The sequence below is a fragment of the Halomonas cupida genome, from assembly GCF_900142755.1.
GTDB classification, from domain to species: Bacteria; Pseudomonadota; Gammaproteobacteria; order Pseudomonadales; family Halomonadaceae; genus Halomonas; species Halomonas cupida.
Genome location: NZ_FRCA01000001.1, coordinates 579,932 through 637,602 on the forward strand (window position 1 = coordinate 579,932; position 57,671 = coordinate 637,602).

49 protein-coding genes (2 of these 49 running past the window's edge) are annotated in these 57,671 nt (G+C 60.5%); 30 read left to right on the forward strand and 19 right to left on the reverse strand.

What is annotated here, in order from left to right; all coding sequences use genetic code 11:
- Positions 1 to 205 carry the 5' portion of an acyltransferase family protein gene (locus tag BUE38_RS02465; protein ID WP_073433423.1) on the reverse strand. Its footprint begins 923 nt before the window's first position, so 205 of the gene's 1,128 nt are visible here — the first part of the coding sequence; its start codon is at positions 203 to 205; its stop codon lies off the left edge, out of view.
- A 394-nt stretch (positions 206 to 599) separates the two neighbouring features.
- On the opposite strand from BUE38_RS02465, the gene BUE38_RS02470 reads away from it, so the two are divergent.
- Positions 600 to 986: a DUF4168 domain-containing protein gene (locus BUE38_RS02470; RefSeq protein WP_073433424.1), complete on the forward strand. Its 387-nt coding sequence runs from the start codon at positions 600 to 602 to the stop codon at positions 984 to 986.
- A gap of 232 nt (positions 987 to 1,218) precedes the next feature.
- On the opposite strand, the gene BUE38_RS02475 is transcribed toward BUE38_RS02470, so the two are convergent.
- From BUE38_RS02475 to BUE38_RS02510, 8 genes are all read right to left on the reverse strand, one after another.
- Positions 1,219 to 2,484 (reverse strand): molybdopterin molybdotransferase MoeA, encoded by a 1,266-nt coding sequence (locus tag BUE38_RS02475; protein ID WP_084541669.1) that lies wholly within the window; start codon positions 2,482 to 2,484, stop codon positions 1,219 to 1,221.
- Entirely contained in the window at positions 2,481 to 3,047 is a 567-nt protein-coding gene (moaB, locus tag BUE38_RS02480) for a molybdenum cofactor biosynthesis protein B (RefSeq protein ID WP_073433425.1), read from the reverse strand. Before moaB ends, BUE38_RS02475 begins: the two co-directional genes overlap by 4 nt.
- Before the next feature lie 146 nt (positions 3,048 to 3,193).
- A complete protein-coding gene (locus BUE38_RS02485; RefSeq protein ID WP_073433426.1) occupies positions 3,194 to 3,994 on the reverse strand; it encodes a peptidylprolyl isomerase in 801 nt (266 codons plus the stop codon).
- An 86-nt stretch (positions 3,995 to 4,080) separates the two neighbouring features.
- Positions 4,081 to 4,758 carry a respiratory nitrate reductase subunit gamma gene (narI, locus tag BUE38_RS02490; RefSeq protein WP_073433427.1) on the reverse strand — a complete coding sequence of 226 codons (678 nt, stop codon included), beginning with the start codon at positions 4,756 to 4,758 and terminating at the stop codon, positions 4,081 to 4,083.
- Positions 4,755 to 5,510 carry a nitrate reductase molybdenum cofactor assembly chaperone gene (gene narJ, locus BUE38_RS02495; RefSeq protein WP_073433428.1) on the reverse strand — a complete coding sequence of 252 codons (756 nt, stop codon included), beginning with the start codon at positions 5,508 to 5,510 and terminating at the stop codon, positions 4,755 to 4,757. Before narJ ends, narI begins: the two co-directional genes overlap by 4 nt.
- Positions 5,503 to 7,059 carry a nitrate reductase subunit beta gene (gene narH, locus BUE38_RS02500; RefSeq protein ID WP_073433429.1) on the reverse strand — a complete coding sequence of 519 codons (1,557 nt, stop codon included), beginning with the start codon at positions 7,057 to 7,059 and terminating at the stop codon, positions 5,503 to 5,505. The genes narJ and narH overlap by 8 nt, the downstream gene beginning before the upstream one ends.
- The gene (locus BUE38_RS02505) at positions 7,056 to 10,817 is read right to left on the reverse strand and encodes a nitrate reductase subunit alpha (protein ID WP_073433430.1); all 3,762 of its coding nucleotides are present in this window, start codon (positions 10,815 to 10,817) and stop codon (positions 7,056 to 7,058) included. Before BUE38_RS02505 ends, narH begins: the two co-directional genes overlap by 4 nt.
- 75 nt (positions 10,818 to 10,892) lie before the next feature.
- Entirely contained in the window at positions 10,893 to 13,547 is a 2,655-nt protein-coding gene (locus BUE38_RS02510) for a nitrate/nitrite transporter (RefSeq protein WP_073433431.1), read from the reverse strand.
- A gap of 245 nt (positions 13,548 to 13,792) precedes the next feature.
- On the opposite strand from BUE38_RS02510, the gene BUE38_RS02515 reads away from it, so the two are divergent.
- Both BUE38_RS02515 and narL read left to right on the forward strand, forming a co-directional pair.
- A complete protein-coding gene (locus tag BUE38_RS02515; protein ID WP_143166167.1) occupies positions 13,793 to 15,646 on the forward strand; it encodes a histidine kinase in 1,854 nt (617 codons plus the stop codon).
- Between the two features lie 52 nt (positions 15,647 to 15,698).
- Complete coding sequence (gene narL, locus BUE38_RS02520; RefSeq protein ID WP_073433433.1) at positions 15,699 to 16,343, forward strand: two-component system response regulator NarL; 645 nt, start codon at positions 15,699 to 15,701, stop codon at positions 16,341 to 16,343.
- Positions 16,344 to 16,464: 121 nt separating this feature from the next.
- On the opposite strand, the gene BUE38_RS02525 is transcribed toward narL, so the two are convergent.
- From BUE38_RS02525 to phhA, 3 genes are all read right to left on the reverse strand, one after another.
- Positions 16,465 to 17,661, reverse strand: a complete 1,197-nt coding sequence (locus BUE38_RS02525) for an amino acid aminotransferase (RefSeq protein WP_073433434.1) — start codon at positions 17,659 to 17,661, stop codon at positions 16,465 to 16,467.
- Positions 17,662 to 18,000, reverse strand: coding sequence for a 4a-hydroxytetrahydrobiopterin dehydratase (locus BUE38_RS02530; protein ID WP_073433435.1), 339 nt, complete (start codon positions 17,998 to 18,000; stop codon positions 17,662 to 17,664). It abuts the gene before it with no gap.
- Positions 18,001 to 18,072: 72 nt separating this feature from the next.
- Positions 18,073 to 18,924 carry a phenylalanine 4-monooxygenase gene (phhA, locus tag BUE38_RS02535; protein ID WP_073433436.1) on the reverse strand — a complete coding sequence of 284 codons (852 nt, stop codon included), beginning with the start codon at positions 18,922 to 18,924 and terminating at the stop codon, positions 18,073 to 18,075.
- 424 nt (positions 18,925 to 19,348) lie between these two features.
- Between phhA and BUE38_RS02540 the strand changes: the two genes are divergently transcribed.
- The 4 genes from BUE38_RS02540 (at position 19,349) to BUE38_RS02555 (ending at position 28,513) form a co-directional block, all read left to right on the forward strand.
- Complete coding sequence (locus BUE38_RS02540; RefSeq protein ID WP_073433437.1) at positions 19,349 to 20,917, forward strand: sigma-54-dependent transcriptional regulator; 1,569 nt, start codon at positions 19,349 to 19,351, stop codon at positions 20,915 to 20,917.
- 372 nt (positions 20,918 to 21,289) lie between these two features.
- Positions 21,290 to 22,675 (forward strand): hypothetical protein, encoded by a 1,386-nt coding sequence (locus BUE38_RS02545; RefSeq protein ID WP_073433438.1) that lies wholly within the window; start codon positions 21,290 to 21,292, stop codon positions 22,673 to 22,675.
- A 70-nt stretch (positions 22,676 to 22,745) separates the two neighbouring features.
- Entirely contained in the window at positions 22,746 to 23,624 is an 879-nt protein-coding gene (locus BUE38_RS02550; protein ID WP_234986737.1) for a hypothetical protein, read from the forward strand.
- Positions 23,621 to 28,513: a coiled-coil domain-containing protein gene (locus BUE38_RS02555; protein WP_073433439.1), complete on the forward strand. Its 4,893-nt coding sequence runs from the start codon at positions 23,621 to 23,623 to the stop codon at positions 28,511 to 28,513. Before BUE38_RS02550 ends, BUE38_RS02555 begins: the two co-directional genes overlap by 4 nt.
- Before the next feature lie 70 nt (positions 28,514 to 28,583).
- On the opposite strand, the gene cfa is transcribed toward BUE38_RS02555, so the two are convergent.
- Both cfa and BUE38_RS22305 read right to left on the reverse strand, forming a co-directional pair.
- Entirely contained in the window at positions 28,584 to 29,735 is a 1,152-nt protein-coding gene (gene cfa, locus BUE38_RS02560) for a cyclopropane fatty acyl phospholipid synthase (RefSeq protein ID WP_073433440.1), read from the reverse strand.
- Positions 29,671 to 29,985, reverse strand: coding sequence for a hypothetical protein (locus BUE38_RS22305; RefSeq protein WP_143166168.1), 315 nt, complete (start codon positions 29,983 to 29,985; stop codon positions 29,671 to 29,673). The genes cfa and BUE38_RS22305 overlap by 65 nt, the downstream gene beginning before the upstream one ends.
- Positions 29,986 to 30,114: 129 nt before the next feature.
- Here BUE38_RS22305 and BUE38_RS02565 point away from each other — a divergent pair, with 129 nt between their 5' ends.
- Positions 30,115 to 30,420, forward strand: a complete 306-nt coding sequence (locus BUE38_RS02565) for an MTH1187 family thiamine-binding protein (protein ID WP_073433441.1) — start codon at positions 30,115 to 30,117, stop codon at positions 30,418 to 30,420.
- A 31-nt stretch (positions 30,421 to 30,451) separates the two neighbouring features.
- Here the strand turns inward: BUE38_RS02565 and BUE38_RS02570 are convergent, their stop codons facing one another.
- Positions 30,452 to 31,336 carry a LysR family transcriptional regulator ArgP gene (locus BUE38_RS02570; RefSeq protein WP_073433442.1) on the reverse strand — a complete coding sequence of 295 codons (885 nt, stop codon included), beginning with the start codon at positions 31,334 to 31,336 and terminating at the stop codon, positions 30,452 to 30,454.
- A 140-nt stretch (positions 31,337 to 31,476) separates the two neighbouring features.
- Between BUE38_RS02570 and BUE38_RS02575 the strand changes: the two genes are divergently transcribed.
- From BUE38_RS02575 to BUE38_RS02595, 5 genes are all read left to right on the forward strand, one after another.
- Positions 31,477 to 32,085, forward strand: coding sequence for a LysE/ArgO family amino acid transporter (locus BUE38_RS02575; protein WP_073433443.1), 609 nt, complete (start codon positions 31,477 to 31,479; stop codon positions 32,083 to 32,085).
- 277 nt (positions 32,086 to 32,362) lie between these two features.
- Entirely contained in the window at positions 32,363 to 33,451 is a 1,089-nt protein-coding gene (hppD, locus tag BUE38_RS02580) for a 4-hydroxyphenylpyruvate dioxygenase (RefSeq protein ID WP_073433444.1), read from the forward strand.
- A 199-nt stretch (positions 33,452 to 33,650) separates the two neighbouring features.
- Positions 33,651 to 35,129: a sodium-dependent transporter gene (locus BUE38_RS02585; protein WP_073433445.1), complete on the forward strand. Its 1,479-nt coding sequence runs from the start codon at positions 33,651 to 33,653 to the stop codon at positions 35,127 to 35,129.
- A 245-nt stretch (positions 35,130 to 35,374) separates the two neighbouring features.
- Positions 35,375 to 36,211 carry a uroporphyrinogen-III C-methyltransferase gene (cobA, locus tag BUE38_RS02590; RefSeq protein ID WP_073433446.1) on the forward strand — a complete coding sequence of 279 codons (837 nt, stop codon included), beginning with the start codon at positions 35,375 to 35,377 and terminating at the stop codon, positions 36,209 to 36,211.
- A gap of 105 nt (positions 36,212 to 36,316) precedes the next feature.
- Entirely contained in the window at positions 36,317 to 36,727 is a 411-nt protein-coding gene (locus BUE38_RS02595; RefSeq protein WP_234986738.1) for a septal ring lytic transglycosylase RlpA family protein, read from the forward strand.
- Between the two features lie 373 nt (positions 36,728 to 37,100).
- Here BUE38_RS02595 and BUE38_RS02600 read toward each other — a convergent pair whose 3' ends face one another.
- From BUE38_RS02600 to BUE38_RS02615, 4 genes are read right to left on the reverse strand one after another with little or no spacing between them, the layout of a single operon-like run.
- Positions 37,101 to 38,240, reverse strand: coding sequence for an ABC transporter substrate-binding protein (locus BUE38_RS02600; protein WP_234986739.1), 1,140 nt, complete (start codon positions 38,238 to 38,240; stop codon positions 37,101 to 37,103).
- On the reverse strand, positions 38,237 to 39,637 hold the full coding sequence (locus BUE38_RS02605; RefSeq protein WP_073433447.1) for a sensor histidine kinase: 1,401 nt from the start codon (positions 39,635 to 39,637) through the stop codon (positions 38,237 to 38,239). Before BUE38_RS02605 ends, BUE38_RS02600 begins: the two co-directional genes overlap by 4 nt.
- The gene (locus BUE38_RS02610; protein WP_073433448.1) at positions 39,634 to 40,293 is read right to left on the reverse strand and encodes a response regulator; all 660 of its coding nucleotides are present in this window, start codon (positions 40,291 to 40,293) and stop codon (positions 39,634 to 39,636) included. Before BUE38_RS02610 ends, BUE38_RS02605 begins: the two co-directional genes overlap by 4 nt.
- Positions 40,290 to 40,892 carry a helix-turn-helix domain-containing protein gene (locus tag BUE38_RS02615; protein ID WP_073433449.1) on the reverse strand — a complete coding sequence of 201 codons (603 nt, stop codon included), beginning with the start codon at positions 40,890 to 40,892 and terminating at the stop codon, positions 40,290 to 40,292. The genes BUE38_RS02610 and BUE38_RS02615 overlap by 4 nt, the downstream gene beginning before the upstream one ends.
- 337 nt (positions 40,893 to 41,229) lie before the next feature.
- Here BUE38_RS02615 and BUE38_RS02620 point away from each other — a divergent pair, with 337 nt between their 5' ends.
- The 17 genes from BUE38_RS02620 to BUE38_RS02700 form a co-directional block, all read left to right on the forward strand.
- Entirely contained in the window at positions 41,230 to 42,219 is a 990-nt protein-coding gene (locus tag BUE38_RS02620; protein WP_073433450.1) for a Bug family tripartite tricarboxylate transporter substrate binding protein, read from the forward strand.
- Entirely contained in the window at positions 42,216 to 42,671 is a 456-nt protein-coding gene (locus BUE38_RS02625; protein WP_073433451.1) for a tripartite tricarboxylate transporter TctB family protein, read from the forward strand. Before BUE38_RS02620 ends, BUE38_RS02625 begins: the two co-directional genes overlap by 4 nt.
- On the forward strand, positions 42,671 to 44,197 hold the full coding sequence (locus BUE38_RS02630) for a tripartite tricarboxylate transporter permease (RefSeq protein ID WP_073433452.1): 1,527 nt from the start codon (positions 42,671 to 42,673) through the stop codon (positions 44,195 to 44,197). The genes BUE38_RS02625 and BUE38_RS02630 overlap by 1 nt, the downstream gene beginning before the upstream one ends.
- Before the next feature lie 393 nt (positions 44,198 to 44,590).
- Positions 44,591 to 45,937, forward strand: a complete 1,347-nt coding sequence (urtA, locus tag BUE38_RS02635) for an urea ABC transporter substrate-binding protein (protein ID WP_073433453.1) — start codon at positions 44,591 to 44,593, stop codon at positions 45,935 to 45,937.
- 116 nt (positions 45,938 to 46,053) lie between these two features.
- On the forward strand, positions 46,054 to 47,679 hold the full coding sequence (urtB, locus tag BUE38_RS02640; RefSeq protein ID WP_234986740.1) for an urea ABC transporter permease subunit UrtB: 1,626 nt from the start codon (positions 46,054 to 46,056) through the stop codon (positions 47,677 to 47,679).
- A 3-nt stretch (positions 47,680 to 47,682) separates the two neighbouring features.
- Complete coding sequence (urtC, locus tag BUE38_RS02645) at positions 47,683 to 48,813, forward strand: urea ABC transporter permease subunit UrtC (protein ID WP_073433454.1); 1,131 nt, start codon at positions 47,683 to 47,685, stop codon at positions 48,811 to 48,813.
- Complete coding sequence (urtD, locus tag BUE38_RS02650; RefSeq protein ID WP_073433455.1) at positions 48,810 to 49,643, forward strand: urea ABC transporter ATP-binding protein UrtD; 834 nt, start codon at positions 48,810 to 48,812, stop codon at positions 49,641 to 49,643. Before urtC ends, urtD begins: the two co-directional genes overlap by 4 nt.
- The gene (gene urtE / locus BUE38_RS02655; protein ID WP_073433456.1) at positions 49,643 to 50,341 is read left to right on the forward strand and encodes an urea ABC transporter ATP-binding subunit UrtE; all 699 of its coding nucleotides are present in this window, start codon (positions 49,643 to 49,645) and stop codon (positions 50,339 to 50,341) included. Before urtD ends, urtE begins: the two co-directional genes overlap by 1 nt.
- A 262-nt stretch (positions 50,342 to 50,603) precedes the next feature.
- Positions 50,604 to 51,536, forward strand: coding sequence for an urease accessory protein UreD (locus tag BUE38_RS02660; protein WP_084541671.1), 933 nt, complete (start codon positions 50,604 to 50,606; stop codon positions 51,534 to 51,536).
- 116 nt (positions 51,537 to 51,652) lie between these two features.
- Positions 51,653 to 51,955, forward strand: a complete 303-nt coding sequence (ureA, locus tag BUE38_RS02665) for an urease subunit gamma (protein WP_073433457.1) — start codon at positions 51,653 to 51,655, stop codon at positions 51,953 to 51,955.
- Positions 51,956 to 51,970: 15 nt separating this feature from the next.
- Complete coding sequence (locus BUE38_RS02670; protein WP_073433458.1) at positions 51,971 to 52,303, forward strand: urease subunit beta; 333 nt, start codon at positions 51,971 to 51,973, stop codon at positions 52,301 to 52,303.
- Entirely contained in the window at positions 52,300 to 54,003 is a 1,704-nt protein-coding gene (gene ureC / locus BUE38_RS02675; protein ID WP_073433459.1) for an urease subunit alpha, read from the forward strand. Before BUE38_RS02670 ends, ureC begins: the two co-directional genes overlap by 4 nt.
- 21 nt (positions 54,004 to 54,024) lie before the next feature.
- Positions 54,025 to 54,558, forward strand: a complete 534-nt coding sequence (ureE, locus tag BUE38_RS02680) for an urease accessory protein UreE (protein ID WP_073433766.1) — start codon at positions 54,025 to 54,027, stop codon at positions 54,556 to 54,558.
- Positions 54,548 to 55,231 (forward strand): urease accessory protein UreF, encoded by a 684-nt coding sequence (locus BUE38_RS02685; RefSeq protein WP_073433460.1) that lies wholly within the window; start codon positions 54,548 to 54,550, stop codon positions 55,229 to 55,231. The genes ureE and BUE38_RS02685 overlap by 11 nt, the downstream gene beginning before the upstream one ends.
- Positions 55,232 to 55,332: 101 nt before the next feature.
- Positions 55,333 to 55,998: an urease accessory protein UreG gene (ureG, locus tag BUE38_RS02690; RefSeq protein WP_073433461.1), complete on the forward strand. Its 666-nt coding sequence runs from the start codon at positions 55,333 to 55,335 to the stop codon at positions 55,996 to 55,998.
- Positions 55,999 to 56,091: 93 nt separating this feature from the next.
- Positions 56,092 to 56,682, forward strand: a complete 591-nt coding sequence (locus BUE38_RS02695; protein ID WP_084541672.1) for a HupE/UreJ family protein — start codon at positions 56,092 to 56,094, stop codon at positions 56,680 to 56,682.
- Between the two features lie 225 nt (positions 56,683 to 56,907).
- On the forward strand, positions 56,908 to 57,671 hold the 5' portion of the coding sequence (locus tag BUE38_RS02700; protein ID WP_073433462.1) for a phospholipase D-like domain-containing protein. It continues 703 nt past the right edge of the window; only the first 764 of its 1,467 coding nucleotides appear in the window; it begins with the start codon at positions 56,908 to 56,910; its stop codon lies off the right edge, out of view.

The following is a 57,671-nucleotide window of genomic DNA, read 5'->3' on the forward strand; positions in this document are numbered from 1 at the left end:
AACGAAATTGCTGGCCATAGGCGTGCATGATCACGAAACCGCTGAGCAGAAAGAACAGGTCCACCCAGAGATAACCCTTGACGATAAAGGAGGTATGTTGGGAGACCGATAGGTTGGGCAGAAAGCTTCCTGTGTAGTGGTAGAGGACCACAAGGATCGCAGCGATGCCTCTCAACGAGGTCAGGGCGTCGATCTGATCACGCATGCACATCTCCAATCCGCATTCGATTCGGAACTGAAACTCCGCTGGGGTTCACATTGGAATGGTCCGCCTCCGTCGAAGCGGAAGGAGTGCAGGTAGTCAGCTTCCCGGGAGGGGCGGAAACACAGCGAAATCGTTTTTTTGCTGGTTTCAAGGATTCCTGGTCTTTCAATAAGTTCCGCAGATTTCTCTGTGTGATCTATCCCCAGGACTATCGTCATCGATGTCCCGTTGGCTCAATCCTTTTTGGGTGGATTTGTGTCTCCATATGGAGACAACTTGTGTTCGAAATGTGCAAGCCTCTCTGTCGGAAACTTTTGTTGATCTTGTCATGTCAGCGTATGCCGACGATCATCCAGCGACATTCAGCAACAACTTGTGCGTGCAAGGAGAGGTTATGCGGCGTATTGCGACACTATTTTCTGCCATCCTGCTTGGCTCTGGCCTGATGAGTTCCGTCACTCAAGCTCAGGAGACTGATGGCACCACGGCGCCAATCGAGGCGCAGGCGCCAGCCACCAACTTCTCGGACGAGCAGCTACAGCAGTTTGCAAGTGCCGCCCAGGAAATTGCCATGGTGTCTGAGGAATATTCCCAGCGTCTCGGCCAGGCTGAGGGCGAGGCCGCTCAACAGGCAGTCAGACAGGAAGCGGACAGCAAGATGGTCGAGATAGTGCAGAACAGCGGCCTCGACGTCGAAACCTTCAATGCCATCGGTCAGGCGGCGCAGAACGACCCTGCCCTGGCTGAGCGCATTCAGCAGTTGGTCCAATCCGGGGGTTGAGACCTGGCGTCATATACTCTGTTGGTGGGAAAAGGTCGCTCATTCGAGCGACCTTTTTTGATGCATCGAACTTTTCCAGAGAACCTGCCGCACACTGCACGAGCTGTCGGATATTGAATCCTCTCGATCGAGAGCCTGGGCGATACCGGTGTTGAGGGCCGATTGATGCGACTCGGTCAGTCGAAGGACTCTGTCATTCGGTATTTGTAGACTCAAGTTATTGCGAAATACCTCAGCAAAGGAACTGACTGGCGGGCAGATAGATGTAATGTTCGCCCAGGATCACATCGTTGCCGGGTTCCACTATCAGGTAGCCATCGGCATTGTGGGCTGTTCTGAGCATATTCGAGCCCTGGGCGCCGGCCAGCACGGCACGAGTGGTGCCCCGCAACGGTTCAAGACACACTCGCAGCAGTTCCCGGCGCTGGCGGGGGGCACGTTTGTGAAAGCCGGCTTCCACGGTCCAGCGCTCCAGCTCGGCTGGCGTACGTCCCTGGCGACGTTGCAGGCACGGCTGACCGAGCATCCGCCAGGCGATCAGTGCAGCGGAGGGGTTGCCGGGTAGGGCGATTACTGGCGTGCCCTGCTCGAGGGTGTCGCCGATATGGCCAAAGGTGAACGGCTTGCCTGGTTTCATGGCCACCCCGTGCAGGTGGATGGCCCCGACGCGCTCCAGGCAGGGCCGCACATGATCTTCCTCGCCGACGGAAACGCCGCCGCTGCAGACAATCAGATCGGCCGTCTCAGCGGCATCAAGCAATGCGCGTTCCAGATCCTCGGGATGATCTGCGATGATGCCGAAGTCGAGCACTTCGGCCTGTTGCTGAGTGAGAGCAGCAGACAGCATGGCTGCATTGCTGTTGTACAGCTGCCCCGGCGCCAGTGGTGTACCCGGTGTCACCAGTTCCGATCCGGTGCACAGCAGCGCGACCCGTACGCGTCGTCGTACTGTTATCTCCCGCAGACCTTGACTGGCCAGCATGGCGCAGGTGATGGCATTGATGACCGTACCTGCCTCGAGCAGCGGGTCGCCGATCTGCACCTCCTCGCCACGGCGACGAATATGCTGTCCTGTGACCGGTGCCTTCAGGCAGTTCACCAATCCATCGGCATCGATACTTACCTGCTCCTGAGGGACTACACAGTCAGCACCTCTGGGGAGCGGCGCCCCGGTAAAGATGCGCGCACAACTGCCCGACAGCAGTGGCTCCGGGGCGACCCCGGCAGGAATGCGTGCCGAAACGGCGAGCCCGGTGGAGCCGGTGAGATCCGCTCGGCGTAGGGCATAGCCATCCATGGCGCTGTTGTCGACACCCGGAAGGTCGAGGCGAGCCGTCAGTGGTTCGGCCAGCACTCGGCCATGGGCGCTGGACAGGCTGACGCGCTCACTGCCCCCACAGGGGATGACCTCATCAATGAGCCACTGGCGAGCCTTGAGCGGATCGGTCAGTGAGTGGCCATCCCCGTGCCGCTCGCTGCAGCCGCAGTCGATGCTCATGACGGTGACTCGAGGCGGGGTGTGCGTGTATCGCAGCGCTGTTGGTCCTTGACCACCATGGCGACGAAATTGCACGGTCGCGTGCGGGCGTCGAGCTGCGCAGCGATGATGTCATCCCAGGCGGTGGCGCAGGCCTTCGGAGAGCCAGGCATGGCGAATATCAGGGTCTGGTCGATGACGCCTGCCAGAGCGCGGGACTGAATGGTTGAGGTGCCGATCTGCTGATGAGATATCTGGCGGAACAACTCGCCGTAGCCCTCGATGACTTTGTCGAATAGTGGGCCCAGCGCCTCGGGCGTACTGTCGCGGGCAGTGAAGCCGGTGCCACCGTCCACCAGTACGACCTGGATATCATCACGAATGACCCAGCCACTGACCATGGCGCGGATATGGTAGATATCGTCCTTGACGACACGACGTTCGACCAGTTGATGGCCGGCGTTCTGTAGACGATCGATCAGCAGTGCGCCGCTGGCGTCCTCGGCGATGCTGCGGGTATCGGACACGGTCAGCACCGCGATGCCGAGCGGAATGAATTCGAGTTGGCGCGAATGGTGAGACATGCTGCCTCCTGAGTCGGGAAGGCCGGGCTGACTGACGGAAGTGAGCGCCGGTCAGCCGAATGGATTGAGGCTATGGGTTGAAACTATGGATTGGCACTACGGACTGCGCTGGATGGGGACATGGTTCTGCGGATGACGCCCGGTCCCTACTGCACAAGAGCACCATCGCTGTCGGCCAGTGAGAAGCCCTCGACACCGATGTCTGCTTCCAGTTCCAGCAGGTAGTGGCGCAATGCCATGCGGGTCGCGGTTTCGCGTAGCTCGTGCTGCACTCGAGGAATCACATCCTCGTAGTTCAGCGGATGACCTTCCTCGCGGGCATCGATCTGCACGATATGCCAGCCATAGCGCGAGGCCAGCGGACGGTCATGCAGACCGATCGGCAGCAAGGCGAGGGCTCGATCCAGTTCGTCGACGGTCTGCCCCGGAGACAGCCATCCCAGCTCACCGCCGTCACTCCGTGACGGGCAACGAGAGTGGCGCTGGGCCAATTCGGTGAAGCGTTCGGGGTGTGTCTTGAGCGACTCGATCAGCTCACAGGCCCGGTGGTACTCGGTGTCACGGGCTTCGGTGTCATCCGGAGCCGCTGCCAGCAGAACATGTCGCACCTGATAGCGTGGCGGAGTGGTGAAGCGCTCCTGGTGGGCGGTGTAGTAGCGGCGACAGGCATCGTCGTTGGCGTCGGGAATCCTGAGCTCGCGCTCGAGCATCGCCGCGATATCGGCCTCACTGATATCGACATTGGCTCGCTGACCCAGAACGGCGGCCCGCTGACGCAGCAACTGCTGGATCACGAGTGCGCGGGCCGCCGCCTGAGCGGCGGCCTCACGGTCAGCAGCGGGATGGAATTGCATCTCCGCGGCGATTTCACTCTGTTCGATACAGACGTCGCCGACTCGGATACTCGGTCGATCGACCGGCACGTTCTCCACAGGAATGGTCTGCATTTCGGTTCTCCCGTTTTGCATCAACCAGGCACTTCCCTGTGCCGTGATTAACCCGGCATACGACCTTTCCGGGTTGATACTTGCTGTCAGGCGCGGCGACGCACGATCTGGTAACGGCGCCCCAGGTACCCGAGTGGTGCACTCCAGACATGCACCAGGCGGGTGAAGGGGAAGACCAGCACGATGGTCAGGCCGAGCAGGATGTGGATGTGGTAGATCAGTCCCAGGCCTTCGAGGTGCGAGGCTGCGTTGCCCTGGAAGAACACGATGGCCTGGGCCCAGTCGGCCAGCTTGAGCATCACACCACCATCAAGGTGATGCATGGCGGCGGGAATGGTCAGTAGACCGAGGATGACCTGGGCGACCAGCATCACGATGATCAGATTGTCGCCGCAACTGGACGATGCCTTGACCCGTGGGTCGGTGAAACGGCGGTACGCCAGGGCGGCACCACCGACCAGGCACATCACGCCGGCGATACCGCCGACCAGGATGGCCATGATCTGCTTGTTGCCGGCGCTGATGAAGGGCGCATAGACCCAGTGTGGCGTGAGCAGGCCGGCCAGGTGACCGAAGAAGATCACCAGGATGCCGACATGGAACAGCGGGCTGGCCCAGCGCATGCGCTTCGCTGACAGCATCTGGCTCGAACCGGTCTTCCAGGTGTACTGGCCATGATCGAAGCGCATCAGGCTGCCGATCAGAAAGACGGCACCAGCCAGATAGGGGTAAAGGCCGAACAGCAGGGTGTGAAGGTAATTCATGACAGACCTCCAGGCGAGGGGAGCGGCGAGGAATCGGGCAGGCGAATGGTCTCGGGCTGGATATGCTGGCGGCGTTCGGCGAGGCGCTTGCCTTCCGCCGACTGCAGGGCGCAGTCCTGGTCGGAGTCGGCAGAGAAGCGCACGGCCTCCTCTTCCCAGACAGCATCGATGGCGGCGGGGGTGTTGTCCGCCGGTTCACTGTTGACCTGGTCGCGGTGCGTGTCGACATCGGCCTCTGCCCCGATCATGCACAGCAGGGTGAGGGGAATCAGTGACTGGCTGCAGTCATGCTTCTCCAGACGGGCCGTGAGCAGAGCGAGGATATGACAGATCTCGCCGACCCAGCGGGCGATATCCTCCTCGGAACGTGTCGACAGGAATTCCAGCAACAGCGGCAGATGGTCGGGTAGTTCGCGCTCGCCCAGCACGAAACCAGCGGCTTCGTACTCGGCCAGTAGATCGACCATGGCTTGGCCACGATCACGGGATTCCCCATGCACATGCTCGAACAGCAGCAGCGAGGTTGCGCGTCCCCGGTCGAACTGGGCGACATAGGCGGCCTGGCTGTCGAGCAGATCGGCCTCGGCGAGTTGCTGGCACCACGCCAGCAATTGCTGACGTGGTGCGGTGGCGGGTAGCGGCATGGATTCGATGGCCGAAACGACCTCGGGTAGCGCTTCGATCAGCGCAGCATCCGGGTAGTCCAGCAGTCGAGCCAACGCACGCATGCCGCGGGTGAGGGCATCAGCCATGGTTCACCTCCGAGTTTCGGGGGTCGTACTGCTCGACCTCGACCAGGGTGGTGGTCTGCTTGCGCCCACCGAACAGGCTGGTATCACTGGAACCGCCCTGGCAGCCGTTGCCGAAGGTGAAGCCGCAACCACCTCGTTCAGGGAAGGCTTCACGGGCCAGTTCGCGGTGGCTGGTGGGGATCACGAAGCGATCCTCGTAGTTGGCAATGGCCAGGTAGCGATACATGTCCTCGACCTGAGCCTCGCTGAGGCCGACCTCTTCCAGCACATCGAGGCGCTGTTCACCATCGACATGCTTGCCGCGCATGTACTCGCGCATGGCGATCATGCGCTTGAGGGCCTGAACGACCGGCGCCTCATCTCCGGCGGTGAGCATGTTGGCGAGGTACTTGACCGGAATCCGCAGCGATTCGATGTCGGGCAGAATACCCTTGTGCTCGACATGACCGGCGTCAACGGCGGATTGGATCGGCGACAGCGGCGGCACATACCAGACCATCGGCAGAGTGCGGTATTCCGGATGCAGCGGCAGGGCCAGTTGCCAGTCCATGGCCAGCTTGTAGACCGGTGACTGCTGGGCGGCCTTGATCACGTTGTCGGTGATACCGTCGCGCTTCGCCTGGGCGATGACCTCGGGATCGAAGGGGTCGAGGAAGATCTCACACTGGCGCTGGTACAGGTCGCGCTCATCCCGGGAGGATGCCACTTCCTCGATACGGTCAGCGTCATAGAGCAGCACACCGAGGTAACGAATGCGTCCGACACAGGTCTCGGAGCACACGGTCGGTTGGCCGGCTTCGATGCGGGGGTAGCAGAAGATGCACTTCTCGGATTTTCCGGACTTCCAGTTGTAGTAGATCTTCTTGTACGGACAGCCGGAGACACACATCCGCCAGCCCCGGCACTTGTCCTGGTCGATCAGTACAATGCCGTCTTCCTCGCGCTTGTAGATGGCTCCACTGGGGCAGGAGGCCACGCACGCTGGGTTGAGGCAGTGCTCACACAGGCGCGGGAGGTACATCATGAAGGTGTTCTCGAACTCCCCATAGATGTCGGCCTGGATCTGGTCGAAGTTGCTGTCCTTGCGACGCTTGGCGAACTCGGTACCGAGAATCTCTTCCCAGTTCGGCCCCCATTCGACCTTGTTCATGCGCTGACCGGAAATCAGCGAGCGCGGGCGAGCGGTGGGCTGATGCTCCCCCTTCTTCGCCTGATGCAGGTGCTGATAGTCGAAGGTAAACGGCTCGTAGTAATCGTCGATCTCCGGCAGATCCGGGTTGGCGAAGATATTCGCCAGTACCCGCCACTTGCCGCCGATCCGTGGCTCGATACTACCGTCGGCCTTGCGCATCCAGCCGCCTTTCCAGCGCTGCTGGTTCTCCCATTCCTTTGGATAGCCGACACCGGGTTTGGTCTCGACGTTGTTGAACCAGGCGTACTCGACGCCTTCGCGACTGGTCCAGACGTTCTTGCAGGTAATCGAGCAGGTATGGCAGCCGATACACTTGTCGAGGTTGAGCACCATGCCCACCTGGGAACGGATCTTCATTTGACGGCCTCCTGTACGCTGTCGTTGCCTTCTCCGTCGAGCCAGTCGATGTTCTTCATGCGCCGCACGATGACGAATTCATCGCGGTTGGAGCCCACGGTGCCGTAGTAGTTGAAGCCGTAGGACAACTGGCCGTAGCCGCCGATCATGTGGGTCGGTTTGGGGCACACCCGGGTCACCGAGTTGTGCATGCCGCCACGGGTACCGGTCACCTCGGAGCCCGGCATGTTGAGGATCCGCTCCTGGGCGTGGTACATCATCGCCATGCCGTTCTTGACGCGCTGACTGACCACCGCACGCGCGGCGATGGCACCGTTGGCGTTGTACAGCTCGATCCAGTCGTTGTCTTCGACGCCGATGGCGAGGGCATCATCCTCGGACAGCCAGACAATGGGGCCACCTCGCGACAGGGTCTGCATCAGCAGGTTGTCGGAGTAGGTGGAGTGGATACCCCACTTCTGGTGCGGCGTGATCCAGTTCAGCGCGATTTCCGGATTACCGTTGGACTTCTGTTCGGCCATGCTGCGGGTGGCGCGAGTGTCGATCGGCGGACGGTAGACCAGCAGGCTCTCGCCGAAGTCACGCATCCAGGCATGATCCTGATAGAACTGCTGACGACCGGAGACGGTACGCCATGGAATCAGTTCGTGGACATTGGTGTAGCCGGCGTTGTAGGACACATGCTCGTCTTCCAGGCCCGACCAGGTGGGGCTGGAGATGATCTTGCGCGGTTGAGCGACGACATCGCGGAAGCGGATCTTCTCCTCTTCCTTGGGCAGGGCGAGGTGGGTGTGGTCACGACCGGTGATCTTCGACAGGGCATCCCAGGCCTTCACTGCCACCTGACCATTGGTCTCCGGGGCCAGCGACAGAATCATCTCGGCGGCATCGATAGCGGTGTCGATCTGCGGCAGGCCTTTGGCCGGGCCATCCAGTTTGACGTGGTTGAGGCCACGCAGCAGCTCGACTTCCTTCTCGGTGTTCCAGCTGATGCCCTTGCCGCCGTTACCGATGCTCTCCAGCAGTGGTCCCACCGAGGTGAAACGCTCGTAAGTCTCGGGGTAGTTGCGCTTGACCTCGATCAGGCTGGGCATGGTCTTGCCGGGGATCGGTTCGCACTCGCCTTTCTTCCAGTCCAGCACTTCTGGCTGGGCCAGCTCTGACGGGGTGTCGTGCTGCAACGGCAGAGTCACCAGGTCGGTTTCCTCGCCCAGGTGGCCGATGCAGACCTCGGAGAATTTCTTCGCGATGCCCTTGTAGATGTCCCAGTCGCTGCGCGCCTCCCATGCTGGATCGGTGGCGGCGGTCAGCGGGTGGATGAAGGGGTGCATGTCCGAGGTATTGAGATCGTCCTTCTCGTACCAGGTCGCTGTCGGCAGCACGATATCCGAGTACAGGCAGGTGGTGGACATGCGAAAGTCGAGGGTGGTCAGCAGGTCGACCTTGCCCTCGGGAGCTTCCTCATGCCACACGACCTCTTCCGGCAGGGTCGCGCCGGTCTGTCCCAGATCCTTGCCCTGCACGCCATGACGGGTACCCAGCAGATACTTGAGCATGTACTCATGGCCCTTGCCGGAGCTGCCCAACAGGTTGGAGCGCCAGATGAACATGTTGCGCGGGAAGTTCTGCGGATTGTCCGGGTCTTCGGCGGCAAAGCCGAGATTGCCCTGCTTGAGCAGGTCGACGGTGTAGTCAGCGGTGGATTTTCCGGCATCGGCAGCCGCCTTCGCCAGGTGCAGCGGATTGGTGCCCAGCTGTGGGGCGGAAGGCAACCAGCCCATACGCTCGGAGCGCATATTGAAGTCGATCAGGCTACCGGAGTAGCGTGAAGGATCGGCTAGCGGAGAGAGGATCTCCTTGACCTCGAGCTTCTCATAGCGCCACTGACTTGAGTGGTTGTAGAAGAACGAGGTGCCGTTCATGTGACGCGGCGGGCGCTGCCAATCGAGCCCGAAGGCCAGCGGGGTCCAGCCGGTCTGCGGGCGCAGCTTCTCCTGCCCGACATAGTGCGACCATCCACCGCCGCTCTGACCGACACACCCGCACAGGATCAGCATATTGATCAGGCCGCGGTAGTTCATGTCCATGTGGTACCAGTGGTTCATTCCGGCACCGACGATGATCATGCTGCGACCGTTGGTCTTGTCGGCGTTGCTGGCGAACTCACGGGCGATGCGGATGCACTGGGCGGCGCTGACCCCGGTGATCTTCTCCTGCCAGGCTGGCGTGTAGGGACGCACCTGGTCGAAGCTGGTGGCACCGTCGTCCTCGCCTTCGGCGCCGAAACCACGGTCGATCCCGTAATTGGCACACATCAGGTCGAATACCGTCACCGCCAGCGTCTCGCTGCCATCGGCGAGCTTCAGACGCTTGGCCGGCAGGCAGTGATGCAGGATCTCGTTGCCTTCGACATGATTGAAGTGCTCATGCTCGATGCCGCCGAAATAGGGGAAGGCCACGCGAGCAACGCTGTCGTGACTGTCCGCCAGACTCAGGCGCAACTGAGTGTCCTTGCCGTCAGCGTCCAGTTCCTCGAGGTTCCACTTGCCTTTCTCTCCGTCCTCGCCCCAACGGAACCCGATCGAGCCCAACGGAACCACCAGTTGGTCGCGCTGCTCATCCCAGGCGACGGTTTTCCATTCAGGGTTGTTGGACTGCCCCAGGCTGGCTTCGAAGTCCGCCGCCCGCAGCTGCCGGCCCGGCACATAGCTGCCGTCTTCACGCTGCTCGAGCTGCACCAGGCATGGCATGTCGGTGTAGCGGCGCACATAGTCGGTGAAGTAACTGCTCGGCTTGTCGAGGTGGAATTCCTTGAGGATCACATGGCCCATGGCGATGGCCAGGGCCGCATCGGTGCCCTGTTTGGCCGACAGCCATTCGTCGGTGAGCTTGGAGACCTCGGCATAGTCCGGGGTGATCGAGACCGTCTTGGTGCCCTTGTAGCGGACCTCGGTGAAGAAGTGCGCATCCGGGGTACGGGTCTGGGGCACGTTGGAGCCCCAGGCAATGATATAGCCAGAGTTGTACCAGTCGGCGGATTCCGGCACATCGGTTTGTTCGCCCCAGGTCTGGGGGGAAGAGGGCGGAAGATCGCAGTACCAGTCGTAGAACGACAGGCAGGCACCGCCGATCAGTGACAGATATCGGGCACCGGCGGCATAGGAGACCATCGACATGGCGGGAATCGGCGAGAAGCCGATGACGCGGTCGGGTCCGAAGCTCTTGATGGTATAGACGTTGGCCGCGGCAATCAGTGTCTGGACTTCATCCCAGTCGGCGCGTACGAAACCGCCCATGCCACGGGCACGCTTGTACTGGTTGGCGAGGATCGGGTCCTCGACAATGGAGGCCCAGGCATTGACCGGGTCGGGGTGGACTTCCAGCGCACGGCGCCACAGCTTGACCAGTTGCTGACGAATCAGCGGGTACTTGAGGCGATTGGCGCTGTACAGATACCAGGAATAGCTGGCGCCCCGTGGGCAGCCGCGCGGCTCGTGGTTGGGAAGATCGGCTCGGGTGCGTGGATAGTCGGTCTGCTGGGTTTCCCAGGTGACCAGGCCGTTCTTGACATAGATCTTCCAGCTGCAGGATCCGGTGCAATTGACTCCATGGGTGGAGCGGACAATCTTGTCGTGCTGCCAGCGGGCACGATAACCGTCTTCCCAGTCGCGTGTTTCGTCACGGGTTTCGCCGTGGCCACCCGCAAACTGGGGAGGACGCCTGGTGAGATATCTCAGGCGATCGAGAAAGTGGCTCATGTGGTTTCTCCTCAATGGGCCGCCCCGCTCGGGGCGGCCATGCTGGAAGGTCCTGGGTCTTGATGAGTAGGTGCGTTAGGTACGGATTTCGGCGCCCTTGCGGCTGTAGAAGAACCAGGTCAACGCCGTGCAGGCGGCATAGAACACGATGAAGCCGATCAGCGCTGCACCTACGCCGCCGGTCATATCGATGGAAGTGCCGAATGCCTTGGGAATGAAGAAGGCGCCATAGGCAGCGATGGCCGAGGTAAAGCCGATGGTTGCTGCGGACTCGCGCTCGGCGTGGGGCAACTGTTCCTCAGCCGAAAGATCCGGCATCAGACGTGCGACCTCGTGACGGAATATCGACGGAATCATCTGGAAGGTGCTGGCATTACCGACGCCGGTGGCGAGGAACAGCAGCATGAAAGAGCCGAAGAAGCCGTAGAAGCCGAAGCTGGCATCCTTGTTGGCAAGGAAGTACATAACGCCGATCACGCCAAGGATCATGGTGATGAAGCTCCAGAAGGTCACCCTTGCTCCACCGAAACGATCGGACAGACCACCACTCCAGGCTCGGCTGAGGGCTCCGACCAGCGGGCCGAGGAAGGCGAACTGCAGGGCATCAATGGCCGGAAACTGGGTCTTGGTCAACAGCGGGAAGGCTGCCGAGAAGCCGATGAAGCTGCCGAAGGTGCCGGTATACAGCACACACATCAGCCAGTTGTGCTTGCGCTTGAAGATTACCGCCTGTTCAGCGAAGGATGCCCTGGCGCTGGCGATGTCGTTCATGCCGAACCAGGCAGCAACGGTTGAAAGGGCTATCAGCGGCACCCAGACGAAGCCGGCGTTCTGCAACCACAGCTCACCACCGGTCACAGTCGGTTGCCCATCACCGGTGAAGGCGACGAAGGCTCCAGTGGAGATGACCACGGGCACCAGGAATTGCATGACGGAGACGCCGAGGTTACCGAGGCCGGCATTCATGGCCAGTGCCTTGCCCTTCTCGCGCTTGGGGTAGAAGAACGAGATATTGGCCATGCTCGAGGCGAAGTTGCCGCCACCGAAGCCACACAGCAGGGCAAGGATCGCCATCACCAGATAAGGTGTCTCGGGGTTCTGCACCGCGAAGCCGATCCAGGCGGCAGGCAGCAGCAGCGACGCAGTGGAAATAGCGGTGAAGCGGCGTCCACCGAAGATCGGCACCATGAAGCTGTAGAACACACGGAAGGTGGCGCCTGACAAGCCGGGCAGGGCGGCCAGCCAGAACAGCTGGTTGGGGCTGTAGTTGAAGCCGACCTGGGGCAGCTTGGCCACCACCACGGACCACACCATCCATACCGAGAAGGCCAGCAACAGGCAGGGAATCGATGTCCACAGATTGCGTGTAGCGATACGCTTGCCGGTGGCTTCCCAGAAACTCTCGTCTTCGGGATGCCACTCGGTCAGCACGAACGAGCCGGGAGAGGAAAGCTCCGGCAGGTCAGTGGATTCACAGCGGTCGCGGGCCTCGATGCGTTCGATGCGCACAATGGCGAAGTGCATCCACAGCAGCGCCGTTGTGACGATCACGAACAACAGCATGAAACAGCTCTGCCAGATACCGATCACATCGTTGAGCATGCCGAAGGTCAGAGGCAGGAAGAACCCTCCCAGGCCGCCTACCATGCCCACCATTCCGCCTACCACACCGACATTCTTCGGATAGTAGACCGGGATGTGCTTGAACACTGCCGCCTTGCCCAGCGACATGAAGAAGCCCAGCACCATCGTCAGCAGGATGAATCCGACCAGTGGCATGGTGAGGGAGAAGGTGACCGGGCCATGTACGCCCTTGACGATGTAGTCGGTGGGTGGGTAGCTGAGCAGGAAGGTGCACAGCACCGAAGCCAGAAAAGTCCAGTACATTACCCGGCGTGCGCCGTAGCGGTCGGACATCCAGCCGCCGAGGATACGGAACAGTGAGGCGGGTATGGTGTAGAGCGCAGCGACGATACCGGCCGCGGCGAGGCTCAGGCCGTACACTTCGATCAGGTAGTGGGGTAGCCACAGAGCCAGGGCGACGAAGGCACCGAACACGAAGAAATAGTAGAGCGAGAACCGCCATACGCGCATATCGCTCAGCGGTGCCAGTTGCTCACTCAGCGATAGCCTGTTGGCGGTATGCTGTGCAGAGCGGGGGTCATCCTTTGCGAGCAGCAGGAAGGCCACACCCATGATGGCCATGATGGAGGCGTAGATGACCGCCGTGCCTTTCCAGCCCATGGCCATCATCAGGAAGGGCGCACCGAAGTTGGTGACGGCGGCGCCAACGTTACCGGCCCCGAAGATACCCAGTGCGGTTCCCTGGCGTTCCTTCTCGAACCATGTCGAGGTATAGGCCACTCCGACGATGAAGGAGCCGCCGGCAAGCCCGACGCCCAGGGCACCGACCAGCAGCATCGGGTAGCTGTTGGCAAAGGTGAGTAGGTAGACGCAGGCGGCGGTGGCCAGCATCAGCAGGCTGAATATCCAGCGTCCACCGAAGCGGTCGGTGAGTACGCCGAGGAAAAGTCGAGAAATGGAGCCGGTCAGGACCGGAGTGGCCATGAGCAGGCCGAGCTGCGTATCGGAGAGGGCAAAATCTTCCTTGATCTGAATGCCGAGGATGGAAAACAGCGTCCAGACAGCGAAGCACAGAGTGAAGGCGAGAGTGGATATCCCTAACGCTCTGTGTTGCTGTGCCCGAGAGACTGGTTCGTGATTAACCATGGGCTTTCCTTATGGAAAAGTGAGAAAAATCCGACACCATTTTGCTACTATGTGGCGATATGCCTGTTGATAGTGGTCAACACCTCGCGTCTTTATTTTGTGCGTTGAAACCTCGTTACCTCACAAGAGGTATCTGTTGATAACGATTAATGATGAATGATAGAGGGGAGCCAGAGCGGATTTAAGATGTATGCGGGGGAGTTGTTCGTTTCTGTGATGTAAGTCAAATATTGGAAGCCGGTAACGTGAAGCCCACCTTTTCCATTCGTAGGTCGCTGATATTGAGAATGTTTCTCGCTATGGCGGCCATATCATCACTGGCTTTGATCGGTCTGCTCGGGTCCATCGTGATTGCCAAGAGCGCAGGTGGGTATGCAGATGCCATCAATCAGGCCGGCTCGTTGCGCATGCAGGCCTATCGTTTGATGTCGACCTCGGAACGGGTGTCGGCGCACCATCCACGCATGAGCTGGCAGATTGAACATCTGCAGGCCACTCTCGTGGCACCGTCCATCGTCGGACTTATCCCCGAGAAATCCGAAGGAGCTCTGGGACAGGCTTATGACAGTGTTCTTGAATCCTGGCGAAATGAGTTGCTTCCTGCGCTTGAAGATGACGTGTCCAGTAATAATCAAGCTATGAACGAAATTGTCGAAGACTTCGTCAGTCGCGTGGATGTATTTGTAGGAAATCTTCAAAAGAATGCCGAGAAAAAAGTAGTCTTGTTGGAAGTTTTTCAGGGCGCTTCTGTAACCATTCTTGTTTCAATAATGGTGATGGTTGCTTACCACATAATCTGTGGGGTCATGCCGCCATTTAGAGAGCTTGTTGGTGTAGTTAATGGCGTGATGGTGGGTGATTTCTCCGGAAGAACAACCTACCGTGGAAACGACGAGCTGGGGCTGCTTTCTCGGACGATAAACAAGATGAATGCCAGTCTGTCGGAGATGTATGGCCAGCTCGAGAAGCGTGTGGCAGCCAAGACACATGAGCTGAAGCGCAGCAACGAAGCATTGCGCATGTTGTATCTGACCGCACGCCGTCTGAATGGCATCAATCCTCTGACCCAGGATGAGCTGATCGATGTGCTCCATCAACTGGAGTCGGTGACGGATGAAGGGCCTTTTGAGCTATGTCTGTCGCTGGGAGCGGGGCAGGATGAAGTCGTCCTTCTATCGTCCAGATGCCATGGCACACAGGGACGACAAGGCACCATGGTGTCGGAGGATTCCTGGAACACCACCTCAGCATGCAGTGATGCCACTTTCTCGGAAGAGGGAGGCAATGCCTACGCCGTACGTGTACGGGAGGCCGGTCGGGATTATGGTGAACTTCGGGTGATTCAACCGCCAGGCCATATGTTGGCGCAGTGGAAGATCGAGCTGATTGAAACGGTCGCAGGCCTGATTGCAGCGACCCTGTCCCTGTCGGAAAAGGCCAACGAGCAGCGCCGGTTGGCGTTGATGGATGAGCGTGCGGTAATTGCCCGGGAGCTGCATGATTCCCTGGCGCAGTCCCTGTCCTACTTGAAGATTCAGGTGACCCGTCTTCAGATGCAGTTCGATCGACAACGTTACGATGATGTCGCTCAGGTAGTGGCAGAGCTGCGCCATGGACTGAACTCGTCCTATCGCCAGTTGCGAGAACTGCTCAACACCTTTCGGCTGCGAATCAACGAAGCCGGTCTTGAGGCGGCGTTGAACGAGGCTGTGGAAGAGTTTGCCAAGCGTGGTGAGTTGCAGATCAGTGTGCGTGGTCAGTGGGGTAGGCTGCCGCTGTCACCCAACGAGGAAATCCACGTACTGCAGATAGTGCGCGAAGCTCTGTCCAATGTGGTGCGTCATGCAAAAGCCAACGCCTGCGAAATCAGCCTGTCCATTGACGATGATCAAGTGCATGTTCTGTCGATAAGGGATGATGGCGTGGGTATTGGGGCAGAATCGGAGTCCGACATATCTCACGGTATGGCGATCATGGAAGAACGGGCGAGAAGTTTGAATGGCTCCCTGGAGATCAGGTCCGCGTCGCCAAGCGGCATCGTTGTATCCGTCCGGTTTCTGCCGAGCGCGTTGAAACGATTGCCGGCAGTGGTCGGCTGACAGAGGTGTAGGGAAAAAATATGGTCATTTCAATAACGTAACGAGGCCAATAATGAGCATTCTTCGTTTGATGATCGTCGATGATCATCCTCTTTTCCGCCGCGGTGTGCGACAGCTTGTCGATATGGACCCTGGCCTGGTGGTGGTCGGCGAGGCTTCCGATGGCGCGGAAGCGGTGCGCAAGGCCGTGGACCTGGCGCCCAACCTCATCCTGCTTGACCTCAACATGCAGCCAATGGATGGCATCGAAGTGCTGCGGCGAATGCGTGATGCCCGCGTCAAGAGTCGGATTGTCATGTTGACGGTATCGGACGCCGATGAAGATGTGGTGCGTGCGCTCAAGGAAGGAGCGGATGGTTACCTGCTCAAGGACATGGACCCTGAAGATGTGTTGCGGCTGATTCGCGATGCTGCCCACGGTCAGGTGGTACTCGGGCCGCAGATGGCTTCGTTGCTGGCCAGTGTGGTCAAGGGTGAGTTGCCGTCATCGGCAGACGATGGTATGTCATCACTGACCGCTCGCGAACGGGATATCCTGCGCACTCTTGCGCGCGGCCTGTCGAACAAGATGATTGCCCGTGAGCTGGATATCGCCGAAGGAACCGTCAAGGTTCACGTCAAGCACCTCTTCAAGAAGCTCGATCTGAGGTCGCGGGTGGAAGCCGCCGTCTGGGCGACCAAGCATGGGCTGGGGTGAGCGAGCGACAAGTCGCTCGAGCTGTAAGTCACCAGCTATAAGCGGTAAGTAACAAAAAACCCCGAAACCATGTGGTCTCGGGGTTTGATCTGCTTACAGCTTACAGCTTACAGCTTACAGCTCAGGCCTTGCCGTTGACGGTCGCCACTGCCTTGGCGATATAGGGCAGGTTCTCGTTGGAGAAGCCGGCGACGTTGGCGCGGCCGGAGCGCACCATGTAGATGCCGAATTCATCACGCAGGCGGTCGACCTGTTCCGGTGTCAGACCGGTGTAGGAGAACATGCCTCGCTGTTCGGCGATGTGAGCGTATTTCTCGTCGAGCCCGTAGGGCTTGAGGGCTTCCACGAAATCGCGACGCAGGGTGTTGATGCGGTCGCGCATTTCGGTGAGTTCCTCGCGCCAGATCTTCTCCAGCTCGGCGGAGTGCAGGATTTCAGCAACGATGGAGCCGCCATGGGCCGGAGGGTTGGAGTAGTTCTCGCGTGCCACGATGGCGATCTGCGAGCGAACGTTCTCCATCTCCTCGTTGTCCTTCGCTACCACGATCAGCGCACCGGTACGCTCGTTGTAGATACCGAAGTTCTTCGAGCAGGAGCTGGTGATCAGCACGCTTTCGAGGTTCTCGGCCAGCAGACGAACGGCGTAGGCGTCCTCGTCCAGGCCTTCGGCGAAGCCCTGGTAGGCGAAGTCGACCAACGGCAGCAGGTCACGCTGCTGGACCACTTCGAGCACCTGTTGCCACTGCTGCTGATTGAGGTCGAAGCCTGTGGGGTTGTGGCAGCAGGCATGCAGCACCACCACGTCGCCCTGGGGGATCTGCTTCAGGGCACTGAGCATGCCGTTGAAGTCGAGACGGTTGTCGGCGTCGACATAGGGATACTTGTGCAGCTCGATACCGGCAGCTGTGAAGATGCCATGGTGATTCGGCCAGGTCGGATCACTGACCCAGATGCCCTTGCCGGGCAGTTGGCTGGCCACGAAGTCAGCGGCCAGACGCAGTGCACCGGTACCGCCGGGGGACTGAGTAACGCTTGCGCGGCCGGCCGCGAGGACCGGAGAGTCTTCACCGAGCACCAGCGGCAGCACGACTTCGCCGTAGGACGGCGCGCCATGAGAGCCGATATAGGTCTTGGTGGTCTCGTTCTTGAGCAGCAGGGCCTCGGCCTCCTTGACCGCACGCATTACCGGAGTGGACCCCTGCGCATCGCGGTAGACGCCGACGCCTAGATCGACCTTCTGGGGGTTGGTGTCCTTCCTGAAGGCTTCGATGAGCCCGAGGATCGCATCCCCGGGGACCCGCTCAATCTTCTCGAACATTTACTTGACTACCTCGTCGGTTCTGGCTGCCAGGATGAAATCATTCTTGTGCAGACCCTTCATTTCGTGTGACCACCAGGTCACGGTGACCTTGCCCCACTCGGTGAGCAGAGCAGGGTGATGACCCGCTTCCTCGGCAATCTCGCCAACCTTGTTGGTGAATTCCAGGGCCTGACGGAAGTTGCGGAACTTGTAGCTCCGCTCCAGTTGCATGATGCCATCGCGATCGACGATCTGCCACTCGGGGATGGCCTCGTGCCACTCTCTGATTTCGCTTTCGGAGGCGTGCGGGGCGTCCCAGCTGCAGGCTTCACACTGTTGTTCAGATAGTTGGCTCATGTTGACTCCGCTTGTATTGACTTCGTTGGGGGGCTGTAAGGAAAGAATAGCGGTCGTGGATGGTTGTGATGGTCAGTGCGTGCTCGCCTTTGGAGGAAAGTGAGGCTCGAACAGCCCCATGTCTCTCGCCTGTTCGACCATTGCCATGATGTCGCGTTGAGCAAGGTCGTGGAGGGTATCCAGGCCGTTGAGAACGTAGTAGAGCGGTTGCAGGATGTCGATGCGATAGGGCGTACGCAGCGCGTCCACGGCATCAAAGGGCGAATGCATCGGCACATCCGACAGAGCGTGCAGGGTTTCCTTCGGTGACGAGATGATGCCGCCACCGTAGATGCGTCGACCCTGGGGCGTATCGACCAGACCGAACTCGACGGTCATCCAGTACAGCCGGGCCAGGTAGACGCGATCCCGGGGCTCGGCCTTGAGACCCAACTGCCCATAGATGGCGGTGAACTCGGCAAATGCCGGGTTGGTGAGCATCGGGCAGTGGCCGAAGATTTCATGGAAGATATCCGGCTCCTTGAGGTAGTCCATTTCTTCCGGTGTGCGGATGAAGGTCGCCACCGGGAAGCGGCGGTTGGCAAGCAACTCGAAGAACGTATCGAAGGGGATCAGCGCCGGTACCTGGGCGGTTTCCCAGCCGGTCGCCTCACGCAGCACACGGTCGACATCGGCGAGCTGGGGAATGTGATCAACAGGCAATGCCAGACGCTCGAGGCCATCGAGGTATTCCTGACACACGCGGCCCTCGATCAATTTCAGTTGGCGCTCCATCAGTTGCTGCCAGGTATGATTCTCTTCCGCGCTCCAGTGGATGATGCCATCGTCATCAGGCATATGGGCCTGATAGGCCGTCCCCTTGCTGGCAGCCTTGTGGGTCTCGGCGGCGCTGGCCTGACTGGTCGGTGACTGCGGTGCATTCATGACATCTCCCCCCTGACCTGGTGGTCGTGTATTGGCATTGTTCTCAAGGCGTGTTGGTTGAGGCGTAAAGGCATGGCATGGCGTTTTCCACCAGGCGACAGTCGCCTGGTGCCTCGTCGTAGCCTGTCTGTGGCAAGTGTCTATTGGCAGTCTACTGTGCCAATTCAGCGGGATGTGGCTGGGCATGATGACCGAGAGGAGTCGGTGAAAGAGATATCGTCAAGAATCTGTTACAGCGTGAGGGCGGAGTGAGGGACTACGACCAAAGCATCGCGACTCGGGCCTGGATGGTGCGTATCCTGTCACGTAATCTTGACAGTCCAGTCAGCCTGGCCTGACAGAAATATTCGCCAGGCAGCCTGGCTGCCTATCAACATGCCCATCAAGAAACGCGCCCCGACAACAACAAGCTCAAGGACCCTGAATGCGCTTGAGATTTCATTGCCAGAATCGCATCGGCATTCTGCGCGATATCGTTGCTCATTTTGCCGACTACGGACTCAATGTGGCCCGTGGAGAAGTCGGAGGTGAGCACGGCAACGCCATCTATCTGTACGTTCCCAATCTGCTCAATGCGCAGCTGGCGACTCTGAAACCCGAGCTGGAAGCGGTGCCGGGTGTGTTCGGTGTGCGCCGAGTCAGTTTGATGCCCAGTGAGCGACGCCATCTGGAGCTCGATGCTCTGCTGTCGTCGCTGACGGACCCGGTCATGTCCATCGATATGGAGGGTCACCTGGTAGCGGCCAATCGAGCTGCCAGTCAGCTGTTGGGAGTGCGTGTCGATGAAGTTCCTGGGCTGTCACTGGATCGCTATCTGCCGGACCTTGATCTGCCCGAGCTGATTCGCCGCAACAATGCCCGTGTCAATGGGTTGCGCATTCATCTGCGCGAGTCGACTTTCCTCGCCGACATTGCGCCCCTGCACCGTGAGAACCACGATGATGTCGCCTCGCTGGCCGGTGCCGTTGTCACCCTGCATAGCGTTGATCGTATCGGTGAGCGCATCTACCAGGTGCAGCGTCAGGAGTTCCGTGGCTTCGAAGCCATGTTCTCGGCCAGCCCGAGGCTTTCGGCACTGATTCATGAAGCGCGGCGTATGGCGCCATTGGACGCTCCCTTGCTGATCACCGGTGAAACCGGGACCGGCAAGGAAGTGTTGGCCCGTGCCTGCCACCTGGCCAGCCATCGTGGCCAGGCGCCTTTCATGGCACTCAATTGTGCCGGATTGCCGGAGTCCATGGCGGAAACCGAGCTGTTCGGTTACGCGCCGGGGGCCTTCGATGGTGCGCGTCCGGAGGGAAAGCTGGGGCTGCTGGAACTGACGGCGGGGGGCACCATCTTCCTTGATGAGGTGGGTGAGATGAGCCCTCGCCTGCAGGGCAAGTTATTGCGCTTTCTGCAGGATGGCGGCTTCCGGCGAGTCGGTAGTGATGAAGAGACTTACCTGGATGTTCGGGTAATCTGTGCCACTCAGCAGGACCTGCTGTCGCTGAGTCAGAGCGGAGAATTCCGCCAGGACCTCTATCATCGCCTCAATGTGCTGTCGCTGGCGGTGCCTGCGCTGCGTGAATGCCTGGATGGCATGGAGCCATTGGCAAGGCATTTCATCGATCGTGCCTCGCGCCAGATCGGTTGTCGCCTGCCGGAGCTGTCGTCGGCAGCCCTGGCAAGGATGGCCAACTACCATTGGCCGGGGAACGTACGACAGCTGGAAAATGTGCTCTTTCAGGCAGTGTCGCTGTGCGAAACCGGGACCATTGAGCCTTCCCATCTACGTCTACCGGATGCTGGAGCTCCTGTCGGGCTGGCCGGCCTCGAACTGGACGGCAAACTGAGTGATATTGTCGCCGAGGTGGAGCGCAGGGTGCTAAGCGCGCTTTATCCGCAGCATCCGTCCAGTCGTCAGTTGGCGAAAAGGCTGGGAGTCTCGCATACCACCATTGCCAACAAGCTGAATCGTTATGGCATCGGTCAGAGTCACAGTGACCAATGATGCCCTTACGGAGATGTCTCCTGGTTGGGTGGCACGAGTCGAGGTGGCATGACTCGAGGTGGCATGAGTCATAGCGCCATGACCGGACGGCATGAACCTGGCATAATATGCGGCTCTGTTGTCCTCCGAGACGTTCGTTGATGCAGGTCCAGTCCGCGGCGTATCTGGCCATCGATTTCCAGGACCGTTCATGACCATCAATTTCCAGGACCGTTCATGACTATCGATTTCCAGGACCGTTCATGACTATCGATTTCCAGGACCGTTCATGACTATCAATTTCCAGGACCGTTCATGACTATCAATTTCCAGGACCGTTCATGACTATCAATATCCAGGACCGTTCATGACTATCAATCTCCAGGACCGTTCATGACTGCATGGAGCAAACTGCTGGTCGCGACCACGCGGCTGATCGATCTTCACGATAGTGGACATGAGCCGGGGTCGCCCTTTGTTCAGGTCAGTCAGGAGAGTCGCCGCGGTCTGCGAGATGGCTATTGGCTCGATCTGGGGTGCCTGCTGCTCGATTATCTGTTGGATGTGGACTTCGCCACCAATAGCGCCTTTGTCTCCCAGACTCGTTGCCTGGGGGCCTTGCGCGAGCACTATCCCGAACTCTGTCACGACGACCTGAGCTTCGTCATCAATCTGCTGGCCACGCCGAGCGAGCTGCATCTACGCGATGAGGATGAGCAAGGCGGGCGCTTGCGTCGCAGTACCAAGCGTACGGCGCTGATCGAGAAGCAGGGACAGACGGGGCAGGTGCGCCTGACTCCCAGTGGTCGCCAGGCGGTGACGCTGGCCAGTTCGGTGGAGGATCTGCTGTATTCGGAATACGACGCGGCCAAGGTGCTGGCGGCGCTGGCACGGGGAGACTTCGCTCGAGTGCCGGATATCACCAACCAGATTCTGCTGGCCATTCGCGGGTTGACTCAGGAACTGCGCCGGGTGCGCGAGAATCCCACACGGGAAGGCAAGTTGTCGGTGCTGCTTGATAACGAGCGGCATTATCACAATGCACTGTCGAGCATTCAGCGCACTCTATTGGACGCGCGTGGTCAGTTGGCCACGCCACCGTTGATGGCGCGCTTCGATGACTGGCAGCAGCATCAGGATGATGACTGGGATCTGCGAGTGTTGTCGAGCGCCATCGGACGCGTGCTGACGGCGATCGAGAACCTGTCACGACGGCTTTCCGAGCTGATTGCCGATATCGCCGAAGGGCGAGTGCAGTCCATGGGGGTGGTCGACTTCAGTGACCTGGCCGCCCGGTTGCTGGCCGCACCCCCGCGCCCGCGCGTCACGGAGCCGCTGGTCAAGCGCATGATGCCGTTCTTCCAGGCCGTGGCCTTTCCGCAACCAACCCCGCTGGTGCCGCTGTTGGAAACGCGTCGTGCCGAATCGAGTTCGGTGGCACTGGTCTATGACGAATCCCTTGATGCCAGTCCCGAGGAAACTCGTCTGGCGCGTTTTCTGGCCGCGCGAGGTGGCGAACTGCGCAAGCGAGTGGCCGAGGCGCCGCTGTCGCTGCCCGAAGCGTTGGCTGAAGGCTGGCACCTCGATGGCAGTGAGGATTGCCTGCCCCAGTTGATCAATACCTTTGTCGATACCGGACTGTTGTCCGAGTCGCTGGTGGTGGGGATCGAATATCGCCCCTTCCGGCTAACGCTGGATGACGGGCGGGTCATCGATGGTCCCGTGACACCAACGCTGCGACAGGTCGAGCCCGATAACGCGGCGCCGACCCGCAATTGACTGTTCTGCGCTGGCCTGCTGAGCGAAATGGCAGACCAGTTGCCAAGCGAATTTTCAGGGAACACGCACCATGAACATGACCGAGATGGGCGAGGTGGTCGCCTACCTGCTGCGCTATCGCGCTGCCGAGCGGCTGCCGGCCGGTGGCCGCAAGAGGCGTGCGGCGCGTGACGGGCAGCTGTCCGAGCGCGATGTCTGTGCCTTGATCGATGATGCCAGTGATATCGAGCGTGAGGCACTGCGGGATTTTCTCGCTGGCCAGGGACTGCGTCTGAGAGTCTATGAAGCCGGAGACTACCCGGGGATTGCGCCGGGCTCGCGTTACTACGCTCTGCTGCCGGACCCGGATATGGATCAGCCGCCGGTGTATACCCGCGAGCCGGTTTTCCAGGCCCTGCGTCTGCGTCAGGAGAGTCGCGCCGAGCTGGCCACCTGGTATCTGCAACTCTGGTTGCTGATGCACACCTTGCTCTACACCCGTTACAACCGCGCGTTGTCCGATGTCAGCCGCTATCAGGAGGCCACCTTCGCCGGTGCGGAGCTGATCGAGCTGCTGCGCGATCAGGTCGAGACCCTGCGTGGCCTGGGCGATGAGACCAGCGAAGCGCAGCGTAGCCTGCTCGATGAGCGTGGCGAGGATCTCAGTCGACGTGTCAGGGCCTTCATCGATCTGCACGTCAGTGCCGGGATGCTGGAGCCGGTACGTGACGACGAGACAGTCGGGGATGTCTGGCAGCAGACACTGTTGGGAGCGCTGGAAAGCGAGCAGGTCGGCATTCATCAACTGGGCCATCTGCAGGCGCTGCTGGAGGGCCGCGGTGACCAGGGAGCCTGTCTTGATGACGGTGCGGATGATGAAGCTGAGGGTGAGCACGGCGTGGACAGAGGCAGTGACTCCTTGAGCCTGGAGCCGATGGATTCAAACCAAGCCACGGAGGAGCGCCCATGAGTGTCATTCATCGGATCGAGGTGGCCAACCTGCTCAACAAGCATGGTGATGTTTCCTCTCCCTGGGATGCCAAGATGCGCCACCTGTTGCTGGACCTGCGCGGCCAGTCCAGCGCCATCAGTATGGAGAACGGCTTCGGCAAGACCACACTTGCCGAGGCACTGATCGGGCTGTTGTCACGGGACCGTACACTGCTGTCGCGAACGCGGCGCAAGTGCTCTCCCTCAACAGTCTCCAGTCAGGGCCGCAGTTGGTCGCACCTGCGAGTTGAGTTCCGTACCAGGGCCGATCAGACTGGGCAGGGTGACATGTTGGCGGCAGCCGGAGAGGAAGTCTCGGGCGAGACCTTTGTCTTCGGCTTCTATGGCTATAGTGATGGCAGCGGTCTGTCGTTCTATCACTATACCGGACGTCTGGAGGACGTCCCCGTCCACCATCTGACTCAGGACGGCAAGCTGGCACTGTATGCCAACAGTGACGTCAAGCAGGCCATGAATCGTCATGGAGTGCGCCTGACCCTCAATCGTGATGAATGGCTTGATGCGGTCAATACGCATGTGTCGCGGCGTGAGCTGTCGCAGCTGGCGGCCTTCCAGAAGGAAGGCGGAGCCGACAAGAGCCAGATCTTCAATGCCATTCGCCCACGTGCCGGCGAGAAGCCGGATCAGGCGTTCTTCTTCGAGGTGCTGGCACCGGAGATTCTGGCTGGCGCGACCCGCGGAGAAACCGACGAGGGTGAGGAGCTGATCGAGGAGGTCATTCTCAATTCCGGCACCAACATCACCGAGTTGCGTCAGCGGCTCGAGGATGCCGAAACCGACCAGCGCCGTGCCGAGGGCAAGGTCGACCGGCTCGCCGAACTCACCGAGCACGGCACTTCACTGCTCGAGGCCCGAGCTGGCCTCGGACGCCTCGATGACGGCCTGATGCTGAGCGAGAGACTGCTGGCCGGTCAGGCACTGGCCGGGTTGCCGGGGATGCCGAGAATCCCCGAGGCTGATGACGATGACGTGGTATCCGGCTTCGCCTGGGGCCGGGGGGACACCGGTAAGCCCAGGGTTTCCGTGTGGCTGCTGGCCAGACTCAGCCGTCAATCGGAACGTCAGGTACGTGAGGCGCTCAATGAGCGTGAAGTACGGCTGGATGCGCATCGTCAGTTGGTTCATCTGGTTGATGCCAGTTGGCCCGGCGGACGCGAAGCTCATCACGTGTCCTTCGAGGCGGCCCAGCAGTGGCTGAGCGACAGTCATGCTTTTGCCGACGATGCTGCACGCTACCGTGCCATCAAGCGTCTGGAGGAAGGTGCCGAGACCTTCGAAGCGCTGGATGGCAATAGCTGGCGTGATGAAGTGGTGGCTGATGGCCTCTACAGAGGCGAACTGAAACAGGATATCGAGCGTCTCGAAACCCGGGCCGAGGCACTGGAGCAGGAGCGCGAGGGACTGGCGTCGCGTCAGCGAGAGTTCGTCGACAATCAGAGCTTCTATACCCAGGCGCTGGCGGAAGGGCTGTTCAGCGAAGCCGAGCTGGAACAACCCGAGGCAACCCGTGAAGCAGCGCTGGAGGAGGCGCAGAGCATGCGCCGGGCGCTGTCCACGCATCTTGCCCGCGCCGGGGAGTTCAAGCAGGTCGCCGAGCAGTACCGGGACTTCCAGTCCCGACACCCTGGCGCGCTGCCGGATGACGTACTGGCCGAGAAGACTGAGCAGTGTGAGCAGATCGATGCGCGTCTCGAGGAACTCGGCGAGCAGTGTGACAGCTCCCGCGAGGCCCTCGATCAGGCACGCCAGCGCCATGAGCAGTTGGCCTCCGAACGCGCCCGCCTGGAAGGCGAGCTGGCGCCGCTCAAGTCGGGGCAGCAGGCCTGGCAGGGCTTCTGCGAGCAGTGGCCCCAGGCCGAGGTCGAAGGCTGGTGGGCTGGGCGGCAGGCTCAACTACGTGAGTGGGAAGGCCTTCAGCAACAGTTGGGTCAGCGTCAGCAGGAGGCCGGGCGCCTGCGTCAGCGTCTGGCACCGTTGGCCGAGTCGGTGGCCCATTATCGCCAGGTGCATGGCGAGGACGAGCCGGTTCATCTGCGCGACCGACTCTACAGCCGAGCGCGTGAGTTGGATGATGAACGCCACCGCCTGGGCCGCGAGGAAGGGCACCAGCGCGAGCTGCATCGTGCCCTGATCGCCTTTCGCGAACGTGGTTGGGGGGAACCGCAGCAGTGGCTGGAGCAGGCTCGCGAAGCCCTACCGCGCCTGATTGGCGAGCGGGAGCGTCTGGACGAACGAATTGCTGCACGCTCAAGTTATCTCGAACACCTCAATGGCGATCCGTTGGCGCGTCAGGTGGCCGAGAGTGAAGCGCAGCAACTGCTGGAGCGTGAGGAGATCGGCTTTCGCCCGTTGCATCAGGTCCTCGCAGACCTGGCCGAGGATGATGCCAGTCGCCGCGACTGGCTGATTCAGGCGGCGGGGCAATTGTTCGCCCCAGTGGTAGAGGGTGAGGACTCCGTCAGGGCGGCGCAGTTGCTGATCGACCATGGGCTCAACGTGCCAGTATTGGAGTTGGGCCGCCTGCGCCAGTTGCTGAAGGGTGGGCATCCTCCGCTGGGTGCGGTCTGTGGCTGTGAAACCCTCGCCGTCAAGGCCGCTCTCGACCCCGAGTATCTGGTCGAGCTGCGCAGCGAGACTCAGGCGAGGCTCGAGCGGGATCAGCAGCGTCGTCGCGAGCTGGATATCGAGATCAACCGCTTCGACCCCCATGGCGAGGTGTTCGTTGAGGCGCTGTCGGCACGCCAGGCGGTGGACGATGGTGTCGAGCAGGAGCTTGAGCGTATCGCTGCAAGGCTGGCCGAGCTCGAGCAGCTACGTGAGGAGGTGGCACCACGTCTCACTGAGGCGGCGTTGCAGAGTATCGATGACTTCCAGCGTTACCTGCAGGAGGGGGGTGACAAGGCCCTGCAGGACGCCGGCGAGAGTCTCGCCGAGATCGAGCTGGAGCTGGCGGAACTGACGCCACGGTTGGCAGAAGCTCGCGAGGAGTTCAACAGGCACTCTGAGCTGTGGCTGGCGGCTGAGGCCTTCAAGTCCGCCGGTGGTGTCGAGCGTCTGGCGGCGATCGATCATCGTCTGCTGGAACTTGAGGAGCGTGAGGCTTCTGCCGCCGAGGCACGTCACCAGCAGGGTGAGCGCTGGGAAGCGCTGAGTCGTGAACGGGATGAGTTGAATGCTCAGCGCAGCGCCGTCTTCGCCGATGGCGAGCGTGACCGTCTGGCCAGCCTTGCTGCATTTGTTGCTCAGGATGGACCGGATTTCATGGCCGCCGCTGAAGAACAGCAGTCCGAGTTGGAGGCCGCTCTGAGTCTGGCGCAGCGCCGTGCCAGCCTGGATGCTCAGCGCATCCGCGCCTACCTGGACGTTCGTGATGACAGCACCGCTGGAGCCGCACTCGAGTCACGTATCGCACGACTCAAGCGCGAGCGCAGCGAGTTGCTGGCCGAGCGCCGCCAGCGCAGCACCGAGTTGACAGAGCTGGAAGCGCGTCTGGAGCGGCAGCGTCAGGCGTTGGTGGTTGCCGATGAACTGGCCATTGCCTGGTTGGCGGCGTTGCGTGAGCTGTCATCTGGTTGGCGTCAGCGCTGGCAGGGCATCGACGGTCGCGAGACCGTCTGGCCTGGCGACCACCCCGACGCCGAGGCGTTGGATCAGGCGCTGGAGCAGTGGTGGACGCTGGCCTGTGCCGAGGAGGATGCTTCCGATCGTGAGCCTGACAGTCTGGCAACCTGCGCCCAGCAATTGCAGGAAGGCCTGGCGCGACTCGGGCTGGGTGAGCGCTCTCGAGTCAGGGACCGGCAGGCACGTCAACTGGCGGAGATCGAGCAGCGTCTTGGCGCCGCTCTCGAGGACGCCGCTCAGAGTCGCATGTTCAATGACACCGAGCGTGGCCGTCTGGCGAGCCTCGGTCAGGTCAGCAACACAGCACTTGATGATCTGGCGGCGTTGCATCGACAACTCGAATCCCAGCTCGAGACGCATCGGGAGCGTGTCGCTCACCTGCAGACCTCTCGTCAGCATATCGAGGGCACTCTGGTGGAGCGCCTCGGTTCGATCATCAGTGACGCGGCGGGCAACCTGGATATTCTCAAGCGCGTCGCACGGCGAGGCAGTGAAGGCAATGGCGAGGGGGGAGCCTGGTTCGAGGTCAAGGCCAGCCTGATCGATAGCGAGGCGCTGCGTGAGCTCATCACTACCCTGCTGGCCGATATCGACGAGCATCAGGCGGCTCTCAAGCGTCGTGCCGAACGTGATGGCAAGGTGCTTGAAGAAGGTGACCAGGCTCGTCGCGATGATGATCTGTTGGGACGCATTCGTCGGCGCATCTACCGCGGTCTGTTCAAGGACGTGGCCATTCGCCTGCGGCACGTGGCGATTCGTCCTCATGGGCGTCTGTTCTCACTCAACGAGGCCATGTCCGAAGGGCAGCGTGAGGCGGTATCGCTGATGTGGTTGGTCAAGCTGTCGGAATTTGCCATCGAGCGTGAACTGCATGAGCTGCCGGGTCACCATCGTCGTCGTGCCAGAGCGGGTCGGGAAAGTGTGATTCTTCTCGATGGGCTATTCTCCAAGCTGTCCCATCGCAAGCTGATTCAGGATTCACTGGATTCGTTGCGCAATACCCGAGGGCGCTTCCAGATGATTGGCCTGATCCACAATCCCAACTACGAGAACGATCCGGATATCTTCCCGACTTACCTGATCGGTAGTGTGATCGGTGGCGGACAGGGGCAGGGCGGACATGTAATCGTGCGTGAGGGGCAGTCGCAGTCGCCGGAGGCCCTGGGGCGCAGTTCAGGAGAGGCCAGTGTGTTCGGTATCCATGTGACGGCGCCGGAAACGGCCTGATCGGCAGTGGCGTGAGCCAGCGTCAGGCGCTGCCGCCGGTGCTGAAGAGCTCCGACGGCAGACCGCTTCTTCAACGCGGTGCGTCGTATCGGCCTGCTCGACCACGGGAAAATACCGCCTGCCATAGTTGGATGTTGCGAGCACGGAAGGCGCCGGCGCATACCGACAGGTAATAACGGAACATGCGATGGGTGCGCTCGTTGTACTGGTGTGCAATCTGGTACCAGTGGCTGTCCAGGTTGTGCAGCCAGGCGAGCAGGGTGCGATCGTAGTCGGCACCGAAGTTCTGCCAGTCCTCGACGATCATGTATTCCTCACTGGCTTCGGCAATCTGGCGGATCGAGGGCAGAATGCCGTTGGGAAAGATATAGCGGTTGATCCAGGGGTCGGCGGAGATCTTCGAGGTGTTGGAGCCGATGGTATGCAGCAGAAAGAGTCCATCGCCGGCCAACAGGCGGTCGACGGTGGCGAAGTAGCTGTCATAGTTGCGTTGTCCGACATGCTCGAACATGCCGATGGACAGGATACGGTCGTATTGTCCCGTCAGGTCGCGATAGTCGCACAATTGAATGTCGACCGGCAGGCCTCGGCAACGTTCCCTTGCCAGTTCGGCCTGCTGTTTCGAGATGGTGATGCCGGTGACCTTGACGCCATGGTGGCGAGCTGCATGCTCGGCGAGGCTGCCCCAGCCACAACCGATATCGAGTAGTGTCATGCCGGGACGCAACTGCAGTTTGCGGCAGGCCAGTTCAAGTTTGGCCCGTTGAGCCTCGTGGAGGTTGGAAGCCTCCTTCCAGTAGCCGCAGGAATAACACATGGTGGGGTCGAGCATGCGCTCGAAAAGATCATTGCCCATGTCGTAATGAGCTTCGCCAACGATCCAGGCGCGGGCCTTGCTCTGCAGATTGAACAGGCCAGCCTGGAGGCGATACATCAGCCGTTCCGAACTGGTGTGGGCGCGCTCTCCCAATCCATGCTGCAACAGACGATGGGCCAGCCGGTCAATATGCTCCGCTTCCCACCAGCCATCCATATAGGCTTCCCCAAGGCCCAGGGTGCCCTGGCGCAATATGCGTGAGAAAAGGTCCGGGTGATAGACCTGGATATCCTCGGGCGCATTGCCGTTGAGCGTGATGCCGGCACCTTCCAGCAGGCGTTCAACCACCCGTCTGGCACGGGTATCGGGCAAGGCAATGGGGTGGGGGCGTGAGTCGCTGGTCATGGAGCCTCCGGTTTCCGTTCTCGGCGACACAAATGATGGCGGTTTTCACGGGGTCATCGTGCTTCAGAGCACCAGACGATGCAGCTGGGCGGCGCGCCCCGACAACGCTATTAACATGGCAATCAAATAGCTCATCCTGATCGATTTGATTGTCGTCCGCATCACACTGGCGCAGATGCGCGGATCTGCTGGTGTGGCGTGGTCTCGCGTCGGCCTGATGGCCGACGGCGGCACTTCCCTGTGCCGCCATTAACCCCACATGAAAGCATGCCGGGTTAATATCTTCTGTCAGTATTGTTGATTAGCTTAGATCAGCACTATTGGATCGGCACTATCGAATCAGCACAATGGTAAAGAAATTCTAAGGAGGCTTATTGTTATGCATCTCATTATTGATCTATGCGTCGTACCTCTGGGTGTTGGTGTCTCGGTTTCCGAGCATGTCACTGCTTGCCAGCGCGAGATTCAGGCCTCTGGCCTGAAGCATCAGATGCATGCCTATGGCACCAATATCGAAGGCCCCTGGGATGACGTAATGGCTGTGGTCAAGCGTTGCCATGAGGTGGTGCACAGCATGGGCGCTCCGCGTATCACCACAACGCTCAAGCTGGGGACGCGCACCGATCGTGAGCAGTCCATGGACGACAAGGTCGATAGCGTCCGTCAGCGAATGCAGCAGACCTGATGCGGCATGGTGCCGGGAAACGGCGCAGTGATCAGAAGGGCACGAGAACCTGATTCGCCGCCTTTTCCAGGTGGTGGGCAAGGGCGTCGAGGGATTCTCCTCCCAGTCGCCAGTAGTGCCAGTACAGCGGGACATCCAGGTGGTAGCCGGGTACCAGGTCGATAAGCTCACCACTGTCGAGCAGGTCGGCTACCTGCAGTTCAGGCATCATTCCCCAGCCAATACCGGCCATGACCAATTGGATAAAGCCCTCGGTGGAAGCGCAGATGTGGTGAGGGAAGGGGCCCGTGATGCCGAATTCCGCCAGACAGCGATGCTGCAACTGGTCATTGTGATCGAAGATGATGGCCGGGGTACGCGCCAGGTCCTCAGGGCTCGGTCCTTGCGGGAGATAACGGTGGAGAAAATCGGGCTGGGCCAGAGCGCGGTAACGCATTCTGCCGAGGGGGACGACTCGGGTGCCCTGTACGGGCTGAGCACTGGCACACAGGCAGGCAGCAACCTCGCCATGGCGCATGCGCTGGAGTCCCACATCCTGGTCCTCGATGACCAGATCCAGGGTCATGGGGTGGTCGCGCATGAACTCTCCCATGGCCTGTGGCCACCAGGTGGAGATGCTGTCGGCATTGATGGCAACGCGCAGGTGGCGCTCGGTACCGGCCAGCTGTGGCAGGGATAGCGTCAACTCCTCCTCGAGCAATTGCACCTGCTGAACGTGATTGAGCAGTCGTCGGCCCAGGTCGGTAGCTTCAGGTGTATTCCCGCGGACCAGCACCGGCTGCCCGAGACGCGCCTCGAGTAACTTGATGCGCTGAGAAACCGCGGACTGTGTCAGTCCCAGGTGGCGGGCAGCGCGCTCGAATCCCTGGTGGTGGAGCACCGCGCTCAACGCTTCCAGCAGCTTGTAGTCCATCATAAGAATTCCTGATGTATCAGTTTGAACATTTGTTTTTCTTATTCAAGAGCATTCCTCAAGCTATGTCATCCAGTGCCAGGTCATCCAGTGCTGGGTCATCCAGTGATGTATAGAACCATCCATCAGAAGAGGAATGTCGTATGTGGATGTCGATGTTGCAGGGGATAGGAACGGGAGGTGCACTGATCGTTGCCATTGGCGCGCAGAACGCTTTCGTGCTGGACCGAGGACTACGCCGCGAGCATGCCTGGCACGTGGCCTGGGTCTGTGCCCTCTGTGATGCGGTATTGATCGGTCTGGGAGTGCTGGGGTTGGGAGCCCTGATTGCACGCAGCGAACTGGCCATGCAGCTGGCCTGTTATGGCGGCGCTGCCTTTCTGTTGTGGCAGGCATGGCTGGCGGTGCAGCGCATGTGGCAACCGGATGGCCTCAGGGCCGAGGCGTCCGGAGGTCGCCCGGGTCGGGGACAGGTGATAGTGGCGACCCTCGCAGTTACGCTGCTCAATCCTCAAGTCTATCTCGACACTCTGGTGATGCTGGGTTCGATCGGCTCCCTCCAGCAGGATCCACTGGGGTTCTATGTCGGTGCCACCCTGGCCTCGTTCTGCTGGTTCTTCGCGCTGGTGGGAGCGGCAAGGTACCTGGCGCCGCGTCTGGCAAGTCCACGTGCATGGCGGATCATTGATGGAGCCATCGCCTTGATCATGGTGATGGTGGCGGTTCAGTTGCTGAGAATGGAGCTCGGCTGAGGGGAGGTTCATGGAATGGGTGTCAGAATTTCGTGACGCCGTGTAAGGGATTCATTACGCGCAGCCCCGGCTCCAGCAACGACTGTAAGAAATACGCTACACAAGGCGCCGTGGCGGAGGTTCCAGCCTGCCGCAGGAAGGACTATAAGGAGATTCCTGCTCACCATGATTCCCCCTAGGCTGAAGGCACAAGAGTCGATCCTCGGCGGCGCGCGTGCCGTGCTTGCTCGGGAGCGACATCCAACTACCCCTGGAACCTGTCATTCGGAGTTACATCATGACCGTCGTTGCCCCCATCAATACTCACAACCCGATCGGAACCAATGGTTTCGAATTCGTCGAGTACAGTGCGCCTACTGCGGAGGGCATCGAGGCGCTCCGCCAGTTGTTCGTTGCCATGGGCTTCACCGAAACCCGCCGTCATTGCAGCAAGCAGGTGAGTCTGTTCCAGCAGGAAGGTGTCAACTTCGTCCTCAATGCCGAACCCGATAGCCAGGCAGCGGAGTTTGCCCGTGTCCACGGTCCCGGCGCATGTGCCATGGCGTGGAAAGTGGCCGATGCTCGCCAGGCGCTTGACTACGCCATTGCCAACGGTGCCAGTCAGGTGGAACCCGTGATCGGCGAAGGGGAAGTCGGCATTCCTGCTGTCCGCGGTATTGGAGGAACGCTGCTGTACTTCGTCGACAACAAGGTCGATGGCGAGGGTCGCACCATCTATGACATCGACTTCGAGCCGATCCCGGGCACCAGTGCCCAGGACAACAGTGTCGGCCTTCTGGTGCTCGATCACCTGACCCACAATGTCGAGCGTGGGCAGATGGATCTCTGGGCGAATTTCTACACCAGCATTGCCAACTTCCGCGAGAACCGCTACTTCGATATCGAAGGCAAGAAGACCGGACTGCATTCCCGGGCCATGACCGCGCCCTGTGGCAAGATGCATATCCCGATCAATGAATCGGCTGATGACAATTCGCAGATCGCGGAATTCATCCGCGAGTACAACGGCGAAGGCATCCAGCACCTGGCCATGGCCACCGACGATATCTATGCCACGGTGCGTGCGCTCAAGGCCAATGGCATCCAGTTCCTGTCGACCCCGGATACCTACTACGAGCGTGTCGATGCACGGGTCCCGAATCATGAAGAGAATGTCGAGGAGCTTCGTGAGCTCAGCCTGCTTGTCGATGGAGGCCCGAATGAGGGTGTATTGCTGCAGATATTCACCGAAACGGTGATCGGACCGATCTTCTTCGAGATCATTCAGCGCAAGGGCAACGATGGTTTCGGTGAAGGCAACTTCAAGGCACTGTTCGAGTCCATCGAGGAAGATCAGATCCGTCGCGGTGTACTCAAGGACGATTGAGACTGCAACGGGAAGTGATCTCCCCAGCGATCGTGGATCCTCGCTGAGAACGGTGGCTGTTGAAGGCACCACGGCAGACTGCTGATGCTCGAACGACAACAATTTGTCAGTGGTCTGCCCATTTACAACAAAATCGGTCACAATGGCGCCCTTTATATCGCGCCGCTGGCGACCAGAATAAGCGAAAGCGACCTCTCACATGACGACCAATGAACCTTCCCGCACCCAATGGCTGGGGCGCTGGGGCTTTGTAATGGCAGCGACCGGCTCTGCGGTCGGTCTCGGCAATATCTGGAAATTCCCCTACATGACAGGTGAGTACGGTGGCGGTGCCTTCGTGCTGGTCTATCTTGCCTGCATTCTCTCGGTCGGTGTGCCGGTGATGATGAGCGAGATAGCCTTTGGGCGTCGTGGGCGTGGCAGTCCCGTTGATGCCTTTCGCCGCCTGGTGACCGAGTCGGGACGCAGCCCCCTATGGTCGGTGCTGGGCTGGATGGCTATGCTGTGCGGCTTCATGATCCTGTGCTTCTACGTGGTGGTGGCCGGCTGGTCATTCTCCTACCTGTGGAAGATGCTCTCCGGCAGCCTGGCCGGCAGCAGTGTCGATGATATGGCGGCCATCTTCGGTGCCAACAATGCCAACCCCTGGAACCTTGGGGGCTGGAGTACCCTGGTGACCGTGTTGACCATGGTCATCGTCGGCAAGGGCGTCCAGGGCGGTATCGAGCGCAGCACCAGTTGGATGATGCCTGGCATGGTGGTGATGCTGGTGATCATGATCATCTACGGTATGTTCTCCGGTGGTTTTGCTGATGCTCTGACCTTCCTGTTTGCCTTCAATGCCTCGGAGTTGAGCAGTGAGGGAATGCTGGCGGCCATGGGGCACGCCTTCTTTACGCTGTCCCTGGCTTCCGGCGCGATCCTGACCTACGGCAGCTACCTGCCGAAGCATGCTTCCATCGGGCGCACCACTCTGACCGTCGCGGTGGCAGACACCCTGGTGGCGTTGATGGCGGGGCTGGCGATCTTCCCGGCGATCTTTGCCAATGGCATGCAGCCGGATAGTGGCCCGGGGCTGATCTTCATGAGCCTGCCGCTGGCCTTCCAGGCCATGCCCTTCGGCCAGTTGTTCGGCATCCTGTTCTTCATCATGTTGGCGATGGCGGCACTCACCTCATCGATTTCCATGGTGGAGGCGACAGTGTCCTGGCTGACCGACAATGCCGGAATCAGCCGCCGTGGCGCCTCGTGGAGCACAGGTATCGTACTCTGGGTCATCAGTACCCTGGCGATGTTGTCCTTCAATATCGGTTCCGACTGGACATTGCTGGGAATGCATTTCTTCGATTGGCTGGATTACCTGACCTCGCGCCTGATGATGCCGCTGGGTGGTCTGGGCATGGTGCTGCTGGCCGGGTTTGTACTCAATAAGCATGTGATGCGCGATGAGCTGGGCCTGTCGCCGAGGGTCTATGCGTTGTGGCTGTTCATGGTGCGCTATGTCAGCCCATTGGGTATCCTGGTGATCTTCATCAATGCGTTGGGCGTGGCGAGTGTCGACTTTTCCAGCCATTGGCCGATACTGCTGGTCGTGCTGGTAGCGTTCATGGTGGTGGGAGAATTGGCCAGTCCGCGCCTGCGTCAGTTGTGTCATTCACGAGCTGGTGCCGAGCACTGAGGCCGAGAGCGACAGCTCCCTGCGTTGAAACAGTACAAGCGCCGCGTCTCCTCGAGAGCGCGGCGCTTGTATTTGTGCTGGTCCTCGATATCAACCCTGGGCATCGGAGGTGCTGTTATGTGTCATAAGCAGTACTGGTTTTAATTCCTTTATGACATAATTCGTTTCCCCCGATCAGTCGGTCATTCAGAACCTGGCTGATGTGGGTCAACGACTGATTGATTATTTGCGTCCTGGAGTCATCGATGGTCCCTCACCAGGCATCCCTGCCTTCTTCCTCTGCCTTTTCCGCTGGTCAGGTGTGCCTGGTCGGAGCGGGGCCAGGCGACCCGGAGCTGTTGACGATCAAGGCCTGGCGTCGGCTGACGGAGGCGGACGTCGTGCTCCATGACCGGCTGGTCAGTCAGGAGATTCTTGATCTGGTTCCGACCACGGCAGAGCTGCGATATGTCGGCAAGGCACGCTCTCACCACAGCGTTCCGCAGGAAGGCATCAATCAGGCGCTGGTCGATTGGGCCCAGCAGGGTAAGCGAGTGGTGCGACTCAAGGGCGGTGATCCCTTCATCTTCGGGCGCGGTGGTGAGGAACTGGAAACCCTCGCCGAAGCGGGTGTCATGGTCGAGGTCGTCCCCGGAATCACCGCGGCGTCGGGCTGTGGCGCCTATGCCGGTATTCCGCTCACTCATCGCGATCATGCACAATCGGTGCGTTTCATCACCGGTCATCTAAAACAGGGTGGGTGTGATCTCGACTGGCCCACTCTGACGACGCCGGGCCAGACGCTGGTGTTCTACATGGGTTTGGGCACGATTGACATTATCAGTCATCGGCTCATCGAGCACGGAATGGCCCGTAACACCCCGTCAGCATTGATAGAACAGGGCACGACCAGCCGTCAGAGGGTGCATATCTCCACAATTGCTGATTTGCCGCTTCTCGAGGAACGGGATAGTATTCAGCCGCCCACGTTGATAATCATCGGCAGCGTTGTATCACTGCACGAGAAACTGGCCTGGTTTGATCATGAGCGAGCGGGATGCCGTGGGTGGGTTCAAGGCAAGCATCCGTCGCCATCCGAGTAGAGACTCGGGCAACACCGGTTGTGTTCTGTTGTGTCTGTTGTATTGACAGCCGAGGAGAAGCACCAGGCCCCCATGATGCGACGTCATGTCGACATGAGGTGAAGAATGAATGAGATTGTTCAGCGCCTGATGGCGCTGCGAGGAACTGTTGTGGTTGCTGGAGTGGTGTTGTCGACCTTGCTGATATCGACGACGGCACTGGCTAACGGAGCAGTACTGAACATCGAGACCCAGGAAGGACGTGCATCATACTACGCCGACCGTTTCCAGGGACGCACCACCGCCAGTGGTGATACCTTCGATCAGCGAGCCTTGACCGCGGCGCATCGCAGCCTGCCGTTCGGCACCAAGGTGTTGGTGACTCGGGAGGATACCGGGGAGTCGGTAGAAGTGGAGATCAATGACCGCGGTCCCTTTGTGAAAGGGCGCATCATTGATCTATCCAAGGGTGCTGCCAGGGAACTCGGCATGTTGAACCGTGGTGTTGCGCCGGTGCGCCTGACCTATCTGCCCTGAAGCCGTTCGGCAACAGGGACTACAGTAGTCAGACCCACCGGTACGAGTGCCTGGTTTCGATAACCGCTTCTCGCTGAAGAGTACCCCGGGACCATGATTGGTCTCGGGGTATTTGTGCTTGAGTCTCAGCTGCGAGCTGCGAGTCACGAGTACGCTACGCTCGAGCTGAACCCCGAACCCTGAACCCCGAACCCCGAACCCCGAACCCCGAACCCCGAACCCCGAACCCCGAACCCCGAACTCCGGGGATGGCGCGGGATTGCCATTCTGGCGTTGAGCCGCTCGCGACCCACAGGGATGTGGGAAGTGCGTTTGTTCGTCTGGAACGAACATAGCTGGCTCGAAGCTCGTGCCTCGAAGCTGGGTCAACGGCTTACGGCCTTTCCTGTTCTCCCACCATTTCCCCGGAAAACTCTCGTTGCCAGCGACTCAAAAGTGCGCGGCGCTTGAGGTCGTCAAGGGTCGCAAGCAGGCCCGGACCAAGCGGTGTGGGTCTCAGTCCCTCGGCATAGCGACGTTGCATGGCGGTGGCGGTGCCGGGTCCATCCAGTTGTGGGTGGATAGCCGCGACATTGCCCCCGTCCGACAGGACTCTCTGCCCCTCGACACTGAGCAGGTAGTCGACGAAGCGGCGACCAGCCGCAGGGTGAGGGGCCAGGCGTGGGACGAAGGCCAGGCGCTGGATGACCAGTGCGTAGTCATCCGGAATGACCCAGCGCAAACTGGGGTCGTGCTCCACGCTCTGCCTGACATAGCTGCCAAGCAGGTTGTAGCCGATCAAGAAACGTCTGTCGTGCAGGCCATCGAGCATCTCTCCTGTGGTGCCGACGAGGTGAGTGTCGGCGTTCCCCAGGGCGGCGACCAGGTCCCAGTAGCGTGGTGACAACTGCGACTCCTCAATGGCATAGGTGTAGCCAGCGCCGCTGGTTGCCGGATCATAGGTCACGATACGTCCGCGCAGCGCATCACCATGCTGGCTGATCAGGCCCAACAGGTCGGCATGGCTGTTGACGGGGCCGAAGCGGTCCATGACTTCGCGGTTGATAACCATGACGATGGGCTCGTAGGTGAAGGCGAACAGCTCCTGACGCCATTTAGCCCAGGCCGGCCAGTTTTCGGCGTTGGGTGTAGTGATGGGCTGGGCATGACCGTCATTGACCAGCCGGTATTGCCAGGGCATGGCTGAGGACATCATCACATCAGGTTCATCGGGCACGTTCAGGAAGCGCTCATGCAGCTCAAGGGTGCTGAGATTGCGGTAGGTGATGTCGTATTGGGGGTGGCGGCGGTGGAAGTCTTCCAGCAGAGGACGGGCATAGGGCACGTCGAAGGCAGCATGGATCACCAGAGGTGTGGACGGCTCGGCGGTTGCCGGCAGGTTCAGCTCTTCCGTGGCGTAAGCTGACTGCCACAAGCTCCACAGCAACAATCCCCACAGTACCGAGCCCGAAATCGCTGATCCCCGCAGTACCGATCTCCGAAACATGAATGCCCACAGGCTGTGTCTTGTCATGGGTTCTCCGCTGTGTTGCAGGGCGGCGGTTCAGGAAACGTCAAGCTGACGATCAGGCCCCGCTGGGAGGAAGGAATAGTGGCTGCCAGGCTGAGTCGTGCACCATGGGTGCGGGCAATGCCATCAACAATGGCCAGGCCGAGGCCGGAACCATCGTCGTCCTGCTGGCCACGATGGAAAGGGCGTAGCGACAGCAGGCGATGCTCTGCCGGAATGCCGGGGCCGTCGTCCTCCACGGCCAGGCAGGGCGGCTCGGTAGTGACCTTGACTGTCACCTGCCTCGCACCATAGCGGCAGGCATTGTCGATGAGATTGGCCAGTGCTTCGGCCAGTTGCCAGTCCAGGCCCATCACCCACACGGCGTGGTCACTGGCTTCGAGTCCCAGATCCACTGCCTGGCGCTGACATCGTTGCCAGTGCTCTCGTACCGCCTCTCGCGCAATGACATTGAGGTCGGTGCGCACCAGTTCGGGTTGATACTCCGGGTTGTCCAGGCGGGTCAATGACAGCAGTTGTATGGCCAGCCGTGAGGCCCTGGTGCTGGTAGCCTGCATGGTCTCCAGTGCCTCTCGCCATAGCTCCGGGTTGTTCTGGCGCAGAGCCAGCTCGGCGCGGGCGGAGAGCCCTGACAATGGCGTCCGCAGTTGGTGGGAGGCATCACCGATGAAGCGTTCCTGGTTGGCCTTGACGCGGCGCATCCGAGCCAGCAGCTCATTGAGCGTGTCGCGCAGTTCGGCGAGCTCGCGGGGCAGCGGCAGTTCCAGTGGCTGAAGGGTTCGTGGGTCACGGGCGCGAATCTGACGGCGTAGCCGGGTGAGGGGGGCGAGCGCAAAGCGAATGGCAATGATCAGAGCAGCCAGGGTCAGCACCGCCAGCGCCAGTAGATAGGCCAGACTCTGGCGGAACAGCGCCCAACTGAGCGCGTCGCGCCCTTCCCTGGTGTGTGCCACGCGGACCTCGAAGACATCACGAAATCTCCAGTCCTCGAGCCGCGAGCGGCGTACCCCCTGGCGCAGGGACATGCCCTGAAGCTGGATATCCCGATACCATAGCGTGTCACCGCCCTGTTGATCAGGGCGCGGATCCCCAGGAAGCGACGCATTGCCGGTCACCTGGTGCCCCTGGACATCGACCACGGCGTAGAACACGCGCTCGTCATTCTGCGTGGCGAGCATCTCCAGCGCTGCCGGGGGCAGGTCCAGCCACAATTGACCATCCTGCCACTGGACCTGTTCGGAAATTGCCAGCGAGGCGGCTTCCAGCAGGCGATCAAAGGCGGTATCGGCAGTGCGTCGCGCGTCTGTCCAGGCTTGCCAGAGCACCAATGAGCCGACAGCCAGCATCGGCACCAGTATCCAGGTCAACAGCCGGCGATGCAGGGAGTCGCGTATGGTCATGGCGCTTCAAGTAGGTAGCCGAGGCCACGCACGGTGCTCAGCTTGATGTCGTGGGATCCCAGGCGCTTGCGTAGACGATGAATGTAGACCTCGATAGCATTCTCGCCGATGTCGTCCTCAGCGAAGGCCTCGCTGGCAAGCGCGGACTTGTCGACGGGCTGACCGGCATGGCGCATCAGGCACGCCAGTAGTCGTTGCTCCCGGGGCGGCAGGGCCAATGGTTCGTCACCAAGGGTGAAGCGTTGCGCCATGCTGTCGAAGGTCAAGGCACCGACATTGAGAACAGTGGTGGGGGCATGCCGACGCAACAGCGCACGAACCCTGGCCTCGAGTTCTTCCAGCGAAAACGGCTTGGCCAGATAGTCATCGGCCCCCAGGTCAAGGCCACGAACCCGGTCTTCGATGGCCCCCCTGGCGGTCAGGATCAGCACGGGAGTGACACTGTCGTGACGCCGTAATGCCTCGAGAATTTCCAGGCCACTACGTCCCGGCAGGTTGAGATCCAGCAGCACCAGGGCGTGGTTATGGCGGGTTGAAAGGCTGGCGTGGGCGTGATCCCCGTGGTTGATATGTTCGACAGCATGGCCGCCGTGGTTCAGGGCATCGACCAGGGTGTCGGCCAGCAGACGATCATCTTCGACCAGCAGTATGGTCATGCATCCTCCTGTCGGTTCTGACCCGGTTGCAGTTGCCGAATGGCCGCTTCCAGTAGTCTGGCACAACGATCATGCTCGAGGCGTCCACCGGGGCCGGACAGGGCAATCCACAACCGCATTCCTTCATCGTTCTCCAGCACTCGGTAGAGCATCTCTCCACCGCTCAATTCCAGGCGTGGGTCGTCCTCCCCACGGCTCGGCCACTCTGTACCCGGACTCAGGTCATGCCGCAATGGCTGGTCGGGAAGTGCCACCAGTCTGCACAGTATGCCGGTATCGCTCTGTTCGAGCAGGCTGGCGGTTTCCTCCGACTGTCTGGCCAGTTCATCAAGTACTGGTTGGACGTACAACGCCAGGTTACGGCTGGGAGGATGGCGGCGAGCCAGGCGCAATGGCGTGTTGCCCATGCGCCAGCGCCCATCGTCACCGCGCCGGGCATAGTCGAAGCGCTCCAGCGATGCCAGCAGGCGCAACAGCGTGCTCTTGTAGTATCCAGTGGCTTGCGCCAACTCCGCGAGGCTGAAACTTTCTTGTGGTGAATCAAAGGATTCGAGCACTGTCAGGGCCCGTTCGACGGCTTCTACACGATCCTGAGCCACATGCTTTCTCCGTTATGAAATGGCCTGGGTCAGCCGTATTGAACTTTGGTCTCAAATGCATGAATCCGCGTTGACCCGTCAGGATCTGCGGATTAGCTTTCTACCCTAAGGAACGGCGTTCTGCCTTACGGAATTGTAAGGTCCGCGTCAGGATTCCGCAAGTGGCGCACCGCAGGCCCGGTGCTGGAAGGCAACGTAAGTGGGCACGCTACATGATCGTTACGACGATCATCGCTACTGCCATTATCGTTACTAGCGTCAGGCCGTTCTGTCTGGTCGGCCGGTTACAACGACATCCGTTACAACAACATTCGTTACAACAAAGAGGGGACTCATCATGTCCATCAAGACGCCACTCAAACTCCTTGGCATCGCTGCTCTCACTTTTGGGACTTCTACGGTCTATGCCTTCGAGCCGGAAGGAAAGGTCGAATGTATCGCACCGTCAGATCCAGGCGGCGGTTGGGACTTTACCTGCCGCAGCGTGGGTACCGTGATGGAGGATCTCGATCTGGTGCCGCGTAGCGTGCAGACCGTCAATATGGCAGGAGCCGGTGGCGGTGTGGCCTATGCCCACGTCGTCAGCAAGCGTGCCGGTGATGAGCAACTGCTGGTTGCGGCTTCCACCGCCACCACCACCCGTCTTGCCCAGGGGCAATTCCCTGGAATGGATGCCGAGATGGTCAACTGGGTGGGCGCGCTGGGCGCTGATTACGGCGTCATCGCGGTCAGTGCGGACTCCGAGTATCAGACTCTCAACGATCTGATGGATGCTCTGAAGGAAGACCCGCGCGCGGTGAAGTTTGCCGGTGGCAGTGCCAAGGGCGGTTGGGATCACCTCAAGGTGCTGATCGCCGCTCAGGCAGCGGGTGTCGAAGAGCTCCCGCGGATTCCTTACCTGTCCTACAACAACGGTGGTGAGGCCATGACCCAGGTGGTCGGTGGCCATGTGGATGCCTTCACCGGAGATATCACCGAGGCTCAGGGCTTCTGGGAGTCCGGTGATCTGCGCATCGTCGCGGTACTTTCCGACGAGCGTCTGCCGGGCGACTTCAGCGAGATTCCCACTGCCAAGGAACAGGGTATCGATGCGGTCGGCCCCAACTGGCGTGGTTTCTACATGCCGGCGGATATCTCCGACGAGGCGAAGCAGTACTGGGTGGATGCCATGGACACCATCTATGCCAGTGAAGAATGGCAGGCTGTCATGGAAAACAATGGCCTGATGCCGTTCCACATGAGCGCCGCCGAGTTCGAGACCTTCGTCAAGGAACAGATCGAGGACATCAACCAGCTGTCCGTGGATATTGGGCTGATTCAGCAATGAGTTATTTCAACGACCGCATCTTCGGGGTACTGATGATCGTCCTGGCCGTCGCGTACGGCTGGGCCGCCTCACAGTTCCCGGTACCATTTGGCGGGACCGAAGTTGTCGGTCCCGAAACCTTCCCGCACCTGCTGGCTGTGGTACTGGCGATTTCCAGCCTGTATCTGGTGGTGCGTCCGGACCCGGACAACGCCTGGCCGTGGAGCCGCACTGGTATCGAACTGATCATCGCGCTGGTGGTGTTGGCCCTCTATGCCATGAGCCTCGAGCCACTGGGCTTCATCGTCAGCACCGCGCTGGCTGTTGGCACGCTGTGCTGGCGTATGGGTGCACGCCCGGTCAAGGCTTACGTGACTGGACTGGTGGCGGGTACGGTGGTGTTCCTGATCTTCAACTTCGCGCTTGACCTGTCCCTGCCGCTGGGTCTGCTGTCCCTCCTGGAGGTGGGCTGATGGAAACACTTGGCTTTCTGATGGATGGCTTCGGTGTCGCTCTGGCGCCGGAGAACCTGATATTTGCGTTGCTGGGGGCCTTTCTCGGCACCCTGATCGGGGCCTTGCCTGGCCTCGGCCCGGCCAATGGTGTGGCGATCCTGATTCCGCTGGCCTTTACCCTGGGTCTGCGCGCGGACACCTCGCTGATCATGTTGACGTCGGTCTATGCCGGTGCCATGTACGGTGGGCGCATCTCGTCGATTCTGCTGAACATCCCCGGCGATGAGCCGGCGATGATGACCTGTCTCGACGGCTATCCCATGGCACAGAAGGGAAAGGCCGCCGAGGCGCTGGCAATTTCTGCGATTGCTTCCTTCATCGGCAGCCTGATTGCCACCATCGGCCTGATTCTGCTGGCCCCGATTCTGGCGGACTTTGCGTTGACGTTCGGTCCTGCCGAATACTTTGCATTGTTCCTGCTGGCCTTTGCCACTCTCGGCGGTATTACCGGCAAGAACCCGGTAAAGACCGTGCTGGCAGCCTGTCTGGGCTTGATGATCGCCACCGTGGGTATCGACAATACCGGGGTGCAGCGCTACACCTTCGGAGTGCTCGAGCTTTATGAAGGCGTGGACTTCATCATCGTTATCGTGGGTCTGTTTGCGATCTCGGAGCTGCTTTTCTTTATTGAGGAGCGGGCCGGCAAGGGCCACAAGGCCATCAAGGTCAACGGGCTCAAGCTCAGCATGAAGGACATTCTCGAGATCCTGCCGACCAGCCTGCGTGGCAGCGTGATGGGCTTTATCGCCGGGGTTTTGCCTGGTGCTGGAGCATCGCTGGGCAGCTTCATCAGCTATACCCTCGAGAAGAAGATTCTCGGCAGCAAGGGGCGCTTCGGTACTGGTGACCCACGCGGTGTCGCTGCACCTGAAGCGGGCAACAATGGCGCCTCCAGTGGTGCTCTGGTGCCGATGCTGACCCTGGGTGTTCCGGGCAGTGGTACCACCGCCGTATTGCTGGCGTTGCTGATTTCCCAGAACATCACCCCGGGACCGCTGATGTTCACTCAGCATGCCGATATCGTTTGGGGCGTGATTGCGGCACTGTTGATCGGCAACCTGCTGTTGCTGTTCCTCAATATTCCGCTGGTGGGATTGTTCGTCAAGCTGCTGTCGGTACCGCCGATGTACCTGCTGCCGATCGTGACCATGGTGGCCTTCGTCGGCATCTACTCGATCAGCAACACCACCTTCGATCTCTACTTCATGGTGGCCTTCGGCTTCCTCGGTTATGTCCTGCGCAAGCTGGAGATTCCGCTGGTACCGGTGATTCTGGGCCTGTTGCTCGGCCCGGAAATGGAGAAGAATCTGCGCCATGCCATGGATATTTCCGATGGTGACTGGACCGTGCTGTGGAGCAGTGGCCTGGCAATTGGCCTGTGGGCCTTTGCCATCGTCGGCCTGGTGCTGCCCTATATCGTTGGTCCGATCCTGCGCAAGCGCATGCAGGTCAAGACCGGGGTTCCGGAGACACCGGGAGACTGAAGGCAGCGAGAAACAAGGCTGTGAGGCACTAGAGAGTGAGATAGAAAACAACGAGATAGAAAACAGCGAGATAGAAAACAACAGGGGCAGCGCCGGTCGCCGCTACTGCAGCACTCCCTTCAGGGCACCATCGTGGTGCCCTTTTTTCGTGATGCATCCCTGACCTCTCACTGTACTGGTGCAGTCCGGCTATGCAATGCCTCATTGCTGTGCCCTTGTTCGGTGCAGGACCTGTTCTGTTGCGTGTACTCCGGGGCGAAGGTACGCAGTGTTCTGGAGGTTCAGAGCTCATGAATGGCAGGGACGAGGTGAAATGGCACGGGTCTTGCAGCGTCCTTGTGGATCAGGGTTGACGACAACAAACAACAATCCCTTTCCCCAATGGAGGTCCGCATGATCCGTATCCTTCCTTCTGCATTGCATCGTTCCTTGTCCCGCCGATTGACGGGCGGTCTTGCGCTGTCAGTACTGGCGCTGGGTATTTCCACGACGGCCCTGGCCGAGGACGCACAGGACCCGATCAAGGTCGGCATTCTGCACTCGCTGACCGGCACCATGGCGATCAGCGAATCGACCCTCAAGGACACCATGCTGATGTTGATCGAGCAACAGAATGCCCAGGGCGGGCTGCTTGGTCGTGAGCTTGAACCGGTGGTGGTCGACCCGGCCTCCAATTGGCCGCTGTTCGCCGAGAAAGCGCGCGAACTGCTGGCACAGGAAGAAGTGGATGTGATCTTCGGCAATTGGACCTCGGTATCGCGCAAGTCGGTACTGCCCGTTGTCGAGGAGTTGAACGGCCTGCTGTTCTATCCGGTGCAGTATGAGGGCGAGGAGTCCTCGGAGAACGTCTTCTATACCGGGGCGGCGCCGAACCAGCAGGCGATTCCGGCGGTTGACTATCTGATGAATGAGGTCGGTGTCGAGCGCTGGGTGCTGGCGGGCACCGATTACGTCTATCCACGTACCACCAACCGTATTCTCGAGGCTTATCTCGCGGCCAATGGTGTCGGCGATGATGACATCATGGTCAATTACACGCCTTTTGGCCATTCCGATTGGCAGAACATTGTCTCCGAGATCAAGCAGTTCGGTTCAGCGGGCAAGAAGACTGCCGTGGTCTCGACCGTCAACGGCGATGCCAATGTGCCGTTCTACCGTGAACTGGCCAACCAGGGTGTGGATGCTGCCGATATACCGGTGGTGGCGTTCTCGGTGGGTGAGCAGGAGTTGTCGGGTATCGATACGGCGCCGCTGGTTGGCCACCTGGCGGCCTGGAATTACTTCATGAGCGTCGACAATGACGCCAACTATGACTTCATCGACGCCTGGTACGACTACACCGGTGACGATGAAGCGGTGACCAACGATCCCATGGAAGCACATTACATCGGCTTCAACATGTGGCTCGAGGCGGTACGCAAGGCCGGTACTACGGATGTCGATGAGGTCAAGGACGCCATCATCGGGGTCAGCGTGCCGAACCTGACCGGCGGTTACGCCACCATGATGCCCAACCATCACATCACCAAGCCGGTGTTGATCGGCGAGATCCAGGACAACGGCCAGTTCTCGGTCGTCTGGGAAACGCCTTCCACCGTTGCAGGGGATGCCTGGTCCGATTTTCTCCAGGGCTCACGAGATCTGATCAGCGACTGGCGCGCTCCAATGCGCTGTGGCAACTACAACGTCGTAGAGGGTAGCTGCGGCGCTGGAGCTGCGGAGACGGTCGCCAGCGAGTAACTGTTTGGACCATCAAGCCGATGTACCGCGGTGCATCGGCCTTCACTTCCCGCCATTGGCCCGTCAGGCGCAGATGTTGCCTTGACGATGCCGTGTGGCAGCAACAGGAACAGACCATGGGTATGTTTTCCGCTGGAAGAGGGCTGGTCGGCCTGGTGCTGGCTGGTCTGCTATGGCTGAGTGCCGGTTCGGCATTGGGCGCAAGTGAGGCTTCGTCCGCACCGGACCCGGGCAGGGGGCTGCTCACCGAACTCGCGGAGGCTGATTACAACGGCAAGAAAGCGGTGATTGATACCATCGTGGCCAGTGGCGATGAGCGCAGTCGACGTTGGCTGGAAAGCCTTGCCGATGGGAAGCTGCAGCGTCTCAAGGACAGTGGAGATTTCGTCATTGTACTGCGCAATCGTGGACGCGAGTGGCCGGTGGTCGATGCGCTGACCTTCGAGGATGCCGGGGAGGTCTCGCGCCGAGCGCTGGACCGTATCCGCATCAACAATGCATTGCGTGGCTATCTGGACAGCAGCCTGGCGTTGTTCGACCTGCGAGTGGATGACCCGCAGGCACGACTGGTGGCGGCGCGTGATCTGATTGGTGAGGTCGATGAGTCCAGTGTCGAACCTATAGCGAGATTGCTTGCCGAGGAATCCGACTCCGATGTTGTGACCACCCTGGAGCTGGCTCTGGCCATTCAACGGCTGGACCAGGGGGATGTCGAGGCTGTCGAGGTGTTGGCCGGAAATCTGGATTCCCGTGCGCGTGCCGCACTGAGTCAAGCGTCACGCAGCGATGATCCGACCCTCGCGGCGGCGGCATCAGAGGCGCTCACCAGTATTGAGCAGGTGCTCAAGATCAATCGTGCTGCGGAAACTCTCTACTTCGGCCTGTCGTTGGGCTCGGTGTTGGTGCTGGCGGCGATCGGCCTGGCGATCACCTTTGGGGTGATGGGCGTGATCAACATGGCCCATGGTGAGCTGATCATGCTGGGGGCTTACACCACCTGGGCCATGCAGCAGGTGTTGCCGGGCCAGCCGGGGTTGGCATTGTTGTTGTCGATTCCGGCGGGATTCCTCGTGGCAGCCCTGGCGGGCGTGGCCATCGAGCGCAGCGTGATCCAGTTCCTGAAGGGGCGTCCTCTGGAGACCCTGCTGGCCACCTTTGGTGTCAGCCTGATCCTCCAGCAACTGGTGCGCACGGTAATTTCGCCGCTCAATCGTACGGTGGTGACGCCTGAATGGATGAGTGGGTCGCTGATGGTCAACGATGCTCTGTCACTGACCCTCAATCGGCTCTATGTGTTGGGTTTCGCGCTGCTGGTCTTTGCTGCCCTGATGCTGGTCATGCGTCGCACCCGCCTGGGGCTGGAAGTCCGCGCTGTAACCCAGAACCGGGCCATGGCACGAGCCATGGGCATTCGCGCCACGCGCGTGGATATTCTGACCTTTGCGCTGGGGTCCGGGGTTGCCGGTCTCGCCGGGGTGGCACTTTCCCAGTTGACCAATGTCGGCCCCAACCTGGGCCAGAACTACATCATCGACTCCTTCATGGTGGTGGTCTTCGGGGGTGTCGGCAATCTATGGGGCACTCTGGTGGCGGGGCTGTCACTGGGTGTCATCAATCAGGTCCTCGAGCCCTGGGCCGGAGCAGTACTGGCCAAGATCCTGGTGCTGGTGTTCATCATCCTGTTTATCCAGAAACGCCCGCGCGGACTCTTTCCGCAGAAGGGCCGTGCCGCGGAGGGTTGAGCGATGTGGTTGACCAGACCTTTGAGTGAGCGCTCGACGCTGCTGTTTCTTGCCGTGCTCGGTGTGGTGATGGCGCTGGTGGTGGCCTGTAACCTGTGGCTGCCTCGCGGGCACGCCCTGCATGTCTCGACGTATACCGTTACCTTGCTTGGCAAGTACCTGTGCTATGCGCTGTTGGCTGTGGCGGTGGATCTGGTGTGGGGCTATCTCGGTATTCTGAGTCTTGGCCACGGCGCCTTCTTCGCCCTGGGCGGGTATGCCATGGGCATGTACCTGATGCGCCAGATCGGCGACCGCGGTGTCTACGGTGATCCTCAGTTGCCGGACTTCATGGTGTTCCTCAATTGGGATTCCCTGCCCTGGTACTGGCAGGGCTTTGACATGGCGTGGTTTGCTTTCCTCATGGTGTTACTTGCGCCCGGCTTGCTGGCGCTGGTGTTCGGTTTCCTGGCGTTCCGCTCTCGGGTCACCGGGGTGTATCTGTCGATCATTACCCAGGCGCTGACCTTTGCACTGATGCTGGCCTTCTTCCGTAACGAGATGGGGTTCGGCGGCAACAACGGCCTGACCGACTTCAAGGAGCTGATGGGGTTCGATCTCACCGCTCATGCCACGCGACTGGGGTTGTTCATCGCCTCGGGTGTGGCACTGGCCCTGGGTTATGTGCTGTGCCGAGCGATTGTGGTCAGCAAGCTCGGGCGGGTCTGTATCGCCGTGCGCGATGCCGAGGCGCGCACGCGCTTTCTCGGTTATCGAGTGGAGCGCTATCAGCTCTTCGTGTTTATGGTCTCGGCGATGTTGGCGGGGGTGGCCGGAGCCCTCTATGTGCCCCAGGTGGGAATCATCAACCCCAGTGAATTCTCGCCGCTGTTCTCCATCGAGATCGTGGTCTGGGTCGCTCTGGGGGGCCGTGCCACCCTGTTTGGCGCGGTCATCGGAGCCCTGGTCGTCAACTATGCCAAGAGTGTCTTTACTGGCGTGATGCCCGAGGCCTGGTTGTTCGCGTTGGGGGCGCTCTTTGTACTGGTAACGGTAATGCTGCCCAACGGCATCGCAGGATTGCTCCGGCGGCGTCGTGGTGACGCAGAACAGGTACCGACATCGACAACAACAACAACGGAGGCCAGCACATGAGCTTTCTCCAGAGCCTCGCCGACCGGGATCGTGTCTTTGATTTTCTGGTGCCGGAGGACTCGCCAGTTGATGTGCGCCACGGGCCGATCCTGTATCTCGAGGATGTCACGGTCAGTTTCGATGGTTTCAAGGCGATCAATAACCTCAACCTGACCATCGACGACGGTGAATTGCGTTGCATCATCGGCCCCAATGGTGCGGGCAAGACCACCATGATGGATATCATTACCGGCAAGACCAGGCCGGATACGGGGACTGTCTGGTTCGGCAGCCGTCACAACCTGTTGCAGAAGAATGAACCGGAGATTGCCCGGCTGGGAATCGGTCGCAAGTTCCAGAAGCCCACGGTATTCGAGGCCTTGAGCGTATTCGAGAACCTCGAGCTGGCGATGGCCATGGACAAGAGCCTATGGCCGACACTGCGGGCACGTCTGACGTCGGAGGTGCGGGAACGCATCGATGCCGTGTTGCAGACCATCGGGCTGGCAGACTTGCGTGCTCGCCCGGCGGGCATTCTGTCCCACGGCCAGAAACAGTGGCTGGAGATCGGCATGTTGTTGATGCAACGGCCACGCCTGTTGTTGGTTGATGAGCCGGTGGCCGGTATGACCGAGCAGGAGATGGAACGCACTGCCGAGCTGTTGACCGGCCTGGCTGGCCGCCACTCGGTGGTGGTGGTTGAACACGATATGGGGTTCGTTCGCTCAATCGCTCGAACCGTGACGGTGTTGCATCAGGGCAGTGTGCTCGCCGAGGGAACCATGGATCAGGTGGCCAATGATCCGAAGGTGATCGAGGTCTATCTCGGTGGTGAAGAGGAGGCAGTCTGATGCTCAGCATTCAAGGGCTCAATCAGTTCTACGGCGGGAGTCATACGCTCTGGGATCTTGATCTGGACGTACCACCGGGTGCCTGTACCTGTGTGCTGGGCCGCAATGGGGTCGGCAAGACCACCTTGATGAAGGTGATCATGGGCGAGGTCGCGGTGCACAGTGGACAGATTCGCTTCGACAGCGAAGTGGCACTGGAACGCCAGCGTCTTGAGGCCCGTTCGCGACTGGGTATCGGTTATGTGCCCCAGGGGCGCCAGATCTTTCCGCTGTTGACGGTGGAGGAAAACCTGCGCACGGGGCTGGCGGCACGACGCGACAGGGTACGTCAGGTGCCGGATCGCATCTATGAGCTGTTTCCGGTTCTCAAGGAGATGCGCCATCGCCGTGGTGGAGATCTGTCTGGTGGGCAACAGCAGCAGTTGGCCATTGGTCGCGCACTGGTACTGGAGCCAAGGCTGCTGATCCTCGATGAGCCGGGTGAGGGCATTCAGCCCAATATCGTCACCCAGATCGGTGAAGTGATTCGCCAATTGATGATCGAGGATCGGCTGACGGTATTGCTGGTTGAGCAGAAGCTGCCTTTTGCACGGCGCTACGCCGACCACTTCGCCATTCTCGATCGTGGCCGTCGAGTGGCCTGCGGTGATATTGCCGCGCTTGATGACGATGTGGTCAAGCAGTATCTGACAGTCTAGAAGACGGCATTTCCAGAGCATCTGATTTGCACCGTTCAAGGGCGCCAGTGGCGGTTGTGCACACGTATGGTGCTCGATGCTGGTTTGGCGCTCCCGGAATGGTGTCGGGTGCTGGTGGTTATTTGTTGATATAAAACAAGAAAAACACTCTGGTCGCAAGTTGGTACGGGCGTTGCACCGCTGTTGGGCATGGAGATCAGAATGCCCTCTGCAATGCAGCAGCAGAATCCGGCCGCGACTCCCGCCATGGACCAGGAGCCCTATGACCGCGCAGCAGATATCGACTCGTCCTCAAGCCCAGCAGGCCAGGCTGTCCGCCACTCGGCAACCTGTGGCTGTGGGGCAGTCCGGGCATCGCTTCGACGACCTGAGACGCTGGGATGCATCACTGCAACTGGGGTTCGCCGAGCGCGACGGCGTCACACGAATGCGTGATATGCGTCACCAGGGCCCTTTACGCGTTCAGCGTCCTTTCTATCCGGAGGGGCCGACCGGAGCCTGCCATCTCTATCTGCTGCATCCGCCTGGTGGTCTGGTCAGTGGTGACGCCCTGCATATCGAGGCCTGGGTAGGGAAGGGCGCCCATACCCTGCTGACCACTCCGGCGGCCAACAAGCTCTACCGGGCTGATCGCAACGGCGTCGCCTGGCACCAGCACACGCGGCTCGAGGTTGAGGACGGTGGGCTGCTGGAATGGCTGCCCCAGGAAACGATTGCCTTCGATGGGTCTCGCGGGCGTCAGCAGATTCGTATCGAGTTGTCGGGTAACGCTCGCTGCCTGGGCTGGGAGTTGCTGGCGCTGGGGCGACCGGCGAGTCAGTTGCCCTTTGTCTCCGGAGGTCTGGAGCAGCATTTCGAGATCCTGCGTGATGGTGTGCCGATGTGGATCGAGCGGCAGCCCCTTGACCCAACACACCGGCGGTTTCGAGGCAATTGGGGCCAGCGTGGGCATAGTGTCCAGGCAACCTTGTGGGCAGTGGGCCTGGAAGATGGTCAGGCGACCGTCGAATGGCTGCGCGAGCAGCTCGAGCCCCAGTCATGCTGGGCCGTGACCTGGCGGCAGGATGTGCTGCTGCTGCGATATCTCGGCGATTCCCGACAAGACGCCTGGCAATTGCTGGAGAGCGCGTGGACTCAGCTGCGGCCGCGGTTGGCCGGGTGTGAGGCCTGTGTCCCGCGAATATGGCGCACCTGACCCTTCTTTCTGGACCACGTATTGCTGGACCTGGAGTTTCTGGACCATGCATTTCTGGACAATGGCGAACCCCTGATCACTTTCCTTCTTTCTCTCCGACACGGGTGGATATCGATATGGAGCTGACTCCAAGAGACAAGGACAAGCTGTTGCTGTTTACCGCGGGGTTACTGGCCGAACGTCGGCGTGCCCGTGGGCTAAAGCTCAATTATCCCGAGGCGGTGGCACTGATCAGTTGCGAGATCATGGAAGGTGCCCGCGATGGTCGCTCGGTCGCCGAGATGATGAGCGAGGGACGACGCATCCTGTCCCGTGAAGAGGTCATGGATGGCGTGGCCGAGATGATCGATGAAGTCCAGGTCGAAGCGACCTTTCCTGACGGCACCAAGTTGGTGACCGTGCACAACCCTATTACCTGAGCGGGGGTGTCGAACATGATTCCCGGTGAATATCAATTGCAGTCCGACGATATCGAACTCTGCAAGGGGCGTCCGCGCACCACCCTTGAGGTGGCCAACCGGGGCGACCGACCGATTCAGGTTGGCTCCCACTATCATTTTGCCGAGGCCAATCCGGCGCTGTACTTCGATCGTGACATTGCCCGGGGCCAGCGGCTCGACATTGCGGCGGGTACGGCAATCCGCTTCGAGCCGGGCCAGATGCGGGAAGTGACGCTGGTGCCGATTGCCGGGCGCCGCCATATCTATGGCTTTCATGGAGAAATCATGGGCCCGCTGGATGACTTGACCCAGGGAGACGGGGCATGAAGATCTCACGTCAGGCCTACGCCGATATGTACGGGCCCACGGTAGGTGACCGGGTGCGGTTGGGTGATACCGAGTTGTGGGTCGAGGTCGAGCGAGACGCGACCCTGTATGGCGAGGAGGTCAAGTTCGGTGGCGGCAAGGTGATCCGCGATGGTATGGGGCAGAGCCAGCGGGATGACGCCGAGGTCATGGACACAGTGATCACCAATGCGCTGATCCTCGATTGGTGGGGCATCGTCAAGGCCGATGTGGGCCTCAAGGCTGGACGTATTACCGCCATCGGCAAGGCCGGAAATCCGGACACCCAGCCCGGTGTGGAGATCGTCATCGGCCCCGGTACCGAGATCATCGCCGGCGAGGGAAAGATCCTCACGGCCGGGGCCATCGACGCCCACGTACACTTCATCTGCCCGCAACTGATCGATGAAGCCCTGGCCAGTGGCATTACCACCATGCTCGGAGGAGGTACCGGACCGGCCACCGGTTCCAATGCCACCACTTGCACGCCGGGGACCTGGCATATCCACCAGATGCTCAAGGCCTGCGATGCGTTGCCGATGAACATCGGCCTGCTGGGCAAGGGCAATGCCAGTCTGCCGGCAGGCCTGGAAAGCCAGCTAGAGGCCGGGGCAATGGGCCTCAAACTGCACGAGGACTGGGGCACCACTCCCGCGGCCATCGACAACTGCCTGTCGGTTGCTGAGCGCTATGACGTGCAGATCGCCATCCATACCGACACCCTGAATGAGGCCGGCTTCGTCGAGGATACCCTGGCGGCCTTCAAGCAACGGGGTATCCATACCTATCACACCGAGGGTGCCGGGGGAGGGCATGCGCCGGACATCATCACGGCGTGCGCGGAGGATTATGTACTGCCGTCGTCGACCAACCCGACGAGGCCGTACACGGTGAATACCATCGACGAGCATCTCGACATGCTGATGGTGTGTCACCACCTGGATCCGAATATTCCCGAGGACGTGGCCTTCGCTGACTCACGAATCCGCCGTGAGACCATCGCCGCCGAGGACATTCTTCAGGACCTGGGCGTGATCTCGATGATCGCCTCGGACTCTCAGGCCATGGGCCGAGTGGGCGAAGTGATCTGCCGTACCTGGCAGACCGCGCACAAGATGAAACTGCAGCGGGGCCTCCTGCCGGAGGATGAAGTGCTGGGCGCCGATAATCTGCGCGCGCGACGTTATATCGCCAAGTACACCATCAATCCGGCCATCACCCATGGCATTGCCCATGAAGTGGGCTCCATCGAGGTCGGCAAGCTCGCCGATCTGGTGCTGTGGCGTCCGGCCTTCTTTGGCGTCAAGCCGGCGCTGGTGCTCAAGGGCGGCATGATCGCCATGGCACCGATGGGCGATGCCAACGCCTCGATCCCCACGCCGCAGCCGGTGCATTACCGCCCGATGTATGGCGCCCTGGGCAAGGCCGCCAGTGCCACTCGCGTGAGCTTCGTCAGTCAGGCGGCACTGGATGCCGGCCTACGCGAGACGCTTGGCCTGGACAGCCGTCTCGTGGCTTGCCGTGGTGTGCGCCAGGTGCGCAAGCAGGACATGAAACTCAACGATCGTTGCCCGCAGCTCAGTGTTGACCCACAGACCTATGAAGTGACCTGTGACGGTGAACTGCTCAGCTGCGAGCCGCTGGACAGTCTGCCGCTGGCCCAGCGTTATCACCTGTTCTAGAGGAAGGTCACGATGACAAGCCTGATACAACTGACGCAACGTCTAGGTCCAGTCGCCGCAGACTCGGCCCAGGACACTCTGACACTCACCTATGACGACCGCATCAAGGGACGCTTGCGGGTCACGCTGGACAGTGGGCGCGGAGCAGGGCTGTTTCTTGATCGTGGGCCGGTGCTGCGGGATGGCGACGGTCTGGAGGGTGGTGGCCTCTGCGTGCGTGTTGTTGCTGCCGTTGAACCGGTGGTCACAGCAAGGGTGGCGTCGGGGTTGCCACTGGCACGACTCTGTTACCACCTCGGCAATCGTCATGTCACCCTGGGTATCGGTGAAGACGAGCAGGGAGCCTGGGTGCGCTTCGCGCCGGATCATGTTCTGGAGGACCTGGCCGTGCGCCTCGGCGCGGAGTTGACCCACCATCGCGCGCCCTTCGATCCCGAACCCGGTGCCTACAGCATGGGCGGTCACTCCGCCGGTCACTCTCACCATCACGCTCATCACGATCACAGCAGCAATCACGCCCACGATCACTCCCATGAAGGTCATCATGCCCACTGAGACGAGCCGGGACCTGGCACTGCTCGGGCTGTTGCAACTGGTCAGCCCGGCCCTGCCCATTGGTGGTTTCGCCTGGTCACAGGGGCTGGAGAGCGCTCTGGAGCTGGGCTGGGTCACCGATGAGGCGAGCCTCGGTGACTGGCTGGAAGGTGTTCTCGAGGATGGTCTTGGGCACGCCGAGCTGCCGGTGATGAGCCGCCTGATGTCGGCCTGGTGGAAAGGGGATCAGCAGGCTTTCGAACACTGGGACCGCTGGCTCGCGGCTTGTCGCGAGACTCGTGAACTGGCCGAGGAGGAGCGTCAAATGGGTGCCTCGCTGAATCGCCTGGTGACCAGTCTCGGACTTTGGCCCGAGTCCCCTCACTTGCCCGTTGGGGCGGGTTATACCAGCGCCTTTGCTGCCCTGGCGGTGATCCGTGGCATCGAGCCTCGGCAGGCGTTGCTGGGTTTTGCCTGGGCATGGCTGGAAAACCAGTTGGCGGTGGCCTGCAAGGCCATGCCGTTGGGGCATACCGCGGCTCAACGACTGATCGAGCGGCTCAGGCCTGAGCTGATCCGTTGTGTTGATCAGGCTCTGCAACTCGAGGATGGCCAGTTGGGGCCGGCGTTGCCTGGACTTGCTCTGGCCAGCGCTCAACACGAGACCCAGTACTCACGACTCTTTCGCAGCTGATTCGGCACTCTTCGGTGGCGCTGATTCAGCGGCAGGACCCATTAACGCACGAACAATTTCAGCACCAATAATTTCAGCAAGAACGACAGCAGGAGTTGACCATGACAGATACCGCATCTCCGATACCACGACACTGCTTGCGAGTCGGCGTCGGCGGGCCGGTGGGGTCCGGCAAGACCGCGCTGCTGCGCCAATTGTGCAAGGCATTGCGTAGTGACTATGACATCGCCGTGGTGACCAACGATATCTATACCCGCGAGGATGCCGACTTTCTGACCCGGCACGAAGCCTTGTCGGCGGATCGTATTCTCGGTGTCGAAACCGGTGGCTGTCCGCATACTGCCATTCGCGAGGACGCCTCGATGAACCTTGCGGCCATCGACCAGTTGATGGAGCGCCATCCCGGGCTGGAGCTGGTGCTGGTGGAGTCCGGTGGTGACAACCTCTCGGCGACCTTCAGTCCGGAGCTCTCCGACCTGACGCTCTATGTGATCGATGTCTCTGCTGGTGACAAGATACCGCGCAAGGGTGGGCCGGGCATCACTCGCTCCGACCTGCTGATCATCAACAAGATCGACATTGCCGAACAGGTTCACGCATCGCTGGACGTCATGGACCGGGACTCGCGACGAATGCGCGGTGAGCGACCCTTTGTGTTCACCAACCTCTATGACGGCGTCGGCCTCGATACCATCATCGACTTCATCATCGAGCAGGGCATGTTGCCGCAGCGCCGACGTCAGGCCGCTGTTGCCGAGTCCGAGTGATATCGATGTTATACCGTTATCTTTCTTTCCGGACAGGACATTGCATCAATGCCTATACCCGGAATCCCCCATATCCATGATCAGGAGATTGTCATGTCATATTCAGTCCGGACAGGACGCGTGTTGAGCCTTGTGCTGATGGTAGCCATGCCGGGGGTGGCGCTGGCTCACCCGGGACATGGCGCTGAGCAGGGCGGGTTGGTTGCGGGCTTGACCCATCCCTGGATGGGCCTTGACCACCTGCTGGCGATGATCGCCATTGGTCTGTGGAGCCTGGTGCAGGCGCCCGCAGTGCGCTCGGCCACTCCCTGGTTGGCGCTCGCCGGCATGATCCTGGGGGCGAGCCTGGCTGCAACGGGAGTGGCGTTACCCGGCGTGGAGAGCGCCATCGCGCTGTCGGTGCTGCTGGGCGGCATCCTGGTGGCCAGCCTTGCGCGCCTGCCGACTTCGCTGGCAATGGGATTGGTAGTGGCCTTCATGGTGCTCCATGGACATGCCCATGGCAGTGAGATGCCGGCAGGCAGTTCGCTGGTAGCGTTCTTCATCGGCTTCGCCATCTCGACTCTGGTGATTACCTGGGGCGCGCGCCGCCTTGGCGGTTGGCTGGGGGCCAGCGGGAACCCGGTGCTGCGTGTCGCGGGAGCGGCCATTGCTGCCTGCGGTGCCTTCTTCGTGATGTCCTGAGGTCGTTTCGCTGCTCTCCTGTCCTTTTCAATTCAGCCCTTTCCAATGCCCGGCAATTTGCCGGGCATTCCCGTTTGCCGCTACGGTGACAGGCGCGGCACAAGGCGCTCTGCCGCCTATCCCCTGAGCTGGTTTATACTCGAGCTTCTAGAGCTGGCTGGGCCTTGCGATGGTGACCTGCAGGCGGTGCAGCCGATACGCAGACAGGCTTCAGGAACTCATATCATGCAGGGACGCGGGAAAGGCTCCATCGGGACACGGCTGGCGGGATGGTTCTTGCTCCTGCTGCTGTTGGCATGGGGGGGCATGGCCGTGTGGCAGACCATCAAGCCTCTGCCGGAAGACGTCGGCAAGGCATGGCCGCTTCGCTCGGCCGATGAGATCCAGTTTCTGAGTGATCGCACCTGGTACGACGCTCAAGGTCAGCGCCATCTCGATCAGCAGATCTTTGACGAGGTGCTGAACATGATTGGCCAGGCACGCAGACTGATCGTGATGGACATGTTCCTGTTCAACTCACTGTCAGGCGAGAGCCCCAGAGTGTCTCGCCATCTGGCCGAAGAGCTGAGTCAGGCGTTGATTCAGGCGCGCCGGGAACACCCACAGTTACGGGTGGTGGTGATCAGTGATCCTCTCAATACCTTCTATGGCGGGGTCATGCCGGAGCATTTCCGTGAATTGCGGGACGCTGGTGTGGAGGTGGTGTTTACCGAGCTCGACCGTCTGAGAGCGTCGAATCCCCTGTGGTCGGGGCTTTGGCATCTGGGACTGAATCGGTTGGGTAATGACCCTGATGGTGGCTGGTTGCCGAATATCTTCAAGGGCCCCGATGTGACCCTGCGCAGTTACCTCGCCATGCTCAACTTCCGGGCCAACCATCGCAAGACTCTGGTGGTGGACCAGCAGGACGCCTGGGTTACCCTGATCACCTCCGCCAACCCTCACGATGGCAGTAGTCGGCACGGCAATGTGGCGCTGCGGATTCGTGG

Coding starts and splice junctions, on each gene's coding strand:
- moaB (WP_073433425.1), bottom strand. CDS start 3,047: ATGTCTCACCATTCGCGCCAACTCGAATTCATTCCGCTCGGCATCGCG.
- BUE38_RS02530 (WP_073433435.1), bottom strand. CDS start 18,000: ATGAGCCAACTATCTGAACAACAGTGTGAAGCCTGCAGCTGGGACGCC.
- urtE (WP_073433456.1), top strand. CDS start 49,643: ATGCTCAGCATTCAAGGGCTCAATCAGTTCTACGGCGGGAGTCATACG.
- narJ (WP_073433428.1), bottom strand. CDS start 5,510: ATGGCTGATGCCCTCACCCGCGGCATGCGTGCGTTGGCTCGACTGCTG.
- phhA (WP_073433436.1), bottom strand. CDS start 18,924: ATGAATGCACCGCAGTCACCGACCAGTCAGGCCAGCGCCGCCGAGACC.
- hppD (WP_073433444.1), top strand. CDS start 32,363: ATGACCGTCGTTGCCCCCATCAATACTCACAACCCGATCGGAACCAAT.
- BUE38_RS02565 (WP_073433441.1), top strand. CDS start 30,115: ATGCATCTCATTATTGATCTATGCGTCGTACCTCTGGGTGTTGGTGTC.
- BUE38_RS02475 (WP_084541669.1), bottom strand. CDS start 2,484: ATGAGCATCGACTGCGGCTGCAGCGAGCGGCACGGGGATGGCCACTCA.
- BUE38_RS02620 (WP_073433450.1), top strand. CDS start 41,230: ATGTCCATCAAGACGCCACTCAAACTCCTTGGCATCGCTGCTCTCACT.
- BUE38_RS02505 (WP_073433430.1), bottom strand. CDS start 10,817: ATGAGCCACTTTCTCGATCGCCTGAGATATCTCACCAGGCGTCCTCCC.
- BUE38_RS02600 (WP_234986739.1), bottom strand. CDS start 38,240: ATGACAAGACACAGCCTGTGGGCATTCATGTTTCGGAGATCGGTACTG.
- BUE38_RS22305 (WP_143166168.1), bottom strand. CDS start 29,985: ATGGCGGCACAGGGAAGTGCCGCCGTCGGCCATCAGGCCGACGCGAGA.
- BUE38_RS02555 (WP_073433439.1), top strand. CDS start 23,621: ATGAGTGTCATTCATCGGATCGAGGTGGCCAACCTGCTCAACAAGCAT.
- BUE38_RS02545 (WP_073433438.1), top strand. CDS start 21,290: ATGACTGCATGGAGCAAACTGCTGGTCGCGACCACGCGGCTGATCGAT.
- ureG (WP_073433461.1), top strand. CDS start 55,333: ATGACAGATACCGCATCTCCGATACCACGACACTGCTTGCGAGTCGGC.
- BUE38_RS02695 (WP_084541672.1), top strand. CDS start 56,092: ATGTCATATTCAGTCCGGACAGGACGCGTGTTGAGCCTTGTGCTGATG.
- ureC (WP_073433459.1), top strand. CDS start 52,300: ATGAAGATCTCACGTCAGGCCTACGCCGATATGTACGGGCCCACGGTA.
- BUE38_RS02550 (WP_234986737.1), top strand. CDS start 22,746: ATGAACATGACCGAGATGGGCGAGGTGGTCGCCTACCTGCTGCGCTAT.
- BUE38_RS02610 (WP_073433448.1), bottom strand. CDS start 40,293: ATGACCATACTGCTGGTCGAAGATGATCGTCTGCTGGCCGACACCCTG.
- BUE38_RS02510 (WP_073433431.1), bottom strand. CDS start 13,547: ATGGTTAATCACGAACCAGTCTCTCGGGCACAGCAACACAGAGCGTTA.
- narL (WP_073433433.1), top strand. CDS start 15,699: ATGAGCATTCTTCGTTTGATGATCGTCGATGATCATCCTCTTTTCCGC.
- BUE38_RS02660 (WP_084541671.1), top strand. CDS start 50,604: ATGACCGCGCAGCAGATATCGACTCGTCCTCAAGCCCAGCAGGCCAGG.
- BUE38_RS02570 (WP_073433442.1), bottom strand. CDS start 31,336: ATGATGGACTACAAGCTGCTGGAAGCGTTGAGCGCGGTGCTCCACCAC.
- urtA (WP_073433453.1), top strand. CDS start 44,591: ATGATCCGTATCCTTCCTTCTGCATTGCATCGTTCCTTGTCCCGCCGA.
- BUE38_RS02540 (WP_073433437.1), top strand. CDS start 19,349: ATGCGCTTGAGATTTCATTGCCAGAATCGCATCGGCATTCTGCGCGAT.
- cobA (WP_073433446.1), top strand. CDS start 35,375: ATGGTCCCTCACCAGGCATCCCTGCCTTCTTCCTCTGCCTTTTCCGCT.
- BUE38_RS02485 (WP_073433426.1), bottom strand. CDS start 3,994: ATGCAGACCATTCCTGTGGAGAACGTGCCGGTCGATCGACCGAGTATC.
- narI (WP_073433427.1), bottom strand. CDS start 4,758: ATGAATTACCTTCACACCCTGCTGTTCGGCCTTTACCCCTATCTGGCT.
- BUE38_RS02525 (WP_073433434.1), bottom strand. CDS start 17,661: ATGTTCGAGAAGATTGAGCGGGTCCCCGGGGATGCGATCCTCGGGCTC.
- urtD (WP_073433455.1), top strand. CDS start 48,810: ATGAGCTTTCTCCAGAGCCTCGCCGACCGGGATCGTGTCTTTGATTTT.
- BUE38_RS02605 (WP_073433447.1), bottom strand. CDS start 39,637: ATGACCATACGCGACTCCCTGCATCGCCGGCTGTTGACCTGGATACTG.
- BUE38_RS02595 (WP_234986738.1), top strand. CDS start 36,317: ATGAATGAGATTGTTCAGCGCCTGATGGCGCTGCGAGGAACTGTTGTG.
- BUE38_RS02625 (WP_073433451.1), top strand. CDS start 42,216: ATGAGTTATTTCAACGACCGCATCTTCGGGGTACTGATGATCGTCCTG.
- narH (WP_073433429.1), bottom strand. CDS start 7,059: ATGAAGATCCGTTCCCAGGTGGGCATGGTGCTCAACCTCGACAAGTGT.
- ureA (WP_073433457.1), top strand. CDS start 51,653: ATGGAGCTGACTCCAAGAGACAAGGACAAGCTGTTGCTGTTTACCGCG.
- BUE38_RS02685 (WP_073433460.1), top strand. CDS start 54,548: ATGCCCACTGAGACGAGCCGGGACCTGGCACTGCTCGGGCTGTTGCAA.
- BUE38_RS02670 (WP_073433458.1), top strand. CDS start 51,971: ATGATTCCCGGTGAATATCAATTGCAGTCCGACGATATCGAACTCTGC.
- urtC (WP_073433454.1), top strand. CDS start 47,683: ATGTGGTTGACCAGACCTTTGAGTGAGCGCTCGACGCTGCTGTTTCTT.
- BUE38_RS02470 (WP_073433424.1), top strand. CDS start 600: ATGCGGCGTATTGCGACACTATTTTCTGCCATCCTGCTTGGCTCTGGC.
- urtB (WP_234986740.1), top strand. CDS start 46,054: ATGGGTATGTTTTCCGCTGGAAGAGGGCTGGTCGGCCTGGTGCTGGCT.
- BUE38_RS02585 (WP_073433445.1), top strand. CDS start 33,651: ATGACGACCAATGAACCTTCCCGCACCCAATGGCTGGGGCGCTGGGGC.
- BUE38_RS02575 (WP_073433443.1), top strand. CDS start 31,477: ATGTGGATGTCGATGTTGCAGGGGATAGGAACGGGAGGTGCACTGATC.
- cfa (WP_073433440.1), bottom strand. CDS start 29,735: ATGACCAGCGACTCACGCCCCCACCCCATTGCCTTGCCCGATACCCGT.
- BUE38_RS02630 (WP_073433452.1), top strand. CDS start 42,671: ATGGAAACACTTGGCTTTCTGATGGATGGCTTCGGTGTCGCTCTGGCG.